The organism is Mesorhizobium sp. 2RAF21 (assembly GCF_052115345.1).
Taxonomy (GTDB): domain Bacteria; phylum Pseudomonadota; class Alphaproteobacteria; order Rhizobiales; family Rhizobiaceae; genus Mesorhizobium; species Mesorhizobium terrae.
The window spans coordinates 227,422-284,447 of the sequence record NZ_JBFRGM010000011.1 but is presented as its reverse complement, the minus strand read 5'-3'; the positions used below and the strand labels follow the sequence as shown (position 1 = coordinate 284,447).

The window sequence follows — 57,026 nt, the reverse complement described above, 5'->3', positions numbered from 1 at the left end:
CGCGATCGCCATGCCGCGCTGTTCGGGGCGCACGAGGCTGACCGCAACCACCATGGCGACGCCGAAATAGGCGCCGTGCGCCACGGCGACCGCGACGCGCAGCGCCAGCATGGACAGGAAATCGGGGGCGACGGCGCAGGCGACCTGGCCGACGGTGAAGGCGATGGCCAGCGCGATGAGCAGCGCCTTGCGCGATACTTTCGATGTCGCCAGCGTCAACAGCGGGCCGCCGATGGCGATGCCCAAAGCGTAGCCGGAAACCAGATAGCCGGCGCTCGGCACCGAGACGCCGAGCCCCTCGGCCACCTGCGGCAGCACGCCGGCAATGACGAATTCCGTCGTGCCGAAGGCAAAAGCGGCCAGGAAAAGGGCGATCAGGGGAAGAGGCATAAGGCGGACCGGAAGCGCTATGGGATTGGCCACAGATCACGGCACGTGCCGCCGGGCAATCGATAAATTATGGATCGGACTTTAGATTTTCTTGATGGCGGCGATCGCCCTTACGGCACCGCTTCGGGCGCCGTGCCAGGTTTGCGGCCATAAGGAATGCGTAGCCAGGCCCGCTCGTGCAGGTAATAAAGGATCGATTTCGTCACCACTTCGGTGAGCCCGATGGTTGCGGCGAGCTTGATGCTGCGGGTGATGATCAAGGACAGCACGATCGTGTCGATGGTGCCGGTAACGCGCCAAGAGATGGCCTTGGCGAAACTGCGTGAATGCGTGTCCAATCCCGTCTCCTCCCGAGGATCGAGCCAAGCTAGCGTGACGAAGGGCGGCGCCGCAACCTTGCGTTACATCGCCTTGAGGCGGGAATCGCTGAGCAGGCCGCGCTTCTCCAGCACCGGATAGGTCATGGAGGCGAGCAGCGAGTTGATCTGCTTCAGGTCGCGGATGGTGTCGAGATGGATGGAGCTGGTCTCGATGGAATTGGGCGAACCGTCGCGCAGGCGCTCGAAATGGGCGCGGCTGGTTTCTTTCTCGCGGTCGCGCAGCCGGTCCTTCTCTTCGACGATCTGACGGGCGGTCTCGGCGTCGCTGGAGATCAGCACGTTGAAGGCAAGCCGCGCATTGGCAAGCACCGAGGCGTGGAAGGCAGTCAATTCGCGCCAGCCTTCCGGCGTGAACTCCAGGCCGCGCTCCATCTTTTTGCGCACCAGCGGCAACATGTTGCGCACGATGATGTCGCCGACCTGCTCCAGCTTGACGCAGGCGCCGATCAATTCCTGGCAGCGCAGCGCCTCGTCCTCGGTCAGCGAATTCTTGGTGACCTTGGCGAGGTAGAGCTTGATGGCGGCGTGTTTCTGGTCGACGCGGTCGTCGAGCGCGGCGAGCGCCCGGATCTTGTCCTCGTCGGCCTGTTCATAGAGGTCGATGACACGCTTCAGCATGATCTCGACGGTCTCGCACACCCGTACCACTTCGCGCGTGGCGTTGGCCAGCGCCTGGGACGGCACGTTGAGCGCCGCCTCGTTCAGCGCCGAAAGCTCCGTCACCTGGAAGGCTTCGGCCGGCTGCGGCTTGGCGCCCAGTGCAACGATCTTTTCCGAGGCGCGGTAGACGAGGCCGGCCAGCGGCAGGCCGGCCAGCAGGATAATGATGTTGAACAGGATATGCGCGTTGACGATCTGGTCCGGCACGGTCGAGCCGAGGAAGGCGATCGGCGGCTTGAAGCCGAGGAACAGCGTCAGCATGACCAGCGAACCGAGGCCGCGCATCAAAAGATTGCCAACCGGCACGACACGCACGCCTGGCTCGGCATTGCGGGTGAGCAGCGGCGCGATGATGGAGGAGCCGAGATTGACGCCCAGCACCAGGACGATGCCGAGTTCCGGCGGGATGAAACCGCGTCCGGCCAGCGTCGTCATCAACAGCACGGCGGCGATCGAGGACTGGAACAGCCAGGTGGCGAGTGCCGCCAGAAGATAGGCGGTGACGGGGTCGCCCTTGAAATAGTCGATGATGACCGGCAGCAGCTGGCTTTCGCGCAGCGGTTCGGAGGCTTGGCCGATCATCCCCAGCGACAGAAGCAGCAGGCCGACGCCGATCAGGATGCGGCCGACCTGGCGCCAGTCGCGCCGCTCGGTGGCCATGAACATGACGGTGCCGGTGATCAGGCAGATCGGCACGATCAGCGACAGATCGAAGGTGAGCAGCTTGACGACCAGCGCCGAGCCGATCTCGGCGCCGCGCACGGCGAGTTGGCCGGCCATGCCCGAGACGATGCCGGCGCCGGCGAAGGAGCCGACCAGGAGCGTGACGGCGGTGGAGCTCTGCAAGGCGATGGCGAGCGCGGTTCCCGCAAGCACCGCCAGGATCGGGTTCTGCATGGTGCCGCGCAGTTTCAGCCGCAGCACGTCGCCATAGGCGCGCTCGACGCCGGTCTTGACCATGCGGGTGGCAAACAGCATCAGCGCCACCGCGCCGGCCAGATGCAGGAGCACGACCGAGCCGCTCAACGGTGGCTTCCCAGCATGGCGCGCGCGCCACGGAACGGCCCGCGGGCATTTGCAGGCGGCCATTTGATCGATGGGGCCGAAGCGGTGTCGGCTCGATGTGAAAAGGCGCGGATCATAAGGCTTACATATAGGCCCAACTGTCGGGTTTTACATTAGCCGGATAATAATTTCCTGTTGACTTCGGCGCGCTTCGACAAACGGCGGCTTGTGTCGGATTTGGACATGAAAGCGGGGCGGGTGCACGCCTGCCGTGAAATCCCGCGGGATTCCGTCCGATTTCGGACGCCTGGATCAATGCCTTGGTTTCATTACATAATTGTAATTTCGACATTCAGTTTGAGTTCATGTTGCGAACCCTAATTCTCTCGTGTGAACAAACGAGGAAACACAATCATGAAACGTCTTATTCTTTCCGCGATGGCGGTTTCGATGCTGGCGGTGTCGACATTGCAGGGTTTCGCCGCGCCGGTGGCGGTGCCAGCCGCGCCACGCTCCGACGTCACCCAGGTCCAGTGGCAGGAGCCGATTCGCAAGGATCGCCGTTATGACGATCGTTATGACCGGCGCTACGACCGGCGCACCGTCGAAAAGCGCGTGATCATCCGCAAGGAAGTGGTGCGCGAGCCGCGCTGGAAGGCCGGTCAGCGTTACGGCGACTGGCGCCGCTACCAGGGCATCAAGGAATATCACCGCTACGGCCTGCGCCGCCCCGGCCCCGGCCAGCAGTGGATCCGCGTCGGCAGCGACTATCTGCTGGTCGGCATTGCCACCGGCCTGATCGCAGGCGCCATCGCCGGGCGCTAAGGCGCCATCGTCTTAGAGAGCAAAAAGGCGGCCCGGGGGGGGCGCCTTTTCCTCGTCGAGACGGGAACGGCCTGTGAAAACCGGGTATGCCGCGCATTGGGGGTCGTCTGGCGCAGCGCCAGCGACTATATCAAAGACAAACGAGCTTCCGCCCATGCGCTTCCCGCCAACCTTTCTCGACGAGATACGAGACCGCGTTCCGATCTCCTCGCTGATCGGCATGCGCGTGTCGTGGGACAGGAAGAAGACCAACGCGCCGCGCGGCGATTTTTGGGCGTGCTGCCCGTTTCATGGTGAAAAATCGCCGTCGTTCCACTGCGAGGACAAGAAGGGCCGCTACCATTGCTTCGGCTGCGGCGTTTCGGGCGATCATTTCCGTTTCCTGACCGAACTCGACGGCCTGAGCTTTCCAGAGGCGGTCGAACGCGTCGCCGACATGGCCGGCGTGCCGATGCCGGCGCGCGACGAGCAGGCGGAGCGACGCGACAGGCAGCGCGCCAGCCTGACCGACGTCATGGAAATGGCGACTGCCTTTTTCCAGGAGCGGCTGCAAGGCTCGGAAGGGGCCAAGGCGCGCGCCTATTTGCGCGACCGCGGGCTGACGCCGGCGACGCAGCAGAGCTTCCGGCTGGGCTATGCGCCCGACAGCCGCAACGCGCTGAAGGAATTCCTGGCCTCCAAAGGGGTCGACAAGGCGCAGATCGAAGCCTGCGGCCTGGTGGTGTTCGGCGACGATATCCCGGTCTCCTATGACCGGTTCCGCGACCGCATCATGTTCCCGATCCCGGATTCGCGCGGCAAGATCATCGCTTTCGGCGGGCGCGCCATGTCGGCCGATGTCTCGGCCAAATATCTGAACTCGCCCGAGACCGAACTCTTCCACAAGGGCAATGTGCTCTACAATTTCGCCCGTGCCCGCAAGGCGGTGGCGCGCGGCGGCACGGTCATCGCCGTCGAAGGCTATATGGACGTCATCGCGCTGGCGCAGGCCGGCTTCGAGAACGCCGTGGCGCCGCTGGGCACCGCGCTGACCGAAAATCAGATGGAACTTCTGTGGCGCCTGTCGGGCGAACCGATGCTGTGCTTCGACGGCGACGCCGCCGGCCTGAAGGCGGCGTGGCGGGCGGCCGATCTCATCCTGCCTTCGATCCAGGCTGGCCGCACGGCGCGCTTTGCGCTGCTGCCCGAGGGCAAGGACCCCGACGATCTGGTCAAGGCCGACGGTCCGGACGCCTTCCGCGCGGTGCTGGCCGAAGCGCGGCCGCTGGCCGAGCTGATCTGGATGCGCGAGACAGCGGGCGGGGTGTTCGAGACGCCCGAGCGGCGGGCGGAACTGGAAAAGACGCTGCGCGAGATCACCAGCCGCATCCGCGACGAAAGCGTGCGCTATCACTACCAGCAAGACATGCGCGAGCGCGTCCTGACCTTCTTCGGCCAGCGCGCCAGGCCACAGCGCCAGGGCGAACGCGGAAAAGGTGGAGGCAGGCAGGGCGGCGACAAGCAGGGTGGCCAATGGTCACGCGGCGGCCAGGCTCAAGGGCGCAGTCCGATCACCGAAAGCCTCGGCCGTTCGGCGATCGTCAAGCGCACTGGCGAGCTGATGTCGGTGCGCGAGGCAACGGTGGTGGTGGCGCTCGTCAACCATCCGGCGCTGATCGACGAGAATTTCGAGCATGTCGAATTCCTCGACCTCGCCAACAGCGATCTGCGCCGGCTGCACGCCGCGCTGCTCGATGCGCTGGCTCACGAACAGGCCAACGATCGCGTGGCCATCATCGCCATGATCGAGCGTACAGGCTGCGCGGATGTGTGGGAGCGCGCGGTGGCGCTGATTCGTCGCACGCGGCAGTGGCCGGCGCTGGAGAACGCCGCGATCGAGGATGCCCGCGACGCTTTCAACCAGGTGCTGCACTTGCACCGCAGCCAACGCACCTTACATAGGGAGCTGAAGCAGGCCGAGGCCGCACTTGCCAGCGATCCAACGGAAGAGAATTACCGGCACCTGGTCGAAATCCAGGCGCAGTTTCGCGACGTGCAGGCCACGGAAGCTTTGATCGAAGGGTTCGGCGTTTCCTCCGGCAGGGCCGGTCGAGCGTGAACCAAAGACGCAGAAGGGGCTATTTGATTCGCTTTTTTAAGGCGAATCATGCGAGAGGCGCTTGACCTTCTGGCAGAATGACGGAATCAGAACGATTCGAAACGTTAACCCATGCCCGGCATTGGCGGGAAATAACGACCTATGCACTGGACGGGAAGGGGATCCCGCCACAGATATCAGGGTTAATCTGGACTTAAGTGAGATGCAGGTACTGGCTTGGCAGGCGCGTGAGTTAAGCGAACGCAACTGATTTGCCCGGTTCAGCAGCGATGCGGTCCCTAGAGAGGCCGCCTGGAGAAGACTTAGAATGGCGACTAAGGAAAAGGAAGAGGTCGAAACCGAACGCGAGGGCACGACCGATGGCCCGCTGCTCGACCTCTCCGATGATGCTGTCAAGAAGATGATCAAGGCCGCCAAGAAGCGCGGCTACGTCACCATGGACGAACTGAATTCGGTGCTGCCTTCGGAGGAAGTGACCTCCGAGCAGATCGAAGACACGATGGCCATGCTTTCCGACATGGGCATCAACGTGGTCGAGGACGACGAGCAGGGCGAAGAAGCCGAGGCCGCCGAAGGCGATGCCGAGGAAGATGCCAACGAGCTTGCCGAACAGACCGGCACGGCCGTTGCCGCCACCCCGACCAAGAAAGAGCCGACCGACCGTACCGACGATCCGGTGCGCATGTATCTGCGCGAGATGGGTTCGGTGGAGCTATTGTCGCGCGAGGGCGAAATCGCCATCGCCAAGCGCATCGAGGCCGGCCGCGAGACGATGATCGCGGGCCTTTGCGAAAGCCCGCTGACCTTCCAGGCCATCATCATCTGGCGCGACGAACTCAACGAAGCCAAGATCCTGCTGCGCGAGATCATCGATCTCGAAGCCACCTATGCCGGCCCCGAGGGCAAGCAGGCACCGGTGGTGGAGCGCATCGAGGAAGACAACAAGCCGAAGGACGAGCCCAAGGCAGGGCGCCGCCGCGGCGACGACGAAGACGACATCACCAATGTCGGCGGCGATACCCGCGGCCTCGAAGAGGACGAGGAAGACGAGGACGAGGCGAGCCTGTCGCTGGCGGCGATGGAAGCCGAGCTGCGTCCGCAGGTGATGGAGACGCTCGACGTCATCGCCGACACCTACAAGAAGCTGCGCAAGCTGCAGGACCAGCAGGTCGAGAACCGTCTCGCCGCCGCCGGCACGCTTTCGCCGAGCCAGGACCGCCGGCTGAAGGAGCTGAAGGACCAGCTGATCACGGCGGTGAAGTCGCTGTCGCTCAACACCGCCCGCATCGAGGCGCTGGTCGAGCAGCTCTACGACATCAACAAGCGCCTGGTGCAGAATGAAGGCAAGCTGTTGCGCCTGGCCGAAAGCTATGGCGTGCGCCGCGAGGAGTTCCTGCGCGAATACCAGGGTTCGGAACTCGACCCGAACTGGACCCGTTCGATCGCCAATCTGACGACGCGCGGCTGGAAGGAATTCACCAAGAACGAGAAGGACGCCATCGGCGACCTGCGCGCCGAAATCCAGAACCTCGCCACCGAGACGGCGATCTCGATCCTGGAATTCCGCAAGATCGTCAACCAGGTGCAGAAGGGCGAGCGCGAAGCGGCGATCGCCAAGAAGGAAATGGTCGAGGCCAATCTGCGCCTCGTCATCTCCATCGCCAAGAAATACACCAATCGCGGCCTGCAGTTCCTGGATCTGATCCAGGAAGGCAATATCGGCCTGATGAAGGCGGTCGACAAATTCGAATACCGCCGTGGCTACAAGTTCTCCACCTACGCCACGTGGTGGATCAGGCAGGCGATCACCCGTTCGATCGCCGACCAGGCCCGCACGATCCGTATTCCGGTGCACATGATCGAGACGATCAACAAGATCGTGCGCACCTCGCGCCAGATGCTGCACGAGATCGGCCGCGAGCCAACGCCGGAGGAACTGGCCGAAAAGCTCGCCATGCCGCTGGAAAAGGTGCGCAAGGTGCTGAAGATCGCCAAGGAGCCGATCTCGCTCGAAACGCCGGTCGGCGACGAGGAGGATTCGCACCTCGGCGATTTCATCGAGGACAAGGGCGCGATCCTGCCGATCGACGCCGCGATCCAGGCGAACCTGCGCGAGACGACGACGCGCGTGCTGGCTTCGCTGACGCCACGCGAGGAGCGCGTGCTGCGGATGCGCTTCGGCATCGGCATGAACACCGACCACACGCTGGAAGAAGTCGGCCAGCAGTTCTCGGTGACACGCGAACGTATCCGCCAGATCGAGGCCAAGGCGCTGCGCAAGCTCAAGCACCCGAGCCGGTCGCGCAAGCTCAGAAGCTTCCTCGACAGCTAAGAAGATCAAGCCCGGGCATCGTCCCGGGCTTTTTTCTGCGCCGGTGCTATAGTGGCCGCCGATCGGAAAGAGAGGCGGACATGAACTACATTGCGAGGACGCTTGCCTGTCTGGCTGTTCTGGTGCCCGGCATGACGGGGCCGGTTGCAGCGGGCACAATGCCAAAGACGACCACCCTGGCCAATCCGGCTTCCGTCCACTGTGGCAAGCTTGGCGGGCGCTTGAAGATCAAGAAAGACGCCGCCGGCAACCAGACCGGCTATTGCTACCTGCCCAATGGCAGCGTGTGCGAGGAATGGGCACTGTTCCGCGACAAGAAGTGCGTGCCGCCGAAACGCTGACCGCAACGGAGAAAAGCGCGATCCCGACGCGCGAATTTAAAATGTTAGAGCGTCCTTTGCGTGTCCGAATGGAGGCGCGGCGCTCTAGCCGGCGCCGGGATCGTGCCTTGCGGCCCTCGCCGCAGGGATGGTGCGAGGGCCGATGGGTCAGAGGCAATTGGCCTTGAAGTTGCCGCCGTTGAGTTCGCGTCCGTTGAGCGTGAGCGCGGTTCCGGGTGGCTGGGTGAGCGAGCCGTTGACGTAGGAACCGAAGCTCGACACCAGGCAGTTGCGCGGCGTGCCCTTGACCGTCACGTCGCCGCCGATATCGACCGCCGGACCCATGAAATAGAGGCCGGCCTTGGCGGCGTTTTCGACGCGCAGCTTGTCGAAGGTGACGTTCTTGACCGGACCGCCGAGGAAATCCCAGTCGCTGCCATAGATGAAGGCGCCGTAGGTGCCGGCATTGGTGATCGTCACATCCCTGAAATGGATGTCGGAGACCGGGTTGAGGAAGATGCCGGCATTGCGGGTGTCGTCGACCGTCAGCCCGTTGACGCGGACATTGGTGGTCCTTGCCTCCTCCGGCAAGGTCGAGGCGGTGACCAGCATCAGGCCGTTGATGCCGCCCTTCAGCGTCATATCGGTGATGGCGACGTTGGAGGTGCCCTGCAAAACGACCAGATCCATGTCGAGCCCCTGCGCGGAATTGTCGACGGTGACCTTGTTCATGGCGACGTCGTTGGCGGCGACCAGCAACACGCCCTCGCGCCGCGACTTGGAGATGGCGACGTTGTCGAGCTTGATGCCGGTGGCGGCATGGGTGATGACGGGCGGCCAACCGCTGTCGTCGATGCGGCTGCCGGCGAAGATGCCGTAGGTGACGCTGTCGATGACGGTGTCGCGTATGGTGAGCCCGCTGGTGCCGAGCGCGCTGATGGCGGCATAGGGCGCGCGGTTGGGATCGCCGACGGCGAATTCGCAATCGGTGTTGCTGTTGCAGATGGTGAGATCGCGGATTTTGGTCTTTTCGATCAGCGCGCCGCTGACATTGTCGAGGCGGATGCCGTCGCCGGCCGTGCGGCTGATCTCGACGTCGCGAACGGTGATGCCGGTGGCGCCGTTGCTGGCGATGCCGGCAAGGCCGCCGCTGATCGCCAGATGCTCGATGGTGGCGCCGGAGGCCATGGCGACGACATTGGCGAGCGGGTTGCTGCCGGCCAGGCGCGTTGCCGCGCCGTCATTGCGGAAGGCGGCCTCGAAGCGGCTGGTCGTGCCGCGCACGCCGATGACGCCGCCACCGCCGAGCATATATTGCCCGGTGCCGAGCTGCATCGTCTGGCCGAGCGCGATGTCGCCGCTGGCCAGAACCAGCGCATTGCCGCCGGCGGCGGCGAGCGCTGCATTGATGGCCCTGGCATCGCCGGTGGCGGCGGAGACGGCGACCACCTTGCCGATCGTGCGGCCGTTGGCGACGAATTCGGCCGTCTCGACCGCTCCGGTGGCGCCGGCATAGGTGCGGAGGAAATCAGCGCGCTCGACCTGCTGGAACATCGGGTCGAAGGCCGCCTGGCCGGTGCGGCTCGAACCGCCGAGCGGCACGCGCAGGCGGGCGGTGAGGGCAAACTCCGTGCGGTCTTCCTTATCGTAGGAGACGGAGGCGCCGAGCGCCAGAGTGGAACCGGAAACGCCGGGCAGGCCGGCAAAGCTCAATTCCGCGCGCGCCCTGACGCCGAGCGTATCGTCGATGGCGCCCTTGCCGTCATACCAGTAGGTGCCGCCGAACACCTTTATCTGCGCCGCAATGTCTTGCGGAAACACCGGCAGGCGCAGGCCGGCCTCGGCATCGAAGCCGCCGCGGGCGATTTCGCCGCCGGCGCGGAATTTCAGCTCGTCGCCGGCGATGAAGGCGCGGCTGAGACTTGCGATAGCCTTTTCGTCGGTCAGCGGCAGATAGACATTGGCGCGCGCCTCATAGAGCGGGCCGAGCGCCTCGGCGCCAAAGGAGAGCTGGTTGAAGCTGTGGCCATGGTCGCTGTTGAAGGTGTCGAAATAACCATAGGCGCCATAGACCCAGTCGTTGGCCGCGCGATGGCGGAAGCCGAGACCGAACGAGCCCTGGCGGGCGGAGCCTTCGACGAAGGAGCCGCTGGCATCGAAGAAAGCGCCGTTGGCGCCGCCGTCGAACAGGAAGGGCACGAAAAGACCGATGCCGCCGCTGCCCCGGCCATAGGCGAGATTGCCGTCGAACTGGAGGATCGGCTGCTGCACCTGCGCGAGGGCATGACTGGAGAGGGCGGTGCCGGTGATCAGCGCCGCTGCGAAAAGCTTTGGAAATGTCATGATGAACGTTTGGGATTCCGATTGAACGATTGTTCGGATAGGATACTTGATTAAAAGAGTCTAGTTTATTCCGGAAATTCCCGCGGCCAGCTGTGGATGGAATTTAGTCCAGCGTTTCAAGAGCTTGATGCCTGGTCTCGACGTACGTGAGGCAATCCGTCCCGTTGGTTCAATCGGCCGGCCCGTCGTCGAGTGTCAGGTCGTGGCTTGCCCACTGGTCGCGCGGGATCTCCTTGCCGAGCAGGAATTCGAAGGCGACGACGGTCTTGAGATCCGGCGCGACGGTGCAATTGAATTTCAGTTCGTACCAATGGCGCTTGCTGCGCACCGCGCCGCCCTTGGCTTCCATCGCCCCGCCGGCAAGTTTCACCTCGGCCATGGCATAGGGGACGACGAGATCGGGTTGGAAATCGGCCCGCTGCTGGCGCACCTGCGCGAGTGCCTCGATGTCACAGAGCTGGATGATGCGTTCCTGTGGCGCCAGAAGCGGCAAGGCGCGGCGCGCGCCGCGGCTGCGGGGATCGGCAAGCACACGGGCGGAATAGAATTTTTCGACCCAGATCATCGGTTGCGGGGCGGGCGCCGGCGGCGGGGTGGGGATAGCCGGTTGCTGCGCTGGCGCGTTGGGTGCCGTCTCGGATTTTGCGGCCGGAACAGGCTCGCTCGCTGGCGCGGGTCCAGGCGGCGGCGGCACGAAATCGACTTTGATACTTTCGATCGGCAATGGCTTGAGCGCAGGCGGCGTCGGCAACAAGGCGAGTACCGTCAGCAACAGGAGATGCAGGAGGAAGGACGCGCCGACACCGAGCGGCAGGTCGGCGCGATCCGGTGGCACCGCAATTGCCGGCGCACGGCCGAAGCCGCGGCCAGCGCTCGCGGCAAGGGCTACCGGTTCGATGGCGATGGGCGGAGCGCGCAAGGAAGGGTTTCGTCAAAACGCGTGGACAGTGACAGCCCGGACCCAAGGACAACTGTGCGGCAGTTTGGCGATGATGGGAAGCGGTGTCGTGCACCGTATGGCGGGCCATCCGCGCCGGGTGGCAGCGCGGCAGCCGGCATCCCGGCTGACAAACTGATTCAACACGCTGCGCGTTTGATTCTGGAAACCCGGCCAACTCATTGGCCGGGTTTCGCTTTTCGCCTTGCCTATTTCGCGCTGGCCGGGAAGGCCGCCAGTTTGGCGATGTCGTCCGCGTCGTGCTGGACGACGAGGGTGGCGCCGAGGGTTTTGGCCATCGACTGCAGCCGCGCCATCGAGGCGAGGCTGTCGGCGCGGTCGGTGTTGAAGGGCGGCACGCCACCGGTTTCGAACTGCTTCTCGAAATGAGCGACGTCGCCGGTGAGCAGCACCGGCCCATTCTTGGCCAGCCGCACCAGCAATGCGTGGCTGCCGGGCGTGTGGCCGGGAGCGGACAGCATGACGATGGAGCCATCGCCGAAGACATCCTTGTCGCCTTCGACCGCGTCCACCGGGGCGCCGCCGCTCAGCCACGGCGCCGCAAGGTCCGGCATGGCGCCGAAGGGCGGCGGGTTGGTCTTCAGCGCTTCGAAGTCGGCCTTGCCGATCATCAGGCGTGCCTTCGGGAAATCGGCGGCCTGGCCAAGATGATCGAAATGATAGTGGCTGATGCCGACCCGGGCGATGGCCTCCGGCTGGACGCCGATTTGCCTCAGCTGGTCCGGCAGGGTGCGATCGAGCGTCGGCGCCAGCGCTTGGTCGGCCGCCATCGGCTTGCCGAGCAGGGCAGCCGGCAGGCCGGTGTCCCACAGCATGTAATCGCCGTCGTGGCGAATGAGATAGCAGCTGTCGGTCAGTGTCTTCTTCTGGCCGGCATAAGCGAAGGTGTCTGAGAAGATGCTGAGGTCGTTGACCGCGATGCGGCCGCAGTCCAGGCGCCACAGTTCGATTTGCGGGGCGGCATCGGCGATCGCTGCCGTGCCTGAAAATGCGGCGGCGAGCATGAAGGTTTTGAAAATCATTGTCTTCGGTCCTGCGTTGGTGACGATGGCAACGCCATCGCTGCGGGGTTTTACAGGCTTGGTCGCGCTGCTCGTGCCCAAGGCGCTCGGTTTCTGTGCCCGAAACGCTCAATTGCGTTGTGCCGCGGCGCGTGGTCGACTAGGCTCTCGCTATGAACGACACGCCGCGTCGAAACCTTGCCGAGCGCCTGCTGAAGGCATTGCGGCCGCTTGCGCTCGATCCGGCGCGGCCACGCAAGCAGCCCGGCATGCACCCGCATGGCCGGCAATTGTTCAGCTATTGCTGCTTCACGTCGGAGCGGCTGGCCCGCGTCATCAATGAAAAGCCGATCATCGGCATCGTGCTCAGCGGTTCCAAGGAAATCTGGCTGGGCGATGCCGGGCAGCGCTTCGAGGCCGGCGATGTATTCGTGTTTCCGCACGGACGCGCCTTCGACGTGGTCAATGTGCCGTCGGAAACGACCGGCATCTATGAATCGCTGATCGTCGAGATCGCGCGCATACCCGAATCCGTGCGCCGCCTCGGCCAGCCGCTGCGGGCGCCCGCCGCCGGGCTCGACCTACGCGTGCCGCTGACGGAGGAATTGGCCGACGCACTGCCCCATGCGGCGGTGGTCCTGGCCGCGTCCGGCCACGCTGGCGCCCTGGCCGAACACAGACTGGCCGAAGTGCTGCTTCTGCTGCGCGAGGTGCCGGCGGCGGCATGGCTGTTCGAGGTCTCGCTGGCCGAGCATGTCGCCTGGCTGATCGCCTCCGAACCGGCACGCCGCTGGACGGCGGAAGCGATCGGCCGCGCGCTTGGCATAGGTGCCTCGACGCTGCGGCGTCGGCTTGTCGAGGATGGCACGTCGCTGAGGGCGGTGCTGGCCGACACGCGCATGCAGCTTGCCCACGACATCCTGGCCAAAGGCGAGGGCAACGTCACCGCCGCCATCGGCGCTGCGGGCTATGCCTCGCGCTCGCATTTCGGCCGTCAGTTCCGCGGCCGCTATGGCGCTTCGCCGAGCGCGGTGCGCCAGCAAGGTTCAACCGAATAGCAGATGTGAGGAGATTTCAGTGTCGCCGGAATTCCTGATCACCACCTTGATCATCGTCGCGTCGCCGGGCACCGGCGTCGTCTATACGCTTGCCGCCGGGCTGTCGCGCGGCGGGCGCGCCAGCGTGCTGGCCGCCTTTGCCTGTACGCTGGGCATCGTGCCGCATCTGATCGCCGCGCTGACCGGCCTGGCGGCGCTGCTGCATGCCAGCGCGGTTGCTTTCGAGATCGTCAAATATGCGGGCGTCGCCTATCTGCTCTACATGGCCTGGCAGAGCCTGCGCGAACATGGCACGCTGAAGATCGAGGCCAAGCCCGATGCGCGCAGCGCGCGCCAGGTGTTGGTCGACGGCATCCTGATCAACCTGCTCAACCCAAAACTGTCGATCTTCTTCGTCGCCTTCCTGCCGCAGTTCATCGCGCCGACGGAACCGAATGTGCTGTTGCGCATGCTGGAACTGTCGGGTGTGTTCATGGCGGCCACCTTCATCATCTTCGCCATCTACGGCCTGTGCGCGGCTTCGGTGCGCGACCGGATCGTCGGCAGCCCGCGGGTGATGACCTGGCTGAGGCGCAGCTTCGCCGCCGCCTTCGTGGCGCTGGGCGCGAAACTGGCGCTGACCGAGCGCTGAGGGCGTCCATCGAAGCTTGGAGAAAAGGGCGGCGCGAGCCGCCCTTTTTGCATTGGGACGCCGGATATCCGGATCAAGTGCCACTTCACGACGTGTAAGATGCATCTTAAGATATATCTTGACTCTGATCGTGCATGCTCCTACTTAAGATATATCGTAAGACATAACTTAAGGAATTTCCAATGCACAGACATCATTCATTCAGCGAACGTGCCGAGCAGGCATTCTGGCATATGGCCGGTCGTTTCGGCGGCGGGCGTGGCGGCCATGGTCCATTCGGCCACGGCCGGCGCGGCCATGGCGGACCGGGCGACGTGCTGCGCGCCGGCCGCATGTTCGGCGACGGCGATCTCAAGTTGATCGTGCTTTCGCTGCTCGCCGACGCGCCGCGCCACGGCTACGACATCATCCGGGCGCTGGAAGAGCGTTCCAGCGGCATCTACAGCCCGAGCCCGGGCGTGATCTACCCGACGCTGACTTTCCTGGAAGAGGCCAGCTATGCCGTCTCGTCCGCCGACGGCGCCAAGAAGGTGTTTTCCATCACCGAGGCCGGCGCGGCGCATCTCGGCGAAAACCGCGACATGGTGGAGCGCGCGCTCGATCATCTCGAGCGGGTCGGCGCCAAGATGGCCAAGGCCCGCGAATGGTTCGGCTGGGACGACGACCGCGAGCGGCATGGCCGCGACGACCGCCGCAATCCCGAACTGCGCCTGCTGCGTCGCCGCCTGCGCGCGGCCCTGGCTGAAGTCATCGAGGCGCCGGCCGACAAGCAGGCCGAGGCCGCCAGTATCCTGAAGGATGCCGCCGAGGCACTGGAGGCGCTGGTGAAGCGCTAAACGATCCAGCGGCATTGTTGAAAACGGGCAGGCCGGCGAAAAGTGCCGTGCTTGCCCGTTGCCGTCTGGGCGGCTACTGAACGGTTGAGTTGGCAAGTCGAGGGCGAGTTCCAGCCCGCCATGCCCAGCAAAACCGGTGGAGGTCGCCCATGTCCTTTCTGAAACGTCTTTTCGGTGGCGGCGCCAGCGAGCCGGAGGCATCGGGCAAGGGCAAGGTGGCGAAGGAGATCGAGCACAAGGGCTTTGTCATTGCCGCGACGCCCTACAAGTCCGATGGCGGCCAGTACCAGACCTGCGGCGTCATCTCCAAGGAGATCGACGGCGTGGTCAAGGAACACCGCTTCATTCGCGCCGACCGTTTCGCCGGGCTCGACGACGCCGTCGACATCTCGCTGAAGAAAGGCATTCAGCTGGTCGACGAGCAGGGCGAGCGCATTTTCGGTTAGGGTGCGCTGATATTCAAGCGAGGCCGGCCTGCAAATGGCGGCCTTCTGCGCTTCCGGTGCTCACGTACTTCAATGTATGCTGCGCTCCGGTTCTCGAAATCCGCCATTTTCGGCTCGGCCTGCCTTGAATCTCAACGCACCCCAAGCCTCACTCAGATCTCCAAAAACGACAACAGCCGCCGTGTCGCCACGGCGGCTGTTGCGTTGGTCGACCTTGATCAGGCCGCGGCAGCCGAGAGAGCAATTTCGGTAGCCGAGGCAGCGATGGCGTCGACCTGTTTCCCGGCATTGGCAAGGGCAGCCTTCACGGCATCCTCGCCCATGCCAACGCCCTCGACGCGGATGACCTCGACGTCGGTCATGCCGTTGAAGGCGAGCACGCTCTTCAGATAGGGCACTGCGAAGTCCATCACCGCGGCCGGGCCTTCGGAATAGATGCCGCCGGAAGCCAGCACGACATAGACCTTCTTGCCGGTGACCAGGCCCTTCGGACCGTTGGCGGTGTAGGAAAAGGTCTTGCCCGAACGCGAGATGTGGTCGACCCACGACTTCAGCGTCGAGGAAATCGAGAAGTTGATGAAGCCGGTGGCAAGCACGATGTGGTCGGCGGCGAACAGTTCGTCGACGGCGACATCGGAGACGCTGACCAGGTCGGTCTGGCGCGGCGTGCGGGCTTCAGCCGGCGTGTAGATGCCGGTGGCGTAGTCAGGCTCGATATGCGGCAGCGGGTTGGCGACGAGGTCGCGGGTGGTGACGGTGGAGCCCGGCAGGGCGGCCTGCAGCTTGGTGGCAAGTTCGGTGGCGACGCGGGTGGAATGCGAGGCAGCGCCGCGCGGGCTCGAAGTGACGAGAAGGATGTTGGACATTTTTGCTCTCCGTTGGTGATGGCGGACAACCGCCTGATTTCGGAGACAGAGATAATCCTCGACACTCATCCAAAAAATTGGGAAAATATGTATCGAATGTATCCAGAAAATGGATAAGCCATGCAGGCGAACCCGACCCTTGACCAGTTGCAGGTGTTCCTGGCGGTAGCTGAGACCGGCAGCTTCTCCCGCGCTGCCCGCCACCTCAACCGCGCCCAATCAGTGATCAGCTATACGATCGCCAATCTGGAGGGACAGCTGGAACTCAAATTGTTCACGCGCGAAGGCACGCGTGAACCGACGCTGACGGCCGAGGGCAAGGCGATGCTGGCCGATGCACGGCGCATGATCGGCGTGCTGCAGGACATCCGCGCCCGCGCGGACGGGCTGAAGCGCGGCCTGGAAGCCGAACTGGCGATCGCCGTCGACGTGACGGTGCCTTCACCGGCGCTGGTCAGGACACTCGCCGCCTTTGAGGTGGAGTTTCCGTCGGTGTCGCTGAAACTCAATGTCGGAGCGCTCGGCGTGATCAGGGACCAGCTGGCGCAGCGGCTCAGCGATCTCAGTTTCGGCGGCCAACCGCAAACGCTCGGCGACGAATTGGTGTCGGTGCGCGTCGGCGATGCCTCGATGACGCCGGTCGCGGCACCCGGCCACCCGCTTGCCACCTACCAGGGCAGGGTGCCGCTGTCGGAAGTGCGCGAGCATATCCAGCTCGTCGTTTCCGATGTCAGCAAGATCACCGAGGGCAAGGAGTTCAGCGTCTTCGCCTACCGCACCTGGCGCATGACCGACATGTCGACCAAGCGCGACCTAATCCTGTCCGGTCTCGGCTGGGGCGGCCTGCCAACCTGGATGATCCTTGAGGATGTGTCGGCTGGCCGGCTCAAGATCCTCGACCTCGAACCCTATCCGGAGCGGCCTTATCCGCTGCACGCCTTCTACCGGGCCGACACGCCGCCGGGACCAGCGGGAAGCTGGCTGATCGAGCGGTTCAAAGAGGAATTGCCGAAGGTCTGTTCGACATTGCAGCATATGAGCGAACGCGAGGAGCGGCTGAGGGCGGCTCAAGAGCCTGACGGACTGCGCATCAGCCCGTCGATGACGGCGGCAAGCACCGCCCGGTAGTCGTCGGGGGAACCACCGGCGTCGACGGCAAGGGCGGCGCGGTCGAAGGCCGCGCCCAGCAGCGATGTCAGCGCATCCAGGGGCAATCTCGGCAGGTCGCCGGCGCGCATCGTCGCCGCCAGACCTTCGCGCAGGGTGCGGTTGCCATGACGGGCGTCGATGGCGTCCATCTCGGCACGGCCGAGTACGGCAGGGCCGTCGACCAGGAGCAGACGGGTGCGACCGGGCACGCCCATGGCGCCGATATAGGCTTCGCCGCCGGCAAGCAGCGCATCGCGCGCCGATAGCGTGGTGGGCGCGGTCCGCTCGATCTCGGCGGCGACCGCGGCCGCCTCGGCATCGACCACGGCGCGGAACAGCGCCTGCTTGTCGACGAAGTGGTGGTAGAGCGCGCCGCGCGTGAGGCCGGCGGCCGCCACGATCTCCGGCGTGCCGGTCTCGGCATAGGATTTTTCCGTGAAAAGCCGGCGCGCGGCGGCGATCAGGTCGCTGCGCGTGGCCTCGGTGCGGTCGCGGTTGGAACGGCGCGGATTGGCCTCTTGCATACATGCAGCCTGTATGTTATTTCGATCTACATGCAGACTGTATGTTTATTTCAAGAGGAAGAAAAGCCATGAAAACCACCAGCTATTATCCCGTATTGATGACCGGCGACGTGGCCGGCACCACGGCGTTCTATGTCGAGCATTTCCGCTTCAGGCCGCTGTTCGAAAGCGACTGGTACGTGCATCTGCAATCGTCCGAGGACAAACGTGTCAATCTCGGCATCGTGCAGGGCGACCACGAGACGATCCCGGCGGAAGGGCGCGGCCGTGCCTCCGGTCTGCTGATCAATTTCGAGGTAAAGGATGTCGACGCCGTGCATGAGCGCCTTGTCGCGGCCGGCCTGCCGATCCTGCGCTCGCTGCGCGACGAGGCGTTCGGTCAGCGCCACTTCATCACCCGCGACCCCAATGGCGTGCTGATCGACGTGATCAGGCCGATCCCGCCGAGCGAGGAGTTTCTGCCGCAGTTCGCGCCGGAGGCAGTCGGCGTCTGAGCGGACCAGTTTGACAGCAGTTGTCGGCAGTCTACGGGTTGCCGATCCGGCCAAGATGACATCGTCCCGACGAACGACCTATGGTGGGCCCGGCGAACAACCGGGCCCTTTCCATGCGCGATCTCTGCCTTATCCGGGCACCGTTCAATCTTGGCCTCAGGCCACTGAGGCCCGGTCATGAACCGGGCACCTGGCGGGCGCCGCAGGCATTGACCGACGCCGGGCTGCTCGAGGCGCTGGCGCCGGCGCGGATTGTCGACCTCGATCGACCTGCCTACAGCACCGAGCCGCAGCCGGGCACCAGGCTGCGCAACGGCCCGGCGATCCGGACCTTCAGCCTGCAACTGGCCGATATCGTCGCCGAGACCGTCGGGCGAGGGCAATTTCCGCTGATCGTCGGCGGCGATTGCACCGTCCTGCTCGGCGGGTTGGCCGGCGCGCGACGGTCAGGGCTGCTGTCGCTGGTGCATGTCGACGGTCACAGCGACTTCCGCCATCCAGGCAATGATGACGACAATCTGCCGCTGGGCTCGGCCGCCGGGATGGACCTGGCGGCGGCGACCGGCCGTGGCGAGGCCTTGCTCACCGAATGGCCGGGCATAGAGGGGCCGTTGCTGCGCGACGATCAGGTGGCCCAGATCGGCGAGCGGGAAAGCCGCGATGCCGATTTTGCCTGGCACGACATCGCGGCGACCGAGATGACGCTGGTCGACGTGTTTGCCGCACGCGAACTCGGCGCGGCAGGCGTGCTCGCACGGGTCGAGCCGGTGCTGGCGCGCGGCGGCGGCCGTTTCTGGCTGCATTTCGACGTCGACGCGCTGGACCAGACTTTCATGCCGGCGGTGGATTCGCCGGGCAGCCCGGGTATCGAACCGGACGAACTCGTCGCTATCCTGGGAACGCTGGCGGCAAGGCCGGGCTGCATCGGCATGGATGTGACGATCTTCGATCCCGACCTCGATCCGACCGGCGAACTGGCGGCGTGGCTGGTGGCTCTTTTGCGGCGGGTGTTGACCGCCACCTAGCTCAGGAAGGTCTTGCAGTCGGTGTGACCGCGATGCGGCTGACGCCGCTGCGGCGTAACACCGTGCAGACCGTCTCGCGGCCGATGCGCTCGGCATCGAGCATCCTGACCAGATCGTCGACACCGGTGACGGGCCTTCCGTCGATGGCGGCGATGATGTCGCCTTCCTTCAGGCCCGATTTTGCTGCCGGCCCGGAGGGGTCGACTGTGCGCAGCCGCACCGCCGTGCTGCTGGTAACCTGCGAGAGCAAAGCGGCGCGGCGCGGCAGGTTGGTCGTATCGGCGGAGACGCCGATGAAGGCGCGGCGCACCCGGCCGAAGCGGATGATCTCGGAGATGACGAAATTGGCGGTGTTGGAGGCGACGGCGAAGGCGATGCCCTGTGCGCCCGGGATCATGGCGGTGTTGACGCCGATCACCTCGCCGGCGGACGAGACCAGCGGCCCGCCGGAATTGCCGGGATTGAGCGCCGCATCGGTCTGGATGACGTCGTCGATCAGCCGGCCGGTGGTGGCGCGCATCGAACGGCCGAGCGCCGAGACGACGCCGGCGGTGACGGTCCATTCGAAGCCGAGCGGATTGCCGATGGCGATGGCGATCTGGCCGCGCCTGAGCCGTTTGGAATCGCCGAGCGGCGCGACATTGGCAAACGAGCCGCCGGCGCGCACCAGTGCGATGTCGGTGTCGGGATCTGAGCCGAGCACGCGGCCCTCGTCGACGCTGCCATCAGGCATGGCGACACGCACGGCGCGGGCATCGCCGACCACGTGGAAATTGGTGACGATCAGCCCGTCCGGCGAAATGACGAAACCCGAGCCATGGCCGCCACGGCCGCCGATGCGTTCGATGCGGCACACGGCCGGGCCGATACGGTCGACGGCATCGGCGACCGTCATAGAATAGGCATCGAGCAGGGCGTCGTCGCGGGGGGAGGGGTCGAAAGCGGGCAGCGCCATGGCAGGCTCCGTGTGATTTTGCGGATCGATGCCTATATGTGCGGAGCGCGCCGCTTTGCCGCGACCTGACCAGATGGCCAGAAGCAAGCCGGACTAGCCGTCAGGCGAGTATCATTGCCCGCCAAGGACAGCGATATCTGGAGCAGACAAGAACTCTGGAGGTCACAATGAGCGACTTCAATCTCGGCGCCTTTTCGGATGCCGTCGCCGACATCGCGGCAAAGGCGGCACCCGCCGCCGCCAGCCTGCGCGTCCATCACGGGCGCACCGCCACAGCCTTCCATTGGGGCGACGGCTTTTTCGTCGCCGCCGAGGAAATCCTCGACGCGGACGAGGACATCGAACTGACGCTCGGCTCGGGCGAGACCGTGAAGGCGACGCTCGCCGGGCGCGACCCTTCGACCGGCATCGCCCTTTTGAAATCGGACCGGTCCGGCCTGCCGGCGCTGGCGAAAGCAGGGGCCGTGCGGCCCGGCCATGTCGCCATCGCCATCGGCAACGGCGAAGGTGCGGCACTCAGCGTGCTTGGAACGGTCGCCGAGGTCGGGCCTGCCTGGCGCTCGATGCGCAGCGGCACCATCGACCGGCGTATCAACCTGGCCGTCGGCACCGGCGGGCGCTTCGAAGGCGGCCCGGTGCTGGATGCTAAAGGCGACCTGATCGGTATGCTTTTGTTCGGTCCGCGCCGGCGCGCGCTGGTCATCCCGTTCGAGACCATCGAGCGCACTGTGGCGGTGCTGAAGGAAAAAGGCCATGTCGTGCGCGGTTATCTGGGCGCGGCGCTGCATCCGGCGCGCGACGGCGACGCGGTCGGCGCCATGGTGATGAGCCTTGACGACAGCGGTCCGGCGAAGGCCGCCGGCCTGCATGTCGGCGACATCATCGTGGCCTGGAACGGCGAGCCCGTCGAAGGACCGCGCGGGCTGATGCGCAGGCTGGGGCCGGACAGCGCAGGCACCCAGGTGAAACTCGACATCCTGCGTGGCGGCAGCCGTAGCGAGGTTGTCGTGACGATCGGCGAAAAGCCGCTGAACTGAGAGGATCGCCTGGAACTTGATCAGGCCGGGCTGCAAATTGCGAGGATCTGCGCTCCGATGCTCACGTACTTTAAGTACGCTCCGCTTCGGTGCTCGCTTCTCGCCATTTTCGCCACGGCCTGTTCAAGTTCCAGGCAATCCTAGGGAGTACCGATGGCAGAGAGCAGACGACTGACAGTGCTGATCGCGCTCGGCGATGCCGGGCGGGCCGAGCGGCTGTCGGCGTCGCTGGCTGCCGGCGAGGACTTCACGCCCGTAACTGTGGGCAGCGCGGCCGGCATCGATGTGGCAATTGTCGACAACGCAGCCTTTCCTTTGGACGTGCCGCTGGTGCTGTTGTCGGCCCGTCCGGTTCCGGCGGTCAATGGTGGCGCCGGTCGCGTCTTCGCTGTTTTGCCGCCCAATGCCGAGGACGGGCTGATCGCCGCTGCCGCCCGCCTGGCGACGGCCGGATACCATGCGGTGCGCGACGAGGATGCTTTCGAACCGACCGGCTTCGCGGCGGAGCCGGACGACCATGCAAACGGCTCGGCGGACCATGATGGGGCGGTGCGGCCGGCGCTGTCGCCGCGCGAAGCCGAGGTGCTGGCACTGCTCGCCGAAGGCGCGCCCAACAAGGTGATCGCCCGCCGGCTCGACATTTCCGTGCACACCGCCAAGTTCCACGTCGCGGCGATCCTGACCAAGCTTGGCGCAGCCAACCGCACTGACGCGATTGCCATCGCCATGCGGCAAGGGCTGGTGCTGGTCTAGGGCGCGTTGGGATTGCAGCGCGGCCGGCCCCGTCGAGATCTTTTGCATGTCCTGTCAGGCTGCTGCCTCGATGTCGGTCTGGCGGAAGTCGTCGCCCTTGAACAGCAGCGGCATCGCTTCCAGCTTGGCCGTGGCGTAGGAAATGCAATCGCCGAAATTCAGGCCAGCGGCGTGGCGCCCCTTGCCGTAACGCAGGAAGGCCTGACGGGCGACGGCGGCATGGTCTGGAGTGAAGGTTGTGGTTTCGATTTGTGCCGTCCGCAGCAGATCATCGAGAAGTTCGGGCCCTTGTTCGCCTTTCCTGCCGAGGATGACCATCGTGGCTTCCAGCAAGGTCGGAGCAGCGATGCGCTTCAACGGCGCCTGCTGCAGAACGCGCAGATAATTCTCGAAGCCTTCTTCAGCCAGCAGAATTGCGATCAGCACCGAAGTGTCGACGATCACTTCGAGGGGATCCCGAATTCGTCATAGCCGAGGATCTCGTCCTCGGTCAGATCGGTGTCCGTTGGGATTAGGGCGGAACGCTCAACGATCGCCATCAGCTTGTTGTACATGTCATTCGGCGCTTCGCGTGGCACCAGCCTTTCGCGCGCCACCTCGCGCTCAAGGCTTTGCCGGATCGCTTCGGTCACCGACACGCGTCGACGCCGCGCCAGTTCGCGCGCCAGTTTCTCGACCTGTGCATTCTTGATCGACAACGCCATTATATGTTCTACCTTTTTATATAGAATATATACTCGCCATCGCGACGCTGCAATCGCGCCCAGGAAAGGTGGGCCTCCGCAGCGTCACCACGGCGTTGGCCGGTTCGCCCTTGCGCGATGGTGGCAGCCGGGCAAGGATCGGCCATCGCTGCAGGGAGGCCGCATCATGTCGCTCAAGGGAAAAACGCTGTTCATTTCGGGCGGCTCGCGAGGCATCGGCCTGGCGATCGCGCTGCGCGCCGCACGCGATGGCGCCAACGTCACCATCGCCGCCAAGACCGACACCCCGCATCCGAAGCTGCCGGGCACGATCCACACGGCGGCGCAGGAGATCGAGCAGGCCGGCGGCGAGGCGCTGCCGGTGCTGTGCGACATCCGCGAGGAAGCGCAGGTGGCGGAGGCAGTGGCGAAGACAGTCGAGCGCTTCGGCGGCATCGACATCTGCATCAACAATGCCAGCGCCATCCAGCTGACCGGCACGCTGGAAACCGACATGAAGCGCTACGATCTGATGCACCAGATCAACACGCGCGGCACGTTCCTGGTCTCCAAAATGTGCGTTCCGCACCTGAAGTTGGCGCAAAATCCTCACATTTTGAATCTGGCGCCGCCGCTCGACATGAAAGCCAAGTGGTTCAAGGGCCATGTCGCCTACACGATGGCGAAATTCGGCATGTCGATGTGCACGCTGGGCATGAGCGCGGAGTTCGCTTCCGCCGGCATTGCGGTCAATTCCCTGTGGCCGCTGACGACGATCGATACGGCTGCGGTGCGCAATCTTCTGGGCGGCAACACGGTCGCCGCGATGAGCCGGTCGCCGGAGATCATGGCCGATGCGGCGCACGCCATCCTGACCCGGCCGTCTGGCGAGGCGACGGGCAATTTCTATATCGATGAAGAGGTACTGCGCGCCGAGGGCATCACCGATTTCTCGCACTACGCGCCGGGCGCCAAGGGCGCGCTGGCCGGCGACTTCTTCGTGCCGGACGAGGTTTTCGCGCGCAGCGACACCAAGCTGACCGGGCTGTTCTGAGCCCGGTTGCGAACCGGGCTGCGCCGGTCAGATATCTTCCGACACTTTCTTCCCGCCCTTTCCGTGGCCCATCAGCCGGTCGATATAGGCCAGCATCAGCGCCGACAGGACGAAGGTGAGGTGGATCAGGGTCAGCCACATCAACTGCTCGGTCGAATAGGACGAGGAGTTGAGGAACACCTGCAGGAGGTGGATCGAGGAAATGGCCACGATCGTCGAGGCGACCTTCACCTTCAGCGAGCCGACGTCGATGGTACCCAGCCAGTGCACCTTGCCTTCATGCTCGTCGAAGCGGCTGACGAAGTTTTCGTAGCCGGAGATGATGACCATTACCACCAGCGAGGCGACAAGGGCTGCGTCGATCAGGCCGAGGATCTTCAGGATCGTGTCGGTGTCGTCCAGGATCATGACCTTGGAGATGAATTCGTAGAGTTTCTTGGCGAAGGACATCGCGTAGATGGCGAGCGCCAGGCCGAGCCCGAGGTAGAAAACCACCAGCAGCCAGCGCGAGGCCAGGATGATGGATTCGACGGCAAGTTCGAGGCGTTTCATAAAAAGGCGTCCGTGCTTCTGGGCGTGTTGAGGGCGGAACGATGTCGGCCTGCAAGGCGGCAGTTCAACAGGCGCTAACCGCTGTCGTTTTTGGGCGAGAGGCACGATCTTGGCAAGATGCCGGCCATGCCTTTCCAAAAGAAGGCCCGGTCGGTGGAGTAAGCCGGCCGGGCCTCTTGATGTCCCGCTGGAGACGGGACAGGGCAGGGAACCCCATTAACATTTGGGGCTCCCATTGTGGCGAATCAATGCCCTAGCGCCTTCACCGCCTATTTAGCGTTAGCAACCGGGGCCACCAACGGCGTGATGCGGCGGATGGCGACACGACGGTTCTCGCGTTCCGGCTTCTGCGTGTTGATCTTGAGATAGCGCTCGCCATAACCCTGCGTGGTCAGGTTCTCCGGCGGGATGTCGAAGACATTGGTGAGCGCGTTGGCCACGGCCTCGGCGCGCCGGTCCGACAGCGCCAGATTGGCGAGATCGGAGCCGACCGCGTCGGTATGGCCTTCGATCAGGAAGGTTTCGGCCGGGTTCTTGGCGAGCAGCTTCTGCATGGCGTCCGCCACGCCTTGCAGTTTCTCGACTTCGCTCTCGGCAATGGTCGACGAGCCGAAATCGAAGTTCAGCGTGTCGAGATCGATGCGTCGGGCGATGTCGCGCACGCGGGCCGAGCGCTTGACCTCGTCGATCGAATAGAGGCGCCGGACCTTCTCCACCGGCGGCCGCTCGAGGAAGACATAATAGTCGTCGGGGCTGCGTACGCGCTCGGATTCCAGGATGTATTCGTCGCGCGGGATATCGACATAGATCGGTGGCAGGTCGTCGCCTGGGTCACGCCAGTCGTGCATTTCCTCATAATAGCGTTCGTCGACATAGCTCAGCACATATTCGCGACCGTCCGGGGTGATGCGCGAACGCCGCACGATATCGCCGTAGCGGTTGCGAACGGTGATGATCTGGTTGCCGTTGTCGCGCACCACGGTTTCGCGGGTGCGGCCGCCGGGCAGGTCTTCGTAATAGACATCCTGCGCGTCGCGGGTGAGGCGCGGGCGGTCGTTGCTCTCGACGATGATCTGGTTGTTGAACTGGATGATGGTGCGGTCGCCGAAATTCTTGACGATGTCGGCTCCTTCCGGGCGCTGCATCTTGCGCACGTCGAAGTCGGGCGCGCGTTCCAGCCGCGTGCCCTTCTCCTGGGTGACGGGCGCGATCTTCTCCGGCTGGATCGTCGCCTGGGCGGCCTTGTCGTCGACCGGCGGCGGCGCTGGCTTTTCCGCCGGTTTCTGCGCGGGTTGCTGGGCCGGCTGAACAGGTTGCTGCGCCGGCTGCTGGGTTGTCGCCTGGCCGGGCTGCGGCTTGGCCGGTTCGCCCTTCTGGCCCTCGGCCGGGCGCTCCGGCTGCTTCTGGCTGTCGAAGATCGGCGCGGCATTGGGATTGGCCGGCGCCTGGCCCTCGACCGGCTTTTCCGCGGGCTTGGGCTGTTCCGCCGCGGGCTTGGGTTGCTCCGCTGCCGGTTTCTGCTCACCTTCTGCTGGTTTCTCGCCAGGCTGCGGCTTGGCCTCGGGCTGCTCGCCTGGCTTCTTTTCGCCCTCGGCGGGAACAGGCTTATGCCCTTCCTTGGCCGGCTCTTCGCTGGTCTCGGGTTTCGGCTTGGCGCCTTCCGCAGGCTTTTCGGCCGGTGCGGGCGATGCCTCCGGCTGCTTGGCAGGCTTTTCCGCCGCCGGTTTTTCGGCGGCGGGCTTTTCACCCTCGGGCGCCGGTTTCGGTTTTTCGGCCGCCGGTTTCTGCTCGCCTTCGGCAGGCTTTTCGGCGGGTTTGGCGGCAGGCTCCTCGGCTGGCGCGGGCTTGGCTTTGGGCTGCTCGGCGGGTTTTTCCGCCGGCGCCGGCTTCACTTCGGGCGCGGGTTTCTCTTCGGCTGCCGGCTTCTTGACCGGTTCCTGCTGTTCCTCGGCCGGCTTTTCCTTCTTGGCGCGCGGCTTCTGCTCCGGTTCGGCGGCCGGAGCTTCGGCTTGCGGCTGCTTCTGAGGGGCGGGCTCAGCCTGTTCCTCGACCGGTTTTTTCTTGTGCGGTTTCTGCTCAGGCTCCACGGCCGGGGCCTCGGCCTGGGGTTGCTTCCGAGGCGCTGGCTCGGCTTGTTCCTCGACTGGCTGTTTCTTGCGCGGCTTTTGCTCCGGTTCGGCGGCCGGAGCTTCGGCTTGCGGCTGCTTCCGAGGGACGGGCTCAGCCTGTTCCTCGACCGGCTTCTTCTTGTGCGGTTTCTGTTCCGCCGGCTCTTCCGCTGGCGCCGGCGCTTCGGTCTGGGCTTCTATCTGCGGTGCCGGCGCAGCCTGTGCCACCGGTTCGGGCAAGGCGACGGGCTCGGGCACCGCAACAGGTTCGGGCGCCGGCTGCGGCTCCGGGGCGGCCTGTTCGGCCGGCGCCGGGCCGCCGTCGGTCGCCTCGCCGCCGCCTTCGGCCTGGGCAAGGATCAGCGGCAGGGCGGTCACCGAACGGAGAGCGGTGTCATTCTGCAATGGCAAGGCGGCAAGCGGCGATGAAGCCATCAGCAGGCCAAGGGCCGTACCGGCGAGGATGCGTGGTTGGCGCTTCATATCTGATCTCCTTGACGGGGTATGTGGCGCTGCCGAGGCCCATAAACGTGGCAATCGGGGCCGGCGTGGGGTGTGGCAACGAGGATAGGGATATCGAATGGGCGCTTTGATGACATTGGCGCTGCGCGCTTGACGCGGCGGTTCCGGCGCGCCACATCCCTGCGATGGCAACGCAACCGTTCTGGAAGACGAAGGCGCTGGAGGAGATGTCTCCGGCCGAGTGGGAATCGCTGTGCGACGGTTGCGGCAAATGCTGCCTGTCGAAACTCGAGGACGAGGACAGCGGCGAGATCTACTGGACCAGCGTCGCCTGCCGGCTGTTCGATGCCGGAACCTGCCGCTGCGCCGACTATGCCAACCGCCTGGCGCGGGTTCCCGACTGCGTCGGGCTGACGCCGCAGAATGTGCGCACCATCAGCTGGCTGCCGTCCACATGCGGCTATCGCCTCGTCGCCGAGGGCCATGACCTCTACTGGTGGCACCCGCTTGTCTCGGGCAGCGCCGAGACGGTGCACGAAGCCGGCGTCTCGATGCGCGGCCGCGTCAGCGCCAGCGAGAGCGAGCTCGCCGAGCCGGAAGACTATTTCGACTACGTGCTCGACGAGGAGCCCTGAGGGGCCCGTTTTGCCGGTCGAACAAGCATGCGCGCGGCGCAGGCGCGGTTCCTTTTCCATGCCCGACTATGGCCACCGGCCAAATGAACCTCGCATGAACATGCGGTTCCCGTTCGGTTCAGCCGGGCCTTTCTATGGTTGCGTCATCGCTTCGGCGAACAGGGTTTGAAGACCAAGCAACCAACGCTTCTGACAAGGAGAAGACCATGTTGACCAAGATCAAGGCTGCCGCGCTCTCGGCTCTCGTCGGTTTCAGCGCGCTTGCCGCGGTTCCTACCACCGCCCAGGCCGACGGCGTCTATCTGAATTTCGGCAGCGGCGAGCCGCGCTTCGGCGTCTATGCCGGCGAGCGCGACGACAATCGTGACTGGCGCCGCGACCGCTGGAGCGACGAGCGCGGTTGGGGTCGCGATCGCGACTGGCGCCGCGGCTGTTCGCCGGAATGGGCGCTGAACAAGGCCGAGCGCATGGGCATCTGGCGCGCCCGCATCGTCGATGTGAACCGCCGCGTCATCAAGGTTGCCGGCCGCCAGGACGGCGAACGCACCATGGTGGTGTTCGGCCGCGAGCGCGGCTGCCCGGTGCTTTACCGCTAAGGCACGGCGTCTGGCGCAACGCGAACGAAAAACCCCGGAGGAACGATCCTCCGGGTTTTTTCATTTGCAGTCCTGGAAAAGAGAGCGCGCGGCGCGACCATCCAGTCGCGCCGCGCCTCTTTTTACTTCAGCTCGAAGGTGACGTTGACCATCACCCGGTAGGCATTTTCTCCGGCCTGCACCGGAACCGAGGCGCCGGCGGCGTCATAAGCCTTGGCGTTCATCGGCATGGGCGGCGACATGAAGTTCTGGTCGGTGATCTCCAGCACCTTGCCGACGCTGACGCCGGCGGCCTCGGCCAAGGTCTTGGCCTTGGCGATGGCGTCGGCCACCGCCTTCTTGCGGGCCTCGCCGATGACGGCGGCCGGGTTCTCGTTGGTGAAGGAAATACCGCCACCCTGGTTGACGCCGAGCGACACCGCCTTGTCGAGGATCTCGCCGGTCTTGGAAATGTCGCGCACCCGCACGGACAGCGTGTTGGTGACCTGATAGGCGACCAATTCGGCGGTCTGGCCGCCATCGGGCTTGTTCGAATAATTGTAGCGCGGGTTGATCTGGATGCCCGCCGTCTGCAGGTCGCGCTCGGCGACGCCGGCCGACTTCATCGCCGCGATGACGGCGGCCATGGCGTCGTTGTTGGCGTCGAGCGCTTCGCGCGCGGTCTTGGCCTCGCGCATGACGCTGAGCGACAAAAGTGCAAGGTCCGGCGCCACGGTGGCCTCGCCTTCGCCGGAAACGATGATGCGCGGCGACGGCTGTTGCGGGGCTTCGGCTGCGCCGGCGATTGCAGGAAGGGCGACGGCGGCGGCAAAAGCGAGGGGCAAAAAGGCTCTGGTCATCGAAAAACTCCGTTGTTCGCCAAGGGCGAGAGCTCGAATAGGCAGCGAATATGGATTGATTTGGGCGATCTTGGCCAGACCGCCTCTAAAGCCTTGTGCGGGATCAAGAAAAACACTAATCCAGCCCGCGTGGGGCCTGTAGCTCAATGGTTAGAGCCGGCGGCTCATAACCGCTTGGTTGGGGGTTCGAGTCCCTCCGGGCCCACCAGTCACCTTTTGGCATGCGTGCCAATGTGAAAAATAATCGAAAGAAATCAACGTATCAGCTGCATCGTGAGTGCCGCGCGGTGCCAATGCATGTCAGCTATTTGCTGGTCGGTTTGCTGGTCACTATTGGTTGTGTCCATCAGAGAGAAAACACGAACCACGCTGATGCCGTGGTTGCGCCATTTTCGGACATCCTTAGCAACTCACAGCAGCTAACGTTCGTTGTACAACCGGACCCGATACGTGCCTGCACTCGAGGCGTGAGATGCGGATGTCAGCTTTGTGGATACTGTATGAAATGGTTCTCTGGCGGGTGGATGGCACGGCTTGCCTATTGGCATCGTCGACGCGTTCGGCTGCTCGCATTCAATAGGCCTGGCACATCGATCCCATCAGGCAACCAGGTTTGCTATCCGTCTTGCGGAACCGAGGGCGAGGGTCCATCCAAGCATGCCGTGCCCGGCATTGATATAGAGACCGCGCATCCTGCGGGAGGGAGCGATGATCGGCCGGGAGGATGGCGTCATCGGGCGTTCGCCGGACCAGCGGACTTCTTCCGGCGGGCGGTCGAAGCAGGCAGGCAACACGGCGCTGGCGACCTCCCGCAGGATGCCGAACCGATCCGCGTCGAAGCCCGAGCCGGGCCGCTCGATGTCGGCAAGCCCTGCAACGCGCAGCCGTTGACCGATTGTTGCGAAGGCTAGTTTGCGCTTCACATCCGTCAAGCTGACACGCGGCGCTCCTTCCCGCCAAGGCACGGTCAGGGAATAGCCGCGCACGGGCTGGATTTCAGCGGCTTCGGGCAGGTCGGCGACCAGCGTATGGATCAACGGTCCCGCCGTGACGACCGCGGCATCGACGACAAGTGGATCGCGATCGGTAAGCCGTACCGCCGAGAGCTGTCCCTTGTGCTGATCGAATCCGGCCACCTTGCGTCCGAAGCATGCCGAAACCCGACCTTTGGACACCATGAAATCCGTCAGTTGACGGCAGAAGGCGACCGCGTCGCCAAGAGCGTCGCCGGGCGTGTAAACGGCGCCAGCGATTTCTCCCTGATAAGTCTTCAGGGCCGGCTCCACTTCTTCGGCTTCGCAGCGCGACAGGAGACGTTGATCGAAGCCAAGCCGCCGCTTGCGCTCGATGGTCAGCCGGGCCGCAGCAAGGCCCTTTGCGTCAGGATAAAGGTGCAGCTTGCCAGCGATGCGATAGTCGAAAGCAATTTCCGTCTCCGCCAGCAGCTTCGCCATTTCCCGGCGCGATTCATCGGCCAGTTGCAGGATCTCGCTTGTGTTGTTCCACCAGCGCCGGGCCGGCATGTTCGCCATGAAGCGCAGCCCCCAGACCAGGAAATCGGCATCAAGCCTCCAGCGAACCCGGAACGCCGGATCTCGGCCGGCGAGGATGGCCGGCAGATGCTTCAAAAGCGCGGGCGAGGCCATGGCATCGCCATAGGCCCAGGAAAGTTGGGCTGCATTGCCGGCGCTCGCCCCGCAACCCGGCTCTGCAGCCGCGTCGATCAGGATCACCTCATGATCGGCGCGAGCCAGCAGATAGGCCGACGCGACCCCGACCACGCCTGCGCCGACAACCGCAATTCGCATGGCCTCAGGCCTCTGCGCTGCTGAGGACGGCCGTCAGCTCGATTTCCACGGGCACGCCACGGGGCAGCGAGGCCACGCCAACGGCGATCCGCGCATGTGGCCAGCATTCGGGAAACGCCTCGCGCAGCATTTCGGAAGCGCCATCGACGACCGCGCCATGCTGGGTAAAGTCCGGGGCTGCGGCGACGTATCCGGCGAGCCGTACGAACCCTTTCACCCGGTCGAGCCGGCCGGCGATGCGCTCCAATTGCGCCAGGGCATTGAGCAATGCCCAGCGTGCGCATTCGCGCCCTGCTTCTAGGGAGACGTCCTTGCCCAGATGGCCTGCCCTGAGGACAGCCTTGTCCTTGATCGGAACCTGCCCGGACACGGTCACGATACCGCCGTTGCGGATCGCACCGACGAATGCGCCGGGGGGCGCGGCTGCTTCCGGCAGGCCAAGGCCGAGGGCATCGAGGCGTTTCCGAACGGCACAAGGGGCACCGGATGCGGTCTTGCGGCGGGGACGCCTTGTGCTGCGTTCCACGAAATCGCGCAGGATCGCCTTGTCGAAGTCGGTCAGCCGATATTCGGGATGCCATTGCACCCCCAGACAGAAGCCGCTCGTATTGCCCTCGAAGGCCTCGACGACGCCGTCCGGCGCCCGCGCCACGACACGAAACCGTTCGCCCTCCGTGAGGGCATGCCGATGCAGGCTGTTCACTTCGGCCGAGCCGCCGCCGAGAAGGCGAGCGAGATCGCTGGAGGCCTCGACTGTGACGCCATGGGCCAGGCGATCGGGAACTGCGCCTGGCATGTGTTCAACCGGTTCTCCGGCAGGCCGTGGCAGGCTGGTGACGAATGTGCCACCCAGCCATTCGCCGATCAGTTGCATGCCGTGACAGACGCCGAGCAGCGGCTTTCCTGCTTCCAGCGTCTGCCGCACAAGCTCGCGTTCGAATTCACGCCGCTCCGGACTGGCCTGCTGGCCCGGTGCGGTGCCCGTGATCATCACGCCGTCGGCAAGTTCCAGCGTGGCGGCAATGTCGAGCGCTTCGTAGGGCAGGATCAGCGCGGTGCCGCCGGCCTCGGCTATCGCTTCGGCGTAATTCGCCCGAACGACATATTCGCGTTCGGTCCAGCCTTCGGCGGATAGCCTGAAGTCAGGCGTCATCAGGATGACGGGACGGCGGTTGGGCTGCCGGCACGTCGCGCCGCGATCATGCGTTGAGGTCGTCATTGTCTTGTCTCGTGATTGGAATTTAGCCGGCAGGGCGTACGAGCCGCCGCGAAAGAAGCGAGAACGGCCAGGCTATGAGGAAATAGCACAGCCCCACGGCCAGATAGATTTGAAGCGGCAGGAAGTATTCCGTCGCCATGGCCCGGCCGGTCAGCACCAGCTCATCCACCGTGATGAGCGAGGCGAGCGAGGAATCCTTGAGCAGCGAGACGAAGGTGACGATGAGCGGTGCGATGACGATGCGCACCACTTGCGGCAATATGATCAGGGCAAAGCTCTGAAAGGGCGTGAAGCCGACGGCGAGCGCCGCCTCGCGCTGGCCCTTCGGGATCGCCACAAGGCCGGCGCGGAACAATTCCGCGACCTGCGCCGCGAAGGCAAGTGCCAGCCCCAGAACCGCGCCTGTGAAGGCATCGAAAGTGATGCCGATGCCCGGCAGGCCGAAATAGAGCAGGAACAGGATGGCGAGCAGCGGCACGCCGCGAACCACCGAGACATAGACCGTAGCGAAATGGCGCAGCGTCCGCGACCGCGCATTCCGGCACAGCGCCAACAACAGTCCGAACACCAGCGACAAGGTGAAGGCGCAACCTGAAAGCAGGGCGGTCGTGCCCATGGCCTTGACCAGAAGCGGAAGCCACTCCTTGCCGTATTCGAAATAAGGTTCGACGAAGCCGCTCATGCCTTCAGCCTCCCGTAGCGGCTTTCGAGGAAGCGGATCGCCTGCATCAGCGGCATGCCAAGGAGAAGATAGAGACCGGCCACCGTCACGTAGATCAGCGTGGTCTGGAAAGAGGACGTCACCATGGATCGCGCGTAGAACATGATTTCCGGCGCGGCGATGGCGGAGACGATCGATGTATCCTTGAGTAGCTGCACTGCATAGTTGCCGAGCGGCGGAAGCGCGATGCGCAGCGCCTGCGGTGTCAGGATGTCGAAAATCGTCTGGAAGGGTGTGAAGCCGACCGCAAGCGCTGCTTCACGCTGGCCTTTCGGCAACGCTGCGAAGCCGGAGCGGAACAGGTCGCAGGTGACCGCCCCGCCGATCAGTCCGAGGCCGAGGATCGCCGCGACAATCGCGGACAATCTGAAGCCGATGCTCGCCAATCCGAAATAGAGGATGAACAGGTGGGTGAGCGCCGGGATGTTGCGCATGATCTCGCAATAGGCGTCGATCAGGAAATGAACCGGCCGCAGGCCGCCGAAAACGCGCAGAAGGGCGAGGCCGAAACCGAGAGCGACACCGAGCGCGAGCGATGCCAGCGTGACCAGAACGGTGACGCCGACCCCGGCGAGCAACCCTTCCAGCACCATGATGAAGGTCGACAGTCCGGACATGGCGCGGGTCCTCAGTGCCGGATCTGTTTCAGGAAGGCCTGGGTTCTTGCCTCGCGAGGAGAGAGTATCAGCTCCCGCGCCGGCCCCTGCTCGACGATGGTGCCACCGTCGAGGAACATGACCCGGTCGGCGATGTCGCGGGCAAACGCGATCTCGTGGGTGACGATCAGCATGGTGCGCCCCTCGGCGGCCAGCTCCTCCATCACCTTCAGCACTTCATGCACCAGCTCCGGATCGAGCGCGGAGGTCGGTTCGTCGAACAGCATCAGCTTGGGTTTCTGCGCCAGTGCCCGGGCAATCGCCACACGCTGCTGCTGACCACCGGAGAGCTCCAGCGGCGACGCATCGGCGCGATGGGTCATATGGACCTTGGCGAGCATTTCCAGCGCCAGCTCATGCGCTTCCCTTGCCGAAAGTCCGCGCACCTTGCGGGCGGCGATCGCCACGTTCTCCGTCACCGAAAGGTGCGGCCAGAGATTGAAAAGCTGGAACACCATGCCCATTTCGGCCCGCTGCGGCGCGAGCTGACGATCGCTCATCGCCCGCCCGAGCTTGACGCCGATCCGCTCGCCATCCAGGTGGATTTCGCCGGCATTCGGCTTTTCGAGGAAGTTCAGGCAGAGCAGGCAGGTGGATTTTCCCGACCCCGAAGGGCCGATCAGCGCGATCTTCTCGCCGGCGGTCACCTCGAAATCCATTCCCTTCAGAACCTCGACCAGTCCGTAATTCTTGCGCAGGCCCGTGACGCTCAGCAGCGGGTTCATGCCGTTCCCCATTTTTGTCATTGAACAGGGCGCGTTGAGATTCAGGTGATGCCGGCCTGGCCTGAATCTCAACGCGCCCGGGCTTGAATCGGGGCAGAGGCGGCGGCCTCTGCCCCGGATCGAAGCGTCAGCCACCCGCCTTGCAGGAGGGCAGCTTGTAGTCGGCGGGGCGATCGACGCCGGCGCGGAAGTTCTCGCCGGCGGGCCTGTACCAGACATCGGCGGCCAGGCCGTAGCGGGCGCCTATCTCCTTCATCTCGCAGCCTTTCCACATGCCGCCGATGATGGCGTCCACCTTCTGGCGCAGATCGTCGTTCTTCTTGTTGAAGCCGTAGACGACCTGGCCGAGACCGGTGAGCAAGGGGAAATCCGCATTGCTGTCGGTGAAGGCGAGGAACTGCATGTTCCATTCGGGGTTTTTCTTGATCGCATACGACACGACGGGAGGATCGCCGATCACGGCGTCGATGCGGCCCGCGATCAGGTCGCGCACGGCGGCGTCGGAGGTGTCGTAGAGAGAAAGCTCGAGGCCTTTGATCTTCTTGAGCTCCGGCACGAAGGAAAAGCCGGTGATGGTTCCGACCTTCTTGCCTTCGAGGTCGGACAGCTTGTCCCAGTTCGTCTTCGACGACTGCATGATGCCGTTCTTGAAGTAATGGATCGGCTCGGAAAGCGTCATGATCTTGGTGCGCTTTTCCGTCCAGCCCATGGTGCCGAGCATGACGTCGACGCGGCCCGCTTCCACCGAAGCGATGGTGCCGGACCATTCCATCAGCGCCGGCTGGAGCTTGAGTCCCAGCTTGTCGGCGATCTTCTGCATGATCTCGCCGTCATAGCCGATCATCTTGCCGTCCTGCCAACCGGAACCCGGCATGTCGCCAGTGAAGGCGACGGTCAGCTTGCCCTGCTCGACCAGTTCGAAAGCCTGCGCCAAGGGCGAGAATGCCAAGAAGCTCCCGCCTGCCAGCAGCGCACACACCGCCAGCCTTCTCGAAAGAGAAAGTGCCATTTGTTCGATCCTTGAAATTATTGGTTCCCCTATCCGGCAGTCCTTGTTGCTCCGGATATCGCGTTTAACGAGGGGCAGTCTGGCATCGAAGACGAGGGCTGAATTGTAAAAAAAAGACTTTTTCTTTGAAAATCGGCGCGGTCATCCTATCGTGCGAGGAGGGGGGTAACCATGACCGTTGAGGACAGTGCTCCAAGCACGCAGAGCGAGGCGGACTATGTCCGCTGGCTCGATGCCCTCTGGGCGGAAAGGCTGCTTTCGGCGCGCGAGCACAAGCCTGATATTTCCATCGGCATTCTGCTTTGGCCGACCTTTCCCATGATGTCGCTGACCGGCGTCGTAGAGCCCTTGCGCCATGCTGCGGATTTCGCCGACAATTCCCGCCCGCTCCACTGCCGCTGGTCGATCATGGGCAAGCCGGGCGTTGCCACTGCTGCAAGCTGCGGTATTCGCGTGCAGGCAGACGCGCCCTACATCAACCCGACTGACTTCGATTATATCGTTGCTATCGGCGGCCTGCTGCCGCATTTGCGAACCGCGCCCGCCTCGCACCGCGACTATATTCGCGTCGCGGCGGCGGCGGGTGTTCCCGTCATCGGTGTCTGCACTGGCGCCTTCGTTCTGGCGCAGGAAGGATTGCTCGCCGGTCGCAAGGCCGCGATCCATCCCTTCCACGCCGAGGACTTCCGCCTTGCCTTTCCCCGCCAGGCCTTGTCGGTTCGCGACGATTTCCTGATCGAGAATGGCAGGATCACGGTGCCCGGCGGCATTTCCATTCTCTCGCTGATGACCGAACTGATCCGCAACCATTGCGGGCCGGATCGGGCTGCGAAAGCCGTTCACCAGCTTTCATTGACCGAGCAGAAAACGCTGAGCGTCTTCGATCACGAGCGCGCCCATTCGTACCGCTACGCCGTCGACACCCGCATCCAGCGAGCCATCGTGCTGATCGAAAGCCGCAAGGGCCGCGATATGTCGCCGGAACTGGCCGCAGATACCGTAGGCCTTTCGCCACGCCAGTTCGCACGCCTGTTCCAGAAGCACGTTGGAATGACCCCCAAACGCTTCATTCTGGAGACCCGGCTGCGGTACGCACGCTTTCTCGTGGAAAACAGCACGCTGCCCATCACGGCGATTGCCCTCGAAACCGGCTTCTCGGATTCAGCGCATCTGGCGACGGCTTTTCGGCAAAAGTACCAAGTTTCCCCAAGTGCGTTCCGATATCGGCACGGGTAGCGCATGCATGGTCGCGCGGTCGCAAGAGATTTCGGGACGGCAGGTCGCAGAACTGGCTTCTGTCATCGGTGAGAACCGTTTGGATGTCATAGGCACTGATGCGATCAGAGCCTTGATGAACGTGGCGGCTGTACGGACATTGGCACCTGTCCAAAGGTGTCAAAGGTGAACTCGGACAGCCGGTCGATAAGCGACGAAGAAATAGAGCTTTCGCGGTAGGCACTTCAGCGATGTCTATGTGGAGATATTCGATCGGATAGCGTTAACTTCTTCCTGCGCTTTGTTGTCCTCGGGCAGAAGGCTGGCCCCAATACTGGGTCCTGAACAAAGCGGCCGCTTACTGATCCGTTCGACTGTAAGCAGAAGGACCACTCTCGGCTCCTTTTCGGCCGCCGAACCTGTTGATGTTTTTGTCGCATTGCACAAAACTCCAGGCGGAGCAGGATGAGGCATGCGAGGCGCGGCCCTTACCGTATTGGTCATCGACGAGAATCGGCTCCGAGCCTCGATCATCGAGGCAGGGCTGCGCGAGGCTGGTCACACCGAGGTGGTGCTTGTCGACGATGTGACCGGCATCGCCGCCCGCATCGCGGCACTTGAGCCGGATGTGATCGTCATCGACATCGAGAATCCCAACCGGGACATGTTGGAGAACATGTTCCAGCTCTCGCGTGCGGTGAAGCGACCCATTGCCATGTTCGTCGATCGCTCCGACACCGCTTGGATCGAGGCGGCGGTGGATGCCGGCGTCTCGGCCTATGTCGTTGACGGCCTGAAGAAGGAGAGGGTGAAGCCGATCCTCGACATGGCGATCAGCCGCTTTAATGCGTTTTCGCGGATGGAACGCGAACTCGAGGAAGCGCGCACCGAACTGGAAAGCCGCAAGACGGTTGAGCGCGCCAAGGGCATCCTCATGAAATCGCGCGGGCTCTCCGAGCAGGAATCTTACGCCCTACTGCGCAAGACCGCCATGAACCAGAACCGCAAGATCAGTGACGTGGCGCAGGCCCTGGTTACAACCGCGGGCCTGCTGGGCGCTGGAGACGATCAATGAGCCCGGCCCATCAGATATCCGCTGGCTTCCTGCCGCTGCTCGACAGTGCCGTGCTGGTTGCTGCACGCGAACTGGGTTTCGCGGCCGACGAAGGCATCGACCTCGTTCTCACCAGGGAGAATTCCTGGGCAAGCATCCGCGATCGGCTCGCCGTCGGCCATTTCAACGTCGCGCATATGCTGGCACCGATGCCGATCGCCTGCAATCTGGGCCTGACACCGCTCGCCGCGCGCACCATAGCGCCGATGGCGCTTGGCCTGGGCGGCAATGCGGTGACCGTCTCGCGCGACCTTTGGGACGAGATGTTGGCGCAGGATGCGGCCTCGGATTTCGACCCCCGATCCACCGGGGCAGCGCTGGCGGCCGTCGTGGTGCACCGCAAGGCGGCGGGCGGGTCGCCGCTGCGCTTCGGCGTCGTGCATCCCCATTCGGGCCATAACTACGAATTGCGCTACTGGTTTGCTGCCTGCGGCGTCGACCCTGATCGCGATATCGAGATCATCATCGTGCCGCCATCCTTCATGGCCGATGCACTCGGCGCCCGGCGCATCGACGGCTATTGCGTCGGTGAACCCTGGAACACGGCGGCGGTGGCGAAGGGCGTCGGACGCATCGTCACCACCAAGGCCAGGATATGGCGTTCCAGTCCGGAAAAGGTGCTGGGTGTCGCTGCCGAGTGGGCGGAGGCAGAGCCCGAGGCGCTGTCGGCGCTTTTGCGAGCTCTTTACCGCGCCGCCGCCTGGAGCGGCGACAGCGGCAACCATGGCGAGCTGGCGGAACTGATGGCCGGGCCTGCTTATGTCGATTGTCCAGTCGAATGGCTGAAGCCGGCGCTCTCCGGACTGATCCAGACCGGCGACGGTGGCGAGGTTGTGACACCGGATTTCTTCGTGCCCCATGCCAAGGCCGCCACCTTTCCCTGGAAGAGCCACGCGCTCTGGTTCTACAGCCAGATGGCCCGCTGGGGACAGATCGAGGCCAACCCGGCCAACGAAGCGATCGCGCGCGAAACCTATCGTCCTGACCTCTACCGGCAGGCCTTGCGAGATGTTGGCGTGGCGTTGCCGGGAGCGAACGCCAAGGTCGAAGGTGCACTGGTCACCGAGACGCCGGTCGGTTCGGCCGGCGCCAGCCTCATTCTCGGACCGGACGGCTTCTTCGATGGGGCGGTGTTCGATCCCGACCGCGTCGGGGACTACATTCAAGGCCAGCTTCTCGCCGAGCCAAAAGCCTAGGCGTTCTTTTGCGCTGCATCATTTTTGTGCATTGCGATATGCCATTTGCCGGAAGTTTTGCCAGCGCCGGACGATGCCACGCGCGTCGATAATGCCAATGATTGTTGATTTCATTGCATAAAACTCTGCCGATCAAAACTGGCACGCATCCTGCTTTGTAACAAGCGAGGCCCAAGGCTGGGCCACGAATTCTGCGTCCAACGAAGGGCGCACCAGGCAAGGCTGCCGTTCAGGTCACCACGCGATCCCGGATGTACGGACGCGCGGCCTGTTCGGCAGCCTTTTTGTTTTCAATCGCAGAGCGGCGCTTTCGATGCCGAACACGGAGCGAGCAATGGGCGTATCTTTTCGACAAAGCCGGGATCCGGCAGCCACGCATGCGCTAACCCTATCCACGCTGTCGTTCACGGTGTGCTTTGCCGTGTGGACGATCTTTTCGATCATCGGCATACGCATCAAACAGGAGCTCGGGCTTTCCGAAACCGAATTCGGTCTGCTTGTCGGCACGCCGATCCTCTCCGGCTCGCTTGCCCGCATTATGCTTGGCGTGTGGACCGACCGTTTTGGCGGCCGTCTGGTCTATTCGGCAATCATGCTGGCGGCGGCGATCGCCACCTTTCTGCTGGCCTTCGCACATACTTACCCGCAGATGCTGATCGCAGCACTCGGCGTTGGTCTGGCGGGGGGTTCCTTCGCTGTCGGGGTTGCCTATGTTTCGCGCTTCTACCCGGCTGAGAAGCAGGGCACGGCGCTCGGCATATTCGGCGTCGGCAATGTCGGCGCGGCAATCACGAAATTCCTGGCGCCCTTTGTGATGCTGGCCGTTGGCTGGCAGGACGTGGCGATCATCTGGGCGTCCGTGCTCGGCTTCATGGCGTGCATCTTCTGGTTCAGCGCCGAAGACGATCCGGTGATCCGGCAGCGGCGCGTCACCGGCGCCAATCCCCCACGCAACTTTCGGGCCGAATTCGAGCCCTTGAAGGATGTCCGCGTCTGGCGTTTCGCGCTCTACTATTTTTTCGTCTTCGGCGGCTTCGTCGCCCTGGCACTCTGGCTGCCGCGCTACCTGATCGGCGTCTACGGCTTCGACATTGCCACCGCAGGCATGGTTGGTGCCGCCTATTCGGTCCCGGCCTCGATCTTCCGCGCCTATGGCGGTGTGTTGTCGGACAGGATCGGCGCACGCACGGTGCTTTACTGGACCTTCGCCGTGTCGGCGGTGTGTTGCGCCGTGCTGGCCTTGCCCGCGGCGGATTTCACGGTGCGCGGCATCAGTGGTCCGGTCTCCTTTCATTTCGAGATCGGCTGGATCGCTTTCGTCGCCATAGCCTTCGTGCTCGGCTTCTTCATGGCTGTCGGCAAGGCCGCGGTCTACAAGCACATCCCCGTCTACTATCCCGGCAATGTCGGTGCCGTCGGTGGCCTCGTCGGCATGATCGGCGGGCTCGGCGGCTTCGTCCTGCCGATCGCCTTCGGCGCGCTCAACGACCTGACCAACGTCTGGTCGAGCTGTTTCATGCTGCTTTTCGTCGTCGTGGCCGCATGCCTTGCCTGGATGCATCTCGCCATCCTTCGGATGGAGCAAGCACGCGCGCTGGCCGAACGGGCCACCGTCTCCCCAGCGGAATAGTCGAGTGGAGCCCCAGACTATGTCAGAGAAACTCGTCATCATCGGCAACGGCATGGCGCCAGGCCGCATGCTGGAGCATCTGCTCGAGGCTGCACCCGGCCGCTACCAGATCACCATCTTCAACGCCGAACCGCGCGTGAACTACGACCGCATCATGCTGTCGCCCGTTCTGTCGGGCGAGAAGGACTATGAGGAAATCGTCATTCACGGCGATGGCTGGTACATCAAGCATGGCATCGTGCTCTACAAGGGCCACAAGATCGTCGCCATCGATCGAAGCGCCAGGATCGTCACCTCCGACAAGGGCGTGACCGAGCCCTATGACAAGCTTGTCGTCGCCACCGGCTCGGTGCCCTTCATCATCCCGGTGCCCGGCAGGGATCTGCCCGGCGTGCTCTCCTATCGCGATCTGGACGACGTCGGCGCCATGCTTCTCGCCGCGCAGTCGCGCGACAGGGCGGTGGTGATCGGTGGCGGGCTGCTCGGACTTGAGGCGGCCGCCGGCCTGAAGGAGCGCGGTATGGACGTCACCGTGCTGCATGTCATGCCAACACTGATGGAACGTCAGCTCGATCCGGCCGCCGGCTATCTGCTCCAGAAGCAGCTGGAGGCGAGGGGCATCACGGTCAGGACGAAGGCGAACACCAGGCAGATCGTCGGCGCCGGCAAGGTGCAGGGTGTCGAGCTCGACACCGGCGAGATCATCCCGGCCACGCTGGTGGTGATGGCCGTCGGCATCCGACCGAATGTCGGCCTCGCCAGGGAAGCTGGGCTCGAGGTCAATCGCGGCATCGTCACCGACGATTGCATGCGGACATCCGACCCGGATATTTTCGCGCTCGGCGAATGCGTCGAGGTTGGCGGCCATGTCTACGGCCTTGTCGCGCCGCTCTACGAAATGGCAAAGGTGGTGGCCGCGAAACTGGCCGATGCCGACGACAGGCGCTTCACCCATTCCGATACGCCCACGAAGCTCAAGGTCACCGGCATCGATCTCTATTCGATCGGCGATTTCGCCGATGGCGAGGATCGCGAGGAGATCATCCTGCGCGATGCCTCGGCCGGCGTCTACAAACGCGTGATCCTGCAGGACAACAGGATCATCGGCACGGTGCTGTTCGGCGAGACGGCGGACGGCGCCTGGTTCAACGATCTCAAGAAGAAAGAAGTCGACATCTCCGAGATGCGCGACACCCTGATCTTCGGGCAGGCCTTCCAGGGGGGCGCTTCTACGGACCCTCTGGCGGCCGTTGCGGCTCTGGCGGATGATGCGGAAATCTGCGGCTGCAACGGCGTCTGCAAGGGAGAAATCGTTTCCGCCATTGGCGAAAAGGGACTGACGTCGCTGGACGAAGTCCGCGCGCACACCAAGGCGTCGGCCTCGTGCGGCTCATGCACCGGCCTGGTCGAGAAGGTGATGGCGCTGGTGCTGGGCGATACTTACAACCCGGCCGCCGTGCAGCCGATGTGCGGCTGCACTGAACTCGGCCATGACGAGGTACGCCGGCTGATCAAGGCGAAAGGCCTGAAGACCATCCCGGCTGTGATGCAAGAACTGGAGTGGAGCACCTCCTGTGGCTGCGCGAAATGCCGGCCGGCGCTCAACTACTATCTCGTCGCCGATTGGCCAAATGAATATGCCGACGATTACCAATCACGCTTCATCAACGAGCGCGTTCACGCCAACATCCAGAAGGACGGCACCTATTCGGTGGTGCCGCGCATGTGGGGCGGGATGACTTCGGCGGCCGAGCTGCGCGCCATCGCCGATGTGGTCGACAAGTTCGCCATTCCGGCGGTGAAGGTCACCGGCGGCCAGCGCATCGACATGCTGGGCATCCGAAAGGAAGACCTGCCTGCAGTCTGGGCCGATCTCGGCAAGGCCGGCTTCGTCTCGGGTCATGCCTATGCCAAGGGGCTGCGCACGGTGAAGACGTGTGTTGGTACCGACTGGTGCCGCTTCGGCACGCAGGATTCGACCGGCCTCGGCATCCGCATCGAAAAGTTCATGTGGGGTTCGTGGACGCCGGCCAAGGTGAAGATGGCGGTCTCCGGCTGTCCGCGCAATTGCGCGGAGGCAACCTGCAAGGATGTCGGCGTGGTGTGCGTGGACTCCGGCTACGAGATCCATTTCGCAGGTGCTGCCGGCCTCGATATCAAGGGCACGGAAGTGCTCGGTATGGTGCGCACCGAGGACGAAGCGCTGGAGGCGATCGTAGCGCTCGTGCAGATGTATCGCGAGCAGGCCCGTTACCTCGAGCGTATCTACAAATGGGCAAAACGCGTCGGCCTCGAGGAGATCCGCCGCCAGATCATGGCCGATCCCGACAGGCGCCAAGGCTATTTCGAACGCTTTGTCTTCAGCCAGAAATTCGCTCAGGTCGATCCGTGGTCGGAGCGTGTCTCGGGCAAGGACAAGCACGAGTTTCGACCGATGGCGGAGACCGATTTCCAACAGGCGGCGGAGTGACGGAGATGAGCTGGTTGGACATCGGCACGCTCGACAACATCCCGCCGCGTGGCGCGCGCTGCGTGAAGACCCCGAGAGGCAGTATCGGCGTCTTTCGCACGCATGACGATCGCGTCTTCGCCATCGAGGACCACTGCCCGCACAAGGGCGGACCGCTCAGCCAGGGCATCGTGCATGGCGCCGCCGTGACTTGCCCACTGCACAATTGGGTGATTTCGTTGGAAACAGGCAAGGCGCTCGGCGCGGACGAGGGATCGGTGAAGACGATCCCCGTGCGGGTCGAGGATGGGCGGATTTCGATCGCACTGGGTGAGATACTGCAGGCAGCGGAGTGACTGCCGCCATGAACTCCGCCGAAATCAGCACGACCTGTCCTTATTGCGGAGTTGGCTGCGGCGTGCTGGCGAAGGCTGCCGCCGGTGGCGAGGCTTCCGTCCGTGGCGATCCCGACCATCCGGCCAATCGCGGCAAGCTCTGCTCGAAGGGCTCGGCGCTCGGCGAAACGACCAGCCTCGACAGCCGGCTGCTCCATCCGGAAATCGGCGGGAAGCAGGCGGACTGGGATACGGCGCTCGATCTCGTCGCCCGGCGTTTCTCGGACGCCATCGCCGAGCATGGGCCGGATTCGGTTGCCTTCTACATCTCCGGGCAATTGCTGACCGAGGACTACTACGTCGCCAACAAGCTGATGAAGGGTTTCATCGGTTCGGCCAACATCGACACCAATTCAAGACTTTGCATGGCCTCGTCCGTCGCCGGTCATCGCCGCGCCTTCGGCGAGGATATCGTGCCGGGGATCTATGAGGATTTCAATGAAGCCGACCTGATCGTGCTGACCGGCTCGAACACCGCGTGGTGCCACCCGATCCTTTACCAGCGCATGCTGGCCGCACGGCAGGCGCGCGGCACGAAGATCGTCGTCATCGATCCGCGCCGCACCGCGACAGCCGACGAATGCGACCTGCATCTGGCGCTCGATCCCGGTACCGATGTGCTCCTGTTCAATGGCCTGCTGGCGCATCTGGCGCGCGTCGGCGCGGTGGACGATGACTACGTCGTGGCTCACACCACTGGCTTCGATGCTGCGGTGGCCCTGGCGCAGGCTGACGCGCCCTCCGAAGAGCAAGTGGCTGAGGGTTGCGGATTGAAGAGCGGCGACATACGGCTCTTCTACGAGCTCTTTGCGGCAACCGAGCGCACGGTCACGGTCTACAGCCAGGGCGTCAATCAGTCGGCACATGGCACCGACAAGGTCAACGCCATCATCAATTGCCATCTGGCCACGGCACGCATCGGCAAGCTGGGCGCGGGGCCTTTCTCAGTGACCGGCCAGCCCAACGCCATGGGTGGACGCGAGGTCGGTGGTCTCGCCAACCAGCTTGCCGCTCATATGAATTTCGACAACCCACGCGATATCGACCGTGTCGGGCGCTTCTGGCGTTCACCTGATATCGCGCGCAGAGCCGGCCTGAAGGCCGTCGACATGTTCCGCGCTGCTGGCGCTGGACGTATCAAGGCATTGTGGATCATGGGCACCAATCCGGCGGTCTCGATGCCGGATGCCACACGCGTGCGCGCCGCGCTGAAGGCCTGCGATTTCGTCGCCGTTTCCGACGTCACGCGCACCGACACCACCCGTTTCGCCGACGTGTTGCTGCCCGCCGCCGCTTGGGGCGAGAAGGACGGCACGGTGACCAACTCCGAGCGCAGGCTTTCCCGGCAAAGACCGTTTTTGGCCATGCCGGGAGAGGCGCGGCCCGATTGGCGTATCATCTGCGATGCCGCAGCCCGCATGGGCTTCGGCGCGGCCTTCGATTTCGGCAACCCCGCCGCGATCTTTCGCGAGCATGCCGCGCTTTCCGCTTTCGAAAACACAGGCGAGCGGCTGTTCGATCTGGGAGCGCTAACCGATATTTCGGACGCGGAATATGACACGTTCGAGCCGCGCCACTGGCCTGTCACCAAGAAGGCGTCCGGCCGGCTGCTGGGCGGCGGTAAATTTCCCACGGCCGACGGGCGCGCGCGTTTCATTGCGGTGCGGCAGGAAGGCGTGGCGCTCGCCGTCAGTGCAGAGTATCCGCTTGCGCTCAATACCGGTCGGCTGCGCGATCAATGGCACACCATGACAAGAACCGGGCCCGTGCCGCGCCTGATGGCGAATACGCCGGAACCGATGGTCGACCTCAACCCGCTCGACGCCGCCGCCAACCGGCTCGCCGATGGCGATCTCGCGCAACTGTCCACGCGTTATGGTTTTGCCCGCGCCAAGGTCCGCATCACCGAGGCGCAGCGCCCGGGCCAGGCTTTTGTGCCCATGCACTGGAGCGCTCATTTCGCGGCCAATGCCGGGGCGGGGGCTCTGGCGACGCCGATCGCCGATCCCCAATCCGGCCAGCCGGAACTGAAGAACGTGCCGTTGCGCATTTCGCGCGAAGAGATCGCCTGGGTGGGCATCCTGATGACCCGCCGCAACCTCAAACCAACCGGCTTCGTCCATTGGAGCCGGCAGGCCGTTGCGGGTGGCTGGGTCTACGAACTAAGCGGTACCGAAACGCCAGACCAGGGCATACTGCTCGCGCGCGGGCTGCTTGCCAGCGTCAATCCCGACCATGTGGTCGAGTATCGGGACCGCAAGGGCCTGACCTACCGGGCGGCGGCAATGGATGAAAGCTGTGCGATGGCCGAGGCGCTGCTGGTTGCCCCGCCGGGGCAGTTGCCAGCCCGCGATTGGCTGGTTTCGCTGCTCGGCAGCCGGGCGCAACTGACTTCGGTCGATCGTCACGCGCTGCTTTCCGGGCGTTCGCCTGCCGCCGTGCCGTCAATCGGCCGCATCGTCTGCTTCTGCTTCAACGTCGGCGTGAACCAACTGGCCGATGCAGTCGCCACCGGCTGTCGCAGCCTGGAGGCTATCGGAAGGGAACTTGGTGCCGGCACCAACTGCGGCTCGTGTCGCTCGGAGATCAGGACGATCATCGATGCAGGTCGTGTCCAAGCGGTCGAGTGATCCATTGCCCACGCGGATCCGGCCGCTCGGGAAAGGCCGAAACCAATCGTGCTGGCATCGGGGCCGGGCAGGGGCTCGTTTGTCTCGTCCGGCAAATGCTTGGGCTTAATTCTCGCTTATCGAACTCAGTGCGAATCCTTGGGCACGGCCCGGCCGCGGCAGCCGCGCAGGAAGTCGAAATCCGCGCCGGTGTCGGCACCGGTGACATGGTCGTGGTAGAGCATTTCGTAGCCACCGGCGGGGCGGGTGGAAGGGTTTTGCCAGGCTGCCAGCCGCGCCGTGATTTCCCGCTCGGGCACGTCGAGATGCAGGCGGCGGTTCGGCACATCGAGTTCGATGAAATCGCCGTCGAGCACGATCGCCAGCGGACCGCCGGCGGCGGCCTCCGGGCTGGCGTGCAACACGACGGTGCCGTAGGCCGTTCCTGACATGCGGGCGTCGGAAATGCGCACCATGTCGGTGATGCCCTTTTTCAGCACCTTCGGCGGCAGGCCCATATTGCCCACCTCGGCCATACCGGGATAACCGCGCGGGCCACAGTTCTTCAGGACCATGACGCAGGTCTCGTCGATATCGAGGTCGGGATCGTTGATCTTCTTCTTGTAATCGTCGATGTCCTCGAAGACGACTGCGCGGCCTCGATGGACCATCAACGCAGGCGATGCCGCGGATGGTTTCAGGACCGCTCCGCTAGGCGCCAGGTTTCCCTTGAGGACCGCGATACCGCCCGCCGCCGTCAACGCTTTCGCGGTCGGCAGGATAACGTCCTCGTTCCAATTGCGGACGTCCTTGACCTCCTCCCACAGGCTTTGTCCGGACACCGTCAACGCATCCTTGTGAAGCAAATCGGCTTCGCCCAGTCGCCTCAGCACGACCGGCAGCCCGCCGGCGTAGAAGAACTCTTCCATCAGGTATTTGCCCGACGGCATGAGGTTGACGATAGTTGGCACGTCGCGCCCCAGCCGGTCCCAGTCGTCCAGCGTCAGGTTGATCCCGGCCCGGCCCGCCAAGGCCAGCAGATGGACCACGGCATTGGTCGAGCCGCCTATGGCGCCGTTGGTGCGGATGGCGTTTTCGAAGGCTTCGCGGGTCAGGATGTCCGAGGGTTTCAGGTCGTCCTTAACCATCTGCACGATGCGTCGTCCGGTCAATTGCGCCATGACCCGGCGACGGCTGTCGACGGCTGGAATGGCGGCATTGCCGGACAATGCCATGCCAAGCGCCTCGGCCATCGACGCCATGGTCGAGGCCGTGCCCATCGTGTTGCAGGTTCCCGTCGAACGGCTCATCGCCTGTTCGGCTTCCAGGAACTCCGTCTGGCTCATCGTGCCGGCCTTGATCGCCTCCGACATTTGCCACAGCGCCGTGCCCGATCCTACGCGTTCGTTGCGGAACCAGCCGTTCAGCATCGGGCCGCCGGTCACGGTGATCGCCGGCAGGTCGACCGAGGCTGCCCCCATCAGCAGCGACGGCGTGGTCTTGTCGCAGCCGACCATCAGCACCACACCGTCGATGGGCTGGGCGCGGATGGTCTCCTCCACCGCCATGGCGGCCAGGTTGCGATACATCATCGCCGTCGGACGATAGGTGTTCTCCGAGGCCGAAAGCACCGGCACCTCAAGCGGAAAACCGCCGGCCTCCCACACGCCTGCCTTCACCTTTTCCGCCAGCTCGCGCAGATGGCCGTTGCAGGGGGTGAGGTCCGACCAGGTGTTCAGGATGCCGATCACCGGCCGGCCGTCGAACAGATCGTGCGGGTAGCCCTGGTTCTTCAACCAGCCGCGGTGATAGATGTTGTCGCGGGAGGTGCCGCCATACCATTCCTGCGAACGCAGCCTGCGCGGCCACGGCGCCGGCTGGAACCCGGCGCGGATGTTGGGCTGGATAGTCATGCTGCTTTCCTGTTTGCGGCGCCACGGTCGCCGACCAGCACCAAAAGGCGCTGCAGCGCTATGAAGGCGAACAGCAGGATGCCGACGACGATCTTCGTCCACCAGCTCGAAAGGGTGCCGTCGAAGACAATGTAGGTCTGGATCAGGCCCTGGATGACGACGCCGAAGAAGGTTCCGGCCACCAGGCCGACACCACCGGTCAGCAGGGTCCCGCCGATCACCACGGCGGCGATCGCGTCGAGCTCGACGCCTACCGTCGCAAGCGAATAGCCAGCCGAGGTGTAGAGCGAGAAGACGACGCCGGCGAGGCCCGAAAGGAAGCCGGACAGCGCATAGATGCCGATGGTGGTGCGGGCCACCGGTACGCCCATCAGTTCGGCCGACTGCCTGTTGCCCCCGATCGCGTAGACATAGGAGCCGAAGCGCGTGTAGTGCGCGATCAGGATGYCGGCGGCAAAGACCAGCAGCATCAGGCCGCCGACCAGTGTCAACCGCCCACCACCCGGCATCAGCACGTACATCTTCTGCACAGCCGAGTAGAATTTGTGGTTGATCGGGATCGAGTCCGTCGCGATCACGAAAGCCATGCCGCGCGCCAGGAACATGCCCGCCAGCGTAACGATGAAGGCCGGCACTTCGAGATAGTGGATCGCCGCCCCCATGGCGGCGCCGAAGGCGGTCGAGACGGCCAGCGCAATCGCGAAGGCCAGCAACGGATGTATGTCGTACCAGCTGACGAGCACCGAGATCAGTACGCCGGTGAACGCAATCACCGCGCCGACCGAAAGATCGATGCCGCCGGACAGGATGACGAAGGTCATGCCGACCGCCGCGATGCCGAGAAAGGCGTTGTCGGTCAAGAGATTGCCGGCCACGCGCGTCGACAGCATGTTCGGAAACTGGAACACGCAGACCGCATAGGCCAGCACGAAGATGACCAGCGTTGCGAAGAAGGGAAGCAGGCGCGACGACATCATGTCCGTTGTGCCTTGCTCTGGGGGAGGGCGCGGTCGCGCACGAAGAGCCGCCCGACGGATGCCGACTGCGCCAAAAGGATGACGATGATCACAATGGCCTTGACGATGAGGTTGTACTCAGGCGGGAAGCCCGAGATGAGGATGCCGGTGTTCATGGCCTGGATGATGACGGCGCCCAGCACCGACATCAGGATCGAGAAGCGGCCGCCGAGCAGGGACGTCCCGCCGATCACCACCGCGAGGATGGCGTCGAGTTCGAGCCACAGGCCTGCATTGTTGGCATCCGCGCCGCGGATGTCGGCCGTCACGATGATACCGGCGATCGCCGCGCAGAAGCCGCAGAAAGCGTAGACCAGCATGAGCAGCAGGCGGCTGTTGATGCCGGCATAGGTCGACGCACTGCGGTTGACGCCGAGGGATTCGATCAGCAGCCCAAGCGCCGTGCGCCGCACGACCAGGACGGTCAGCACCGTCAAGGCGGCAACGATGGCGACCGGCATCGGAAATGCGAGGAAGGAGCCGGCGCTAAAGGCGGCGAGGCCGGGATCGTTGAAGGTCACGATCACGCCCTCGGTCACCAGCTGCGCGATGCCGCGCCCGGCGACCATGAGGATGAGGGTCGCGACGATCGGCTGGAGCTCCAGAACCGCGACCAGGAAACCGTTGAGCAGCCCGCAGCCGAGGCCGACGCCGAGCGCGGCCAGCACGACGACCGGCAGCGGATGGCCCGCCATGATCATCGTCGCCGCCACGGCGCCGGCCATGGCCATGACGGCGCCGACGGAAAGGTCGACGCCCTTGGTGGCGATCACCATCGTCATGCCGATCGCCAGGATGGCCACCGGCGCGCCGCGGTTGAGCACGTCGATGAGACTGCCGAACAGCCGGCCGTCCTGCAGGCGTATGCTGAAGAAGCCGTCGAAGGCCATCCAGTTGAAGAAGAGGATAAGCGCCAGGCAGGTGAGCTTCGGGGCTGCACGCTTCAGGCCCGTCATGCGCTCGCCCCTTCGCTGACCGCGATCGTGCGCATGATGTTGCCGGCGCTGATCTCTTCGCCGGTGAGGTCGCAAATATGCTGGCGGTCGCGCAGCACCCGCACCCGTGTCGAGTATGCCATGATCTCCTCGATCTCGGACGAGATGACCACCAGCGCCAGTCCCTCCTCGCAGAGCCGGTTGATCAGCTGGATGATCTCGGCATGCGCGCCGACATCGATGCCGCGCGTCGGCTCATCGAGGATGAGCAGGCGCGGCTGCGTCGCCAACCAGCGCGCCAGGATCACCTTCTGCTGGTTGCCGCCCGACAAAAGCTTGACCGGCTTCTCGATATCGGTGGTGCGGATGTCCAGCGCCTTCACGAGCCGGTGGGCGAGCTCCGCCTGTTCGCTGCTCGACATGGGTTTCAGCCAGCCGCGCCGCGCCTGCAGCGCCAGGGCGATATTCTCGCGCACCGAGAGATCGCCGATGATGCCGTCGACCTTGCGGTCTTCCGGGCAGAGGCCGAAACCAAGCCGCACCGCCTCGCGCGGCGAGCTTATGCGCACGGCCTTGCCGTCGACGGTCGCCTTGCCGCTGTCGGCGTGATCGACGCCGAACATCAGCCGCGCCGTCTCGGTGCGGCCAGATCCCAAGAGGCCGGCGACACCTATCACTTCGCCCGGCGCGATCGCCAGGTCGAAGGGCGCGACCGAACGCGACAGGCCGAAGGCTGAAAACTCGATTGTGCGTCCAGTCCCGCCAGTAGGTGGCGCCCGATGCCCATGCTCCGTCGCGGCTTCCAGGGCACGACCCAGCATCATGGAGACAAGCTCCATCCGGGGCAGCGCCCCTGTGTCGTGCGTTCCCACCAGGCGGCCATTGCGCAGCACGGTGATGCGGTCGGCGACGGCGTAGACCTGGTCGAGGAAATGCGTGATGAAGACAATGCCGAGGCCGCGGTCGCGCAGCTTGCGCATGACGCCAAACAGCAGTTGCACCTCATGCCGGTCCAGGCTGGCTGTCGGTTCGTCCAGGATCAGTACCGAGCCTGACATGTCGACGGCCCGGGCAATGGCGACAAGCTGCTGCACGGCGACCGAGAAGCTCGACAATGGCGCCCGGACATTGATGTCGATGTCATATTGCGCCAGCAGTGCCCTTGCCATCCGGTTCATGGCGGCGGCATGGGTCAGGCCGAAGCGTTTCGGCTGCCGGCCGATATAGAGGTTTTCGGCGACGCTCAGATTGGGCAGGAGGTTGACCTCCTGGTAGACCGTGCCGACGCCGAGCCTTTGCGCATGCAGCGTGTCGCGCACATCGACCGGCTCGCCGTTGAGCGCGATTGTGCCGGCATCCGGCCTATGCACGCCGGTCAGCACCTTAATCAAGGTGGACTTGCCCGCGCCATTCTCGCCGAGCAGCGCATGGATCTCGCCCTTGCGTACGGTAAAGTCGACATTTTCGAGGGCTTTGAAGCCGAAGAAGCTTTTTGAGATATCGTGAGCGCTGAGAAGCGCTTCGGTTTCGCCCACACCGTCCTCCCGTCAGCGCCGCTGAAACTGGATCTGCTTGCCGAGCAAACATTCCGTATGGCGGTGGGCGGAGCGCTGGTCTGCCCCACCCACCTTGCCACCCCCAAACCGCGTCAGTAACCGAGACCCTTCTTCGCCTCATAGACCTTCATCGGATCGTCGGCCTGCGTGTAGAGCTTCGACTCGGTGATGATGGTCTTTGGCGGGACAGTGCCGTCCTTCTTCAGCTTCTCGAGCGCATCGAAGGCAGGACCGGCCATGTTGGGGGTCAGTTCCACCGTTGCGTTGGCCTCGCCGGCCGCAAGGGCCTTGAAGATGTCGGGCACGGCGTCGATCGACACGACCTTGATGTCGGTTCCCGGCTTCAGCCCTGCTTCCTTGATGGCCTGGATCGCGCCCACCGCCATGTCGTCATTGTGGGCATAGAGCGCGCAGATGTTCTTGCCGCCATTCTCCGCCTTCAGGAAGCCTTCCATGACTTCCTTGCCCTTGGCGCGGGTGAAGTCGCCCGTCTGGCTGCGGATGATCTTGATCGACGATGCGCCGGCGATCGCTTCCTCGAAGCCCTTCTTGCGATTGATCGCCGGCGACGAGCCGGTCGTGCCCTGAAGCTCGACGACGTTGCAGTTCTTGCCGGCCACGTCCTTCACCAGCCATTGGCCGGCGACCTTGCCTTCCAGCACCTGATCGGATGCCACCATGGTGGTGTAAAGGTCGTCTGGACCGTCGATACCGCGATCGAGCAGGAAGACCGGGATCTTGGCTTCCTTGGCTTCGGTCAGCACGGCCTCCCAGCCGGTTGCGACGACGGGCGCCACGAAGATGGCATCAACGCCCTGCGCGATAAAACCGCGGATCGCCTTGATCTGGTTTTCCTGCTTCTGCTGGGCGTCCGCGAATTTGAGGTCGACGCCGCGCTTTTCGGCTTGCTGCTTGGTGACGCTGGTTTCCGCCGCGCGCCAGCCCGATTCCGAGCCGATCTGCGAGAAGCCGATGGTCATGCCGGCCGCCTGGGCCGACGCGCCGATGAGAAGAGATGCCGCCGAGGCGAGCAAAATTGTCCTGATGGTCCTGGTCACTGGTTCCTCCCGAGTGAATGCGAAGGGTCGCGCTCCACCCGCGAGCCCTTTCGCTATCAAGGCGCGCCATGTCATAACCGTCAAATCATCATTGGGCATCTTCATATACCGGAATTGGCAAGATAGAAGAGGACATGAAGTTCCAATATCTGAAGCTGAATCAGCTGCGTTTCGTCGATGCCCTGCGCCGTCGGGGACGGCTCGGGCTCGCCGCCGAAGAACTGCACATGTCCCAGCCCGCGGCGTCACGCATGTTGGCGGAGATCGAGGGTCTCGTCGGCCAGCCGATCTGCTCGCGCAATGCGCATGGTGTCGTCTTCAACGAACTGGGCCAGGCGCTGGCGGCGCGCGCGCATCGGGTGATCCATGAAATCGACCAGCTGCGGCGCGACCTGACCGAATTGGTGGACGGCAGCCATGGCAAGGTGCGCATCGGCGCCGTGACGACCGCCGCTGTCGCCTATGCCTTGCCCGCGGCGATCACGCTGCGGCGGCTGGCACCGCGCATGGAATTACAGATTGACGTCGAGCCGAGCGTGACGCTGATGCAGCGCATGCGGGACGGCGACTATGATTTCGTACTCGGAAGGCTGACCGAGCCCCAGGACCGCACGCAATTCGACGTGCGTCAGATCGGGGCGGAGGCCGTGAAATTCGTGGTGCGCGAAGGACACCCGCTGGCAGGCCGCAGCAAATTGCGCCTGGCCGATCTGGCGCGTCAGGACTGGGTGGTCCAGCCGGTCGGCACGCCGATCTGGTCAGCCCTATCGCGCGCCTTCGTCGATGAGCAGACGCGCTTTCCCGAGAGCGTGACCTATACGGCATCGGTGCTGCTCACGCTGGCCACGATCTCGCGCACCGATGCCATCGCGCCGCTGGCCGACGATGTCGTCCAGTTGCTGGCTTCGCCCGCGCTGGCGACCCGCGTCGCCATCCTCGGCATGGCCAATCCGATATTCGTGCCGGATCTCAGTATCATCACCCTGCACGACAGCGTGCTGTCGCCCATTGCTTTGCGGTTCCTGAACTTGATCGAAAGCGAGATTGCGGCGAAAACTCTGGGGGCGTTTGCCGCTTCCTGACGGTGCGTCGGCTCCCCAGCTTATACCGGTCGGAGCTTAGATTTCGCTTTCCCCAGGCACGAGTGTCATTGGCCAGGGTATGCGGGCAGGGCGCTCGGTATACTGCCGACGCGAGCGGGCATCGGGGCTAGCAAAGTTTCGGCAAGCGCAATGCCCAGATCAAGTATTGATAGTTCATAAGACCAGCCTCGTTCGGCCCGCAAAAGAGCCCGATCGCCAGCACTTCATCGATGAGCAAGATCGCCGTCGGCCGCTCCACGAGAGCGGCAAGGTACCCTACCGTTGACGACACCGGAGTTCGCGGTGGTCTTCAACGGCCGAGGGAAGAATGAGATCAGCGAGATGATCGGCCCAACTTCGAACCCACGCAGCTTCGTTTGTCCAACATGCAGACCAAACTGCGGATCTAGGAGATTTACGCGCTGATCGGCGCGGAAGAAGCGATCGGGATTTGTATCTCTCAATTAAAACAGTGCGCACGCTCCTGTGGTCGTCTCGAGTCATATGCGGTCAAGAGCCTGCCTTGGTCGATAAGTAGCTCCAATCGGCCGTCAGGCCTGCGAAGTCGCGACCGCAATGGTTCGTGAACCTGAATGGCTGCTTTTACCAAGTGGATTCTCGAAACCAGCCGATCCGCTTGCGGCCCCAAAACGTATTCTGGCGAGCTGCAGGGAAACGTCGATCGAGCCCGAATGGCAATTGGGTCTGAAGTTCGACTTCCTTGAACAAGGCCCGGGCAGGATGGTTCATTTCCAATAAATTCACCCGGCCCTGAAGCAGGGCGAGTACGCCTAGGGACTGTTGCAAGAGGATGCACGGGAAGACGCATCGATGATCGTTAACGCGGCGAAGCTGCTATGAAAGGTCTTTCCGTGATTCTCCGTGCCGCCGATGACCGCCCTCGAAATTCTCAAAACCGTTTATGGCTATGATGCGTTCCGGGGGCCGCAGGCGCGCATCGTCGAGCATGTCATTGCCGGCAACAACGCTTTCGTTTTGATGCCGACGGGCGGCGGCAAGTCGCTTTGCTACCAGATCCCGGCCATTGTCCGTCCCGGCATGGGGCTCGTCGTTTCGCCGCTGCTGGCGCTGATGGCCGATCAGGTGACGGCACTGCGGCAGGCAGGTGTGCGGGCGGCGGCACTCAACTCCGACCTTGCGCTCGATGACCGCCGCGCGCTGTGGCGCGATATCCGTACCGGTCAGCTCGACCTGCTCTATGTTGCGCCCGAAACGCTGCTCAGGCCGGACGTATTGGAGCTGTTGGAAGGCGTAAAACTGTCGCTGATTGCCATCGACGAGGCGCACTGCCTGTCGCAATGGGGGCACGATTTCCGGCCGTCCTACCGTCAGCTTGACGCGGTGGTGGCGCGTTTTGCCGGCGTTCCGCGCATGGCGCTGACGGCGACCGCCGACGAGCCTACGCGCGCCGAAATCCTGTCGCATCTCGCCATTGACKAGGCCGACGCCTTCATCGCCGGTTTCGACCGGCCCAACATTCGCTACGCCATCGAGGAGAAAGATAATCCGCGGGCGCAGCTCAAGGAATTCCTCAAACGCTACGAGGGCGAGAGCGGTATCGTCTACTGCCTATCGAAGCGCCGTACCGAGGAAACCGCCGCCTGGCTTCGAGGCCTCGGCTACGATGCGCTCGCCTATCACGCCGGCATGGACAAGGCGGCGCGCGAGACCAACCAGAAACGCTTCCAGCATGGCGAAGCGGTCATCATGGTCGCCACCGTCGCCTTCGGCATGGGCATCGACAAGCCGGATGTGCGCTTCGTCGCCCATATCGACCTGCCGGGCAGCATCGAGGCCTATTACCAGGAGACCGGCCGCGCCGGGCGCGACGGCCTGCCGTCCGATACACTGCTGCTCTACGGCTCCGAGGACATCGCGCTGCGCAGTCGCTTCATCGAGGAGTCGGAGGCGCCCGACCAGCGCAAGCGCATGGAGCGGCAGAAACTCGACGCGCTGCTGGGCCTGGCCGAGACGGGGGGCTGCCGCCGGCAGGTGCTGCTGTCCTATTTCGGCGACCATGGCGAACCGTGCGGCAATTGCGACACCTGCGCGGAGCCGCCAAAACTGTTCGATGGCGCCATCGCGGCGCAAAAGGCGCTATCATGCATCTACCGCACTGGCGAGCGTTTCGGGCAAGCCTATGTCGTCGACGTGCTTCTGGGCGTGGACAACGAGCGCATTACTCAGTTCGGCCATGACCGCATCTCCACCTACGGCATCGGGCGAGAGCACGACAACCGCACGTGGCGAGCGATCCTGCGCCAGCTGATCGCGCTACGCCTTATCGATGTCGACCTCACCGGCCATGGTGGCTTGGCGATCGCGCCGGCTGGCCGCGACTTCCTGCGCGACAAGCCGCCGTTGATGCTGCGCATTCCGGCGCCGGCGCGTGCCAGGCGCGGCAAGGTGGCGCGGAGTGCGGCGCAGTCTGCCGTTGCCGGTGCGGACAATGACCTGTTCCAGGCGCTGCGGCAGAAGCGTACGGAAATAGCGCGCCTGCAGAACGTGCCGCCCTATGTGATTTTCCACGACAAGACCCTGATCGAGCTCGCAGCGGTGCGACCCGCCTCGCGCGCCGAAATGGCCGGCGTGCCCGGTGTCGGCGAAGCCAAGCTCGACCGCTATGGACCGGCCTTTCTTGCGGTGATCGCCGAGCACGCATGATGCGGTGGCGGCCGCCGACATCGGACGGTGAGCTTTCGTCAACATCCTGTCCGCAAGCGGGCCGGCAATTCCCGGTCGCATTGTGGTCGTTCGATGCGGTGTCGGTTTTACGGACGCTGCCATTTGGTCACGGCCATGAATGGCGTTCACCGAACGATGGTTATGCTCCCGCTGCTTGCGGTTGAGCTTCGAGACGGCTTTGGCTGCCGCGGCCGAGCCTACAAGGAGGTGTCCAGCCCGATGTCGAGGATCGGGGCGCTGTGGGTCAGCCAGCCAACCGAGATCAGGTCGACGCCGGTCGCGGCGATTTCCGGTGCGGTGGCCGGAGTGACGCGGCCCGAAGCCTCGGTGATTGCTCGTCCGCTGACCATGCGCACGGCCTGTGCAAGCAGGTCCGGTCCCATGTTGTCGAGTAGAACCGCATCCACGCCGAGGTCGAGTGCTTGCTGCAGTTGGTCGAGTGTGTCGACCTCGACCTCGATCTTGACCAAGTGCCCGACATTGGCCTTGGCCCGTTCGATGGCCGCGCGCACGCCGCCGGCGATGGCGATATGGTTGTCCTTGATCAGCACGGCGTCGTCCAGACCGAAGCGGTGGTTCGAGCCGCCACCGGCCCGAACGGCGTATTTTTCCAGTGCGCGCAGACCCGGCGTGGTTTTGCGGGTGCAGACGATCCTTGCCTTGTGGTCGCGCACCGCATCGACGATGCCGGCCGTGGCGGTGGCAATGCCGCTGAGGTGGGAGAGGAAGTTAAGTGCCACGCGCTCGGCCGTCAGAAGCCCGCGCGCTGGCCCTATGAGGGTCGCGAGGATGTCTCCGGCTTCGATGCGGCTTCCGTCCGGGCGTTCGATTTTCATGGCGATTGCGGGATCGATCAGGCCGAAGGCGAGCGCCGCCAGATCGAGGCCGGCAACGACACCGGGCTGACGCGCGGCCAGCACCAGTTTGGCAGAAACATCGGCAGGAACAATGGCCTCGGTTGTGATGTCGCCGGCACAGCCGAGGTCTTCCAGCAAGGCG

Annotated in this window: 51 protein-coding genes and 1 tRNA gene (2 of these 52 only partly in view); 26 read left to right on the top strand and 26 right to left on the bottom strand. The window is 64.2% G+C overall.

The features are described 5' to 3' along the window. The 3 genes from AB4136_RS19700 to AB4136_RS19690 form a co-directional block, all read right to left on the bottom strand. Positions 1-390 carry the 5' end (the start) of an MFS transporter gene (locus AB4136_RS19700; RefSeq protein WP_024923671.1) on the bottom strand. It extends 798 nt beyond the left edge of the window, so the window shows 390 of its 1,188 coding nt (coding positions 1-390); the start codon lies at positions 388-390; its stop codon lies off the left edge, out of view. A 110-nt stretch (positions 391-500) separates the two neighbouring features. Next, a complete protein-coding gene (locus AB4136_RS19695) occupies positions 501-728 on the bottom strand; it encodes a DUF2061 domain-containing protein (RefSeq protein ID WP_024923670.1) in 228 nt (75 codons plus the stop codon). A 63-nt stretch (positions 729-791) separates the two neighbouring features. Next, positions 792-2,456 (bottom strand): Na/Pi cotransporter family protein, encoded by a 1,665-nt coding sequence (locus tag AB4136_RS19690; RefSeq protein WP_024923669.1) that lies wholly within the window; start codon positions 2,454-2,456, stop codon positions 792-794. A gap of 393 nt (positions 2,457-2,849) precedes the next feature. Between AB4136_RS19690 and AB4136_RS19685 the strand changes: the two genes are divergently transcribed. From AB4136_RS19685 to AB4136_RS19670, 4 genes are all read left to right on the top strand, one after another. Beyond that, positions 2,850-3,260, top strand: a complete 411-nt coding sequence (locus AB4136_RS19685; RefSeq protein ID WP_024923668.1) for an RcnB family protein — start codon at positions 2,850-2,852, stop codon at positions 3,258-3,260. Positions 3,261-3,414: 154 nt separating this feature from the next. Then, positions 3,415-5,358 carry a DNA primase gene (gene dnaG / locus AB4136_RS19680; protein ID WP_024923667.1) on the top strand — a complete coding sequence of 648 codons (1,944 nt, stop codon included), beginning with the start codon at positions 3,415-3,417 and terminating at the stop codon, positions 5,356-5,358. Positions 5,359-5,665: 307 nt separating this feature from the next. Then, positions 5,666-7,690 (top strand): RNA polymerase sigma factor RpoD, encoded by a 2,025-nt coding sequence (gene rpoD / locus AB4136_RS19675; RefSeq protein ID WP_024923666.1) that lies wholly within the window; start codon positions 5,666-5,668, stop codon positions 7,688-7,690. Between the two features lie 80 nt (positions 7,691-7,770). Beyond that, a complete protein-coding gene (locus AB4136_RS19670) occupies positions 7,771-8,031 on the top strand; it encodes a putative hemolysin (protein ID WP_024923665.1) in 261 nt (86 codons plus the stop codon). Positions 8,032-8,178: 147 nt separating this feature from the next. On the opposite strand, the gene AB4136_RS19665 is transcribed toward AB4136_RS19670, so the two are convergent. The 3 genes from AB4136_RS19665 to AB4136_RS19655 all read right to left on the bottom strand — a co-directional run bounded on the left by AB4136_RS19665 (position 8,179) and on the right by AB4136_RS19655 (position 12,333). Continuing rightward, positions 8,179-10,353, bottom strand: coding sequence for an inverse autotransporter beta-barrel domain-containing protein (locus tag AB4136_RS19665; protein WP_024923664.1), 2,175 nt, complete (start codon positions 10,351-10,353; stop codon positions 8,179-8,181). Positions 10,354-10,522: 169 nt separating this feature from the next. Then, complete coding sequence (locus AB4136_RS19660; RefSeq protein WP_051504760.1) at positions 10,523-11,272, bottom strand: DUF930 domain-containing protein; 750 nt, start codon at positions 11,270-11,272, stop codon at positions 10,523-10,525. Positions 11,273-11,499: 227 nt separating this feature from the next. Continuing rightward, positions 11,500-12,333 (bottom strand): N-acyl homoserine lactonase family protein, encoded by an 834-nt coding sequence (locus AB4136_RS19655; RefSeq protein WP_024923662.1) that lies wholly within the window; start codon positions 12,331-12,333, stop codon positions 11,500-11,502. Positions 12,334-12,485: 152 nt separating this feature from the next. On the opposite strand from AB4136_RS19655, the gene AB4136_RS19650 reads away from it, so the two are divergent. The 4 genes from AB4136_RS19650 to AB4136_RS19635 all read left to right on the top strand — a co-directional run bounded on the left by AB4136_RS19650 (position 12,486) and on the right by AB4136_RS19635 (position 15,283). Further along, positions 12,486-13,370: a helix-turn-helix transcriptional regulator gene (locus AB4136_RS19650; RefSeq protein WP_024923661.1), complete on the top strand. Its 885-nt coding sequence runs from the start codon at positions 12,486-12,488 to the stop codon at positions 13,368-13,370. A 19-nt stretch (positions 13,371-13,389) separates the two neighbouring features. After that, positions 13,390-14,001 (top strand): LysE family translocator, encoded by a 612-nt coding sequence (locus tag AB4136_RS19645; RefSeq protein ID WP_024923660.1) that lies wholly within the window; start codon positions 13,390-13,392, stop codon positions 13,999-14,001. Positions 14,002-14,183: 182 nt separating this feature from the next. After that, positions 14,184-14,837 (top strand): PadR family transcriptional regulator, encoded by a 654-nt coding sequence (locus tag AB4136_RS19640; RefSeq protein WP_024923659.1) that lies wholly within the window; start codon positions 14,184-14,186, stop codon positions 14,835-14,837. 149 nt (positions 14,838-14,986) lie between these two features. Further along, a complete protein-coding gene (locus AB4136_RS19635; protein WP_024923658.1) occupies positions 14,987-15,283 on the top strand; it encodes an HlyU family transcriptional regulator in 297 nt (98 codons plus the stop codon). A 218-nt stretch (positions 15,284-15,501) separates the two neighbouring features. Here the strand turns inward: AB4136_RS19635 and AB4136_RS19630 are convergent, their stop codons facing one another. Next, positions 15,502-16,149, bottom strand: a complete 648-nt coding sequence (locus tag AB4136_RS19630; protein WP_024923657.1) for an FMN-dependent NADH-azoreductase — start codon at positions 16,147-16,149, stop codon at positions 15,502-15,504. A gap of 120 nt (positions 16,150-16,269) precedes the next feature. On the opposite strand from AB4136_RS19630, the gene AB4136_RS19625 reads away from it, so the two are divergent. Further along, positions 16,270-17,277, top strand: coding sequence for a LysR family transcriptional regulator (locus tag AB4136_RS19625; protein WP_137900858.1), 1,008 nt, complete (start codon positions 16,270-16,272; stop codon positions 17,275-17,277). Here AB4136_RS19625 and AB4136_RS19620 read toward each other — a convergent pair. After that, complete coding sequence (locus tag AB4136_RS19620) at positions 17,217-17,822, bottom strand: TetR/AcrR family transcriptional regulator (RefSeq protein ID WP_137900857.1); 606 nt, start codon at positions 17,820-17,822, stop codon at positions 17,217-17,219. The two genes, AB4136_RS19625 and AB4136_RS19620, sit on opposite strands and share 61 nt — an antisense overlap. A 68-nt stretch (positions 17,823-17,890) precedes the next feature. On the opposite strand from AB4136_RS19620, the gene AB4136_RS19615 reads away from it, so the two are divergent. Together AB4136_RS19615 and AB4136_RS19610 are read left to right on the top strand one after the other, a co-directional pair. Further along, on the top strand, positions 17,891-18,316 hold the full coding sequence (locus AB4136_RS19615) for a VOC family protein (RefSeq protein ID WP_024923654.1): 426 nt from the start codon (positions 17,891-17,893) through the stop codon (positions 18,314-18,316). A 113-nt stretch (positions 18,317-18,429) separates the two neighbouring features. Then, positions 18,430-19,341 carry an arginase family protein gene (locus AB4136_RS19610; protein ID WP_137900856.1) on the top strand — a complete coding sequence of 304 codons (912 nt, stop codon included), beginning with the start codon at positions 18,430-18,432 and terminating at the stop codon, positions 19,339-19,341. Position 19,342: 1 nt separating this feature from the next. Here AB4136_RS19610 and AB4136_RS19605 read toward each other — a convergent pair whose 3' ends face one another. Beyond that, on the bottom strand, positions 19,343-20,296 hold the full coding sequence (locus AB4136_RS19605) for a S1C family serine protease (RefSeq protein WP_024923652.1): 954 nt from the start codon (positions 20,294-20,296) through the stop codon (positions 19,343-19,345). Between the two features lie 167 nt (positions 20,297-20,463). Between AB4136_RS19605 and AB4136_RS19600 the strand changes: the two genes are divergently transcribed. Beyond that, positions 20,464-21,333: a S1C family serine protease gene (locus AB4136_RS19600; protein ID WP_024923651.1), complete on the top strand. Its 870-nt coding sequence runs from the start codon at positions 20,464-20,466 to the stop codon at positions 21,331-21,333. Positions 21,334-21,486: 153 nt separating this feature from the next. Next, positions 21,487-22,086: a response regulator transcription factor gene (locus AB4136_RS19595; protein WP_051504759.1), complete on the top strand. Its 600-nt coding sequence runs from the start codon at positions 21,487-21,489 to the stop codon at positions 22,084-22,086. Positions 22,087-22,140: 54 nt separating this feature from the next. On the opposite strand, the gene AB4136_RS19590 is transcribed toward AB4136_RS19595, so the two are convergent. Together AB4136_RS19590 and AB4136_RS19585 are read right to left on the bottom strand one after the other, a co-directional pair. Continuing rightward, entirely contained in the window at positions 22,141-22,530 is a 390-nt protein-coding gene (locus AB4136_RS19590; RefSeq protein ID WP_024923650.1) for a type II toxin-antitoxin system VapC family toxin, read from the bottom strand. Further along, positions 22,527-22,790: a type II toxin-antitoxin system VapB family antitoxin gene (locus AB4136_RS19585; RefSeq protein WP_024923649.1), complete on the bottom strand. Its 264-nt coding sequence runs from the start codon at positions 22,788-22,790 to the stop codon at positions 22,527-22,529. Before AB4136_RS19585 ends, AB4136_RS19590 begins: the two co-directional genes overlap by 4 nt. 166 nt (positions 22,791-22,956) lie before the next feature. Here AB4136_RS19585 and AB4136_RS19580 point away from each other — a divergent pair, with 166 nt between their 5' ends. Further along, a complete protein-coding gene (locus tag AB4136_RS19580) occupies positions 22,957-23,823 on the top strand; it encodes an SDR family oxidoreductase (RefSeq protein WP_024923648.1) in 867 nt (288 codons plus the stop codon). Positions 23,824-23,850: 27 nt separating this feature from the next. Here AB4136_RS19580 and AB4136_RS19575 read toward each other — a convergent pair whose 3' ends face one another. After that, positions 23,851-24,375 carry a TIGR00645 family protein gene (locus AB4136_RS19575; protein WP_024923647.1) on the bottom strand — a complete coding sequence of 175 codons (525 nt, stop codon included), beginning with the start codon at positions 24,373-24,375 and terminating at the stop codon, positions 23,851-23,853. Between the two features lie 269 nt (positions 24,376-24,644). Beyond that, on the bottom strand, positions 24,645-26,966 hold the full coding sequence (locus AB4136_RS19570) for an OmpA family protein (protein ID WP_024923646.1): 2,322 nt from the start codon (positions 26,964-26,966) through the stop codon (positions 24,645-24,647). A 164-nt stretch (positions 26,967-27,130) separates the two neighbouring features. Between AB4136_RS19570 and AB4136_RS19565 the strand changes: the two genes are divergently transcribed. Together AB4136_RS19565 and AB4136_RS19560 are read left to right on the top strand one after the other, a co-directional pair. Further along, positions 27,131-27,580 carry a YcgN family cysteine cluster protein gene (locus AB4136_RS19565; protein WP_024923645.1) on the top strand — a complete coding sequence of 150 codons (450 nt, stop codon included), beginning with the start codon at positions 27,131-27,133 and terminating at the stop codon, positions 27,578-27,580. Between the two features lie 206 nt (positions 27,581-27,786). After that, positions 27,787-28,176 carry a hypothetical protein gene (locus AB4136_RS19560; RefSeq protein ID WP_024923644.1) on the top strand — a complete coding sequence of 130 codons (390 nt, stop codon included), beginning with the start codon at positions 27,787-27,789 and terminating at the stop codon, positions 28,174-28,176. Positions 28,177-28,298: 122 nt separating this feature from the next. Here the strand turns inward: AB4136_RS19560 and AB4136_RS19555 are convergent, their stop codons facing one another. Next, on the bottom strand, positions 28,299-29,015 hold the full coding sequence (locus AB4136_RS19555) for an SIMPL domain-containing protein (RefSeq protein WP_024923643.1): 717 nt from the start codon (positions 29,013-29,015) through the stop codon (positions 28,299-28,301). 132 nt (positions 29,016-29,147) lie between these two features. Between AB4136_RS19555 and AB4136_RS19550 the strand changes: the two genes are divergently transcribed. Then, positions 29,148-29,223: transfer RNA gene (locus tag AB4136_RS19550), tRNA-Ile, on the top strand. 391 nt (positions 29,224-29,614) lie between these two features. Here AB4136_RS19550 and AB4136_RS19545 read toward each other — a convergent pair. The 6 genes from AB4136_RS19545 to AB4136_RS19520 form a co-directional block, all read right to left on the bottom strand. Next, positions 29,615-30,823, bottom strand: a complete 1,209-nt coding sequence (locus tag AB4136_RS19545) for an FAD-dependent oxidoreductase (RefSeq protein WP_024923642.1) — start codon at positions 30,821-30,823, stop codon at positions 29,615-29,617. A gap of 4 nt (positions 30,824-30,827) precedes the next feature. Next, positions 30,828-32,042, bottom strand: coding sequence for an Atu1372/SO_1960 family protein (locus AB4136_RS19540; RefSeq protein ID WP_024923641.1), 1,215 nt, complete (start codon positions 32,040-32,042; stop codon positions 30,828-30,830). A gap of 22 nt (positions 32,043-32,064) precedes the next feature. Beyond that, positions 32,065-32,724, bottom strand: a complete 660-nt coding sequence (locus AB4136_RS19535) for an amino acid ABC transporter permease (RefSeq protein ID WP_024923640.1) — start codon at positions 32,722-32,724, stop codon at positions 32,065-32,067. Then, positions 32,721-33,380: an amino acid ABC transporter permease gene (locus AB4136_RS19530; protein WP_024923639.1), complete on the bottom strand. Its 660-nt coding sequence runs from the start codon at positions 33,378-33,380 to the stop codon at positions 32,721-32,723. Before AB4136_RS19530 ends, AB4136_RS19535 begins: the two co-directional genes overlap by 4 nt. 11 nt (positions 33,381-33,391) lie before the next feature. Then, positions 33,392-34,144, bottom strand: coding sequence for an amino acid ABC transporter ATP-binding protein (locus AB4136_RS19525; RefSeq protein ID WP_024923638.1), 753 nt, complete (start codon positions 34,142-34,144; stop codon positions 33,392-33,394). Between the two features lie 127 nt (positions 34,145-34,271). Next, positions 34,272-35,153 (bottom strand): ABC transporter substrate-binding protein, encoded by an 882-nt coding sequence (locus tag AB4136_RS19520; protein ID WP_024923637.1) that lies wholly within the window; start codon positions 35,151-35,153, stop codon positions 34,272-34,274. 171 nt (positions 35,154-35,324) lie between these two features. Between AB4136_RS19520 and AB4136_RS19515 the strand changes: the two genes are divergently transcribed. The 7 genes from AB4136_RS19515 to AB4136_RS19485 all read left to right on the top strand — a co-directional run bounded on the left by AB4136_RS19515 (position 35,325) and on the right by AB4136_RS19485 (position 45,782). Next, positions 35,325-36,389: a GlxA family transcriptional regulator gene (locus tag AB4136_RS19515; protein ID WP_024923636.1), complete on the top strand. Its 1,065-nt coding sequence runs from the start codon at positions 35,325-35,327 to the stop codon at positions 36,387-36,389. Between the two features lie 451 nt (positions 36,390-36,840). Continuing rightward, on the top strand, positions 36,841-37,443 hold the full coding sequence (locus tag AB4136_RS19510; protein WP_024923635.1) for an ANTAR domain-containing response regulator: 603 nt from the start codon (positions 36,841-36,843) through the stop codon (positions 37,441-37,443). Next, positions 37,440-38,678 (top strand): CmpA/NrtA family ABC transporter substrate-binding protein, encoded by a 1,239-nt coding sequence (locus AB4136_RS19505; RefSeq protein ID WP_024923634.1) that lies wholly within the window; start codon positions 37,440-37,442, stop codon positions 38,676-38,678. Before AB4136_RS19510 ends, AB4136_RS19505 begins: the two co-directional genes overlap by 4 nt. Positions 38,679-39,012: 334 nt before the next feature. After that, positions 39,013-40,308, top strand: a complete 1,296-nt coding sequence (locus AB4136_RS19500) for an MFS transporter (RefSeq protein WP_024923633.1) — start codon at positions 39,013-39,015, stop codon at positions 40,306-40,308. A gap of 19 nt (positions 40,309-40,327) precedes the next feature. Further along, positions 40,328-42,778, top strand: a complete 2,451-nt coding sequence (nirB, locus tag AB4136_RS19495) for a nitrite reductase large subunit NirB (protein ID WP_024923632.1) — start codon at positions 40,328-40,330, stop codon at positions 42,776-42,778. 5 nt (positions 42,779-42,783) lie between these two features. Further along, complete coding sequence (nirD, locus tag AB4136_RS19490) at positions 42,784-43,113, top strand: nitrite reductase small subunit NirD (RefSeq protein WP_024923631.1); 330 nt, start codon at positions 42,784-42,786, stop codon at positions 43,111-43,113. A gap of 8 nt (positions 43,114-43,121) precedes the next feature. Then, positions 43,122-45,782: a nitrate reductase gene (locus AB4136_RS19485; RefSeq protein WP_024923630.1), complete on the top strand. Its 2,661-nt coding sequence runs from the start codon at positions 43,122-43,124 to the stop codon at positions 45,780-45,782. A 125-nt stretch (positions 45,783-45,907) separates the two neighbouring features. Here AB4136_RS19485 and araD read toward each other — a convergent pair whose 3' ends face one another. The 5 genes from araD to ytfQ all read right to left on the bottom strand — a co-directional run bounded on the left by araD (position 45,908) and on the right by ytfQ (position 52,227). Next, positions 45,908-47,674: an L-arabinonate dehydratase gene (araD, locus tag AB4136_RS19480; RefSeq protein ID WP_024923629.1), complete on the bottom strand. Its 1,767-nt coding sequence runs from the start codon at positions 47,672-47,674 to the stop codon at positions 45,908-45,910. Continuing rightward, positions 47,671-48,648, bottom strand: a complete 978-nt coding sequence (gene yjfF / locus AB4136_RS19475) for a galactofuranose ABC transporter, permease protein YjfF (RefSeq protein WP_441931550.1) — start codon at positions 48,646-48,648, stop codon at positions 47,671-47,673. The genes araD and yjfF overlap by 4 nt, the downstream gene beginning before the upstream one ends. After that, positions 48,648-49,646 (bottom strand): ABC transporter permease, encoded by a 999-nt coding sequence (locus AB4136_RS19470; RefSeq protein ID WP_024923627.1) that lies wholly within the window; start codon positions 49,644-49,646, stop codon positions 48,648-48,650. Before AB4136_RS19470 ends, yjfF begins: the two co-directional genes overlap by 1 nt. Then, positions 49,643-51,160 carry a sugar ABC transporter ATP-binding protein gene (locus AB4136_RS19465; RefSeq protein ID WP_024923626.1) on the bottom strand — a complete coding sequence of 506 codons (1,518 nt, stop codon included), beginning with the start codon at positions 51,158-51,160 and terminating at the stop codon, positions 49,643-49,645. Before AB4136_RS19465 ends, AB4136_RS19470 begins: the two co-directional genes overlap by 4 nt. A gap of 113 nt (positions 51,161-51,273) precedes the next feature. After that, positions 51,274-52,227 (bottom strand): galactofuranose ABC transporter, galactofuranose-binding protein YtfQ, encoded by a 954-nt coding sequence (gene ytfQ, locus AB4136_RS19460; protein ID WP_024923625.1) that lies wholly within the window; start codon positions 52,225-52,227, stop codon positions 51,274-51,276. A gap of 146 nt (positions 52,228-52,373) precedes the next feature. On the opposite strand from ytfQ, the gene AB4136_RS19455 reads away from it, so the two are divergent. After that, positions 52,374-53,321, top strand: a complete 948-nt coding sequence (locus AB4136_RS19455; RefSeq protein WP_024923624.1) for a LysR family transcriptional regulator — start codon at positions 52,374-52,376, stop codon at positions 53,319-53,321. 891 nt (positions 53,322-54,212) lie between these two features. Then, positions 54,213-56,006: a DNA helicase RecQ gene (gene recQ / locus AB4136_RS19450; RefSeq protein ID WP_441931549.1), complete on the top strand. Its 1,794-nt coding sequence runs from the start codon at positions 54,213-54,215 to the stop codon at positions 56,004-56,006. Between the two features lie 218 nt (positions 56,007-56,224). Here the strand turns inward: recQ and nadC are convergent, their stop codons facing one another. Then, positions 56,225-57,026, bottom strand: the 3' portion of a protein-coding gene (gene nadC / locus AB4136_RS19445) for a carboxylating nicotinate-nucleotide diphosphorylase (RefSeq protein ID WP_024923622.1). Its footprint extends 50 nt past the window's final position; only the last 802 of its 852 coding nucleotides appear in the window; the start codon falls outside the window, past its right edge; it ends in the stop codon at positions 56,225-56,227.

Bases quoted from the DNA above. Each gene is read 5' to 3' on its own strand.
- AB4136_RS19600 (WP_024923651.1), top strand. From the start codon at position 20,464: ATGAGCGACTTCAATCTCGGCGCCTTTTCGGATGCCGTCGCCGACATC.
- AB4136_RS19685 (WP_024923668.1), top strand. From the start codon at position 2,850: ATGAAACGTCTTATTCTTTCCGCGATGGCGGTTTCGATGCTGGCGGTG.
- nirD (WP_024923631.1), top strand. From the start codon at position 42,784: ATGAGCTGGTTGGACATCGGCACGCTCGACAACATCCCGCCGCGTGGC.
- AB4136_RS19500 (WP_024923633.1), top strand. From the start codon at position 39,013: ATGGGCGTATCTTTTCGACAAAGCCGGGATCCGGCAGCCACGCATGCG.
- AB4136_RS19655 (WP_024923662.1), bottom strand. From the start codon at position 12,333: ATGATTTTCAAAACCTTCATGCTCGCCGCCGCATTTTCAGGCACGGCA.
- AB4136_RS19575 (WP_024923647.1), bottom strand. From the start codon at position 24,375: ATGAAACGCCTCGAACTTGCCGTCGAATCCATCATCCTGGCCTCGCGC.
- AB4136_RS19640 (WP_024923659.1), top strand. From the start codon at position 14,184: ATGCACAGACATCATTCATTCAGCGAACGTGCCGAGCAGGCATTCTGG.
- rpoD (WP_024923666.1), top strand. From the start codon at position 5,666: ATGGCGACTAAGGAAAAGGAAGAGGTCGAAACCGAACGCGAGGGCACG.
- AB4136_RS19620 (WP_137900857.1), bottom strand. From the start codon at position 17,822: ATGCAAGAGGCCAATCCGCGCCGTTCCAACCGCGACCGCACCGAGGCC.
- dnaG (WP_024923667.1), top strand. From the start codon at position 3,415: ATGCGCTTCCCGCCAACCTTTCTCGACGAGATACGAGACCGCGTTCCG.
- AB4136_RS19605 (WP_024923652.1), bottom strand. From the start codon at position 20,296: ATGGCGCTGCCCGCTTTCGACCCCTCCCCCCGCGACGACGCCCTGCTC.
- AB4136_RS19565 (WP_024923645.1), top strand. From the start codon at position 27,131: ATGGCAACGCAACCGTTCTGGAAGACGAAGGCGCTGGAGGAGATGTCT.
- AB4136_RS19510 (WP_024923635.1), top strand. From the start codon at position 36,841: ATGCGAGGCGCGGCCCTTACCGTATTGGTCATCGACGAGAATCGGCTC.
- AB4136_RS19670 (WP_024923665.1), top strand. From the start codon at position 7,771: ATGAACTACATTGCGAGGACGCTTGCCTGTCTGGCTGTTCTGGTGCCC.
- AB4136_RS19615 (WP_024923654.1), top strand. From the start codon at position 17,891: ATGAAAACCACCAGCTATTATCCCGTATTGATGACCGGCGACGTGGCC.
- AB4136_RS19535 (WP_024923640.1), bottom strand. From the start codon at position 32,724: ATGAGCGGCTTCGTCGAACCTTATTTCGAATACGGCAAGGAGTGGCTT.
- AB4136_RS19635 (WP_024923658.1), top strand. From the start codon at position 14,987: ATGTCCTTTCTGAAACGTCTTTTCGGTGGCGGCGCCAGCGAGCCGGAG.
- AB4136_RS19515 (WP_024923636.1), top strand. From the start codon at position 35,325: ATGACCGTTGAGGACAGTGCTCCAAGCACGCAGAGCGAGGCGGACTAT.
- AB4136_RS19580 (WP_024923648.1), top strand. From the start codon at position 22,957: ATGTCGCTCAAGGGAAAAACGCTGTTCATTTCGGGCGGCTCGCGAGGC.
- AB4136_RS19520 (WP_024923637.1), bottom strand. From the start codon at position 35,153: ATGGCACTTTCTCTTTCGAGAAGGCTGGCGGTGTGTGCGCTGCTGGCA.
- AB4136_RS19555 (WP_024923643.1), bottom strand. From the start codon at position 29,015: ATGACCAGAGCCTTTTTGCCCCTCGCTTTTGCCGCCGCCGTCGCCCTT.
- AB4136_RS19595 (WP_051504759.1), top strand. From the start codon at position 21,487: ATGGCAGAGAGCAGACGACTGACAGTGCTGATCGCGCTCGGCGATGCC.
- AB4136_RS19540 (WP_024923641.1), bottom strand. From the start codon at position 32,042: ATGACGACCTCAACGCATGATCGCGGCGCGACGTGCCGGCAGCCCAAC.
- nirB (WP_024923632.1), top strand. From the start codon at position 40,328: ATGTCAGAGAAACTCGTCATCATCGGCAACGGCATGGCGCCAGGCCGC.
- AB4136_RS19650 (WP_024923661.1), top strand. From the start codon at position 12,486: ATGAACGACACGCCGCGTCGAAACCTTGCCGAGCGCCTGCTGAAGGCA.
- AB4136_RS19625 (WP_137900858.1), top strand. From the start codon at position 16,270: ATGCAGGCGAACCCGACCCTTGACCAGTTGCAGGTGTTCCTGGCGGTA.
- AB4136_RS19545 (WP_024923642.1), bottom strand. From the start codon at position 30,823: ATGCGAATTGCGGTTGTCGGCGCAGGCGTGGTCGGGGTCGCGTCGGCC.
- AB4136_RS19485 (WP_024923630.1), top strand. From the start codon at position 43,122: ATGAACTCCGCCGAAATCAGCACGACCTGTCCTTATTGCGGAGTTGGC.
- araD (WP_024923629.1), bottom strand. From the start codon at position 47,674: ATGACTATCCAGCCCAACATCCGCGCCGGGTTCCAGCCGGCGCCGTGG.
- AB4136_RS19585 (WP_024923649.1), bottom strand. From the start codon at position 22,790: ATGGCGTTGTCGATCAAGAATGCACAGGTCGAGAAACTGGCGCGCGAA.
- AB4136_RS19455 (WP_024923624.1), top strand. From the start codon at position 52,374: ATGAAGTTCCAATATCTGAAGCTGAATCAGCTGCGTTTCGTCGATGCC.
- AB4136_RS19530 (WP_024923639.1), bottom strand. From the start codon at position 33,380: ATGTCCGGACTGTCGACCTTCATCATGGTGCTGGAAGGGTTGCTCGCC.
- AB4136_RS19610 (WP_137900856.1), top strand. From the start codon at position 18,430: ATGCGCGATCTCTGCCTTATCCGGGCACCGTTCAATCTTGGCCTCAGG.
- AB4136_RS19570 (WP_024923646.1), bottom strand. From the start codon at position 26,966: ATGAAGCGCCAACCACGCATCCTCGCCGGTACGGCCCTTGGCCTGCTG.
- AB4136_RS19470 (WP_024923627.1), bottom strand. From the start codon at position 49,646: ATGACGGGCCTGAAGCGTGCAGCCCCGAAGCTCACCTGCCTGGCGCTT.
- AB4136_RS19525 (WP_024923638.1), bottom strand. From the start codon at position 34,144: ATGAACCCGCTGCTGAGCGTCACGGGCCTGCGCAAGAATTACGGACTG.
- AB4136_RS19505 (WP_024923634.1), top strand. From the start codon at position 37,440: ATGAGCCCGGCCCATCAGATATCCGCTGGCTTCCTGCCGCTGCTCGAC.
- AB4136_RS19665 (WP_024923664.1), bottom strand. From the start codon at position 10,353: ATGACATTTCCAAAGCTTTTCGCAGCGGCGCTGATCACCGGCACCGCC.
- AB4136_RS19560 (WP_024923644.1), top strand. From the start codon at position 27,787: ATGTTGACCAAGATCAAGGCTGCCGCGCTCTCGGCTCTCGTCGGTTTC.
- AB4136_RS19630 (WP_024923657.1), bottom strand. From the start codon at position 16,149: ATGTCCAACATCCTTCTCGTCACTTCGAGCCCGCGCGGCGCTGCCTCG.